Genomic DNA, 57671 nt, shown 5'->3' with positions numbered 1-57671 from the left:
GGTTGCCAGGTTCTGTGTTGGCTTTGTTCTGCTAAATTCGCACCTTTAACGGCAAAGGTTTTGGCTAAATTCAAATCATTTTGAAAGGCCTCATCTACAAGCTTGCTTAAAATTTCTAATTTTTTTTCGATATTCGTTTCGCGCTCCAAGGTCGTGGTCAGACTGTCAATAACGCTATTTGATGTGTTTTGAGAAGAGGCTTCTTTGTTAATGCCAAACAGAACTATTATTAATAGTACAACAATTGATGGTTTGTAGTTAATCATAAGTCTTTAGTAAAGTGGTTGTTATAATAAAGACTTGAAGCTTTATAAAAGTAATAAAAAAAAGGTTATGAACTGATTTTGAGTTTTTTAAAGTTTTGATTTACGTTTTCTTACGGGAGCGAAAAGTTATTTTATTATTCTAGGGCATCATTTCGGCTAGAAGTGTGTATTTAGATTAAAGCCTTAGTTCACCACTATTACCTTTTGGCACGATGAAAGATGATGCCGAGATTTCTGTTTCAAATGATATGTTTGTGGTTGCTCAATATGTGAGGTTTAAGCAATATTCTATTAACACAAGATAAATTGACATTCAATTTGTTATGAGAATTCTTTTAAATGCTGTTAAATTCGGAAATAACTATTCAAGGTTTTATCTTTGCTAGTACATAGATAGATTCCGAATTTATGGTTTGTCCATTAGAAAATTATGGGATCATAAAAAAATCTATTAACTCTAGTATCATTAGGAATCTGTTTTACACGGTTTAAACGCTATTTATATTGAATAATAAAATATGTCTAAAATTTTAACACCTCAAGAAGTACATAACCTGGCCATGAATCATGTTGGTAAAGATTTAGAAGCACGTGGTTTTGAATTTGTAGCCATTAATAGTAAACTTAAACGTCACCCACAATTTGTCTGTATTGATAAAAATAGTCAGTACTATTTTGTGGTGGTTCGCGCTGTAATTTTGCCAGACAATCCGAATAATTATGATGTGGTTTGGATGGAAACTTTTAAAAAACATGCTTTTGAAAAAGATGCCAAAGTACTCTACGCAGGTGTTGGCTTAGGAAATCCTGATGGTGAAAATTTACCGATTTATTTGAACCAAGAATATTTAATAGAATATAACGGGATTCAAGTTATAGAAATGAATTTGAATTAGTTAGTTAACCCATTTGGCTGAGCGCCCTTCATGTAATATTTAAAAATTGATGAAAAACTTATTTTATCTTACTCTTATTCTAACCTTTTTTTCATGTGAAAAAGAACCTAAAAACATCAAATTATCTGGTCCTGTTTTTGGAACGGCCTATAGTGTTCAGTACCATTCTGATAATGAGGTCAATTACCAAAAGCAATTTGATAGTCTTTTTAATGTAGTCAACCAATCGATGTCTACCTATATTCCTGATTCAAAAATTTCGAGATTAAATAGAGGAGACGATGTTGCAGTAGATGATCATTTTATACGGGTTTTTAATAATGCCAAGCAAATTTACAGAACAACAGAAGGAGCTTTCGATCCTACCATTGGTGCCGTTGTAAACGCTTGGGATTTTGGACCAGAAGGTAAATTAACCAACATAGATAGTACAGCTATAGATAGTTTAATGAAATCGGTTGGATTTAATAGAATGGGATTAAAAAATGATAAGATTATAAAATCAAATGCCTCTTATTTAGACTTTAATGCTATCGCTAAAGGTTACGGTGTGGATGTCATTGGTGAATTTTTAGAACAAAAAAATATTACAGATTATCTGGTAGAAATAGGCGGGGAAATAAGAACAAGAGGTATTAATTTCGAAAAAAATGCGGCTTGGAAAGTCGGTATCGATGACCCAAATTTTGAGGGAGATATGTCTTATTCTAAAGTAATTTCGTTACAAGATGAGGCTATGGCGACATCAGGAACATATCGTAAATTTAAAATAGATGAGAATGGTAATCGCTATGCACATATTATAGATACTAAAACAGGTTATCCAAGTAAAACCAATATTCTTAGTGTTTCGGTAATAGCAAAAGATTGCATGACAGCAGATGGATATGCTACAGCATTTCAGTCCATGGGAATTGATAAAGTAACTCGACTTCTAAAATCTCATCCGGAGCTAAAAGTCTATTTCATTTATGAGACAGAAAATAAAGCCCTTAAAACCTTGTCTTTAAATAATTTTCCAGAATAAATTAAACGGGTTTTCATAGTAATGCTTCAGATGTATAAACTCTCGATACCTAAACGGAAATGGTTTTTAAAAAGTATTAACCAATACCAACAACCAACCTATTACCAGTAATAATCCGCCCATTGGTGTAATTGGCCCTACAAACCGAAGCTTTTTCCCTTTAGCATCAGATAAAACTAAACCATAAATACTAAAGGAGAATAGTATTATTCCAATAGTAAAGCACCAATACGTTGCTGAGGTTACGTGAGTTTTGCTAAGACCTAATACTAATAATACGATGGAATGATACATCTGATATTTTATACCAACTTCAAAGCTATGTAATTGTTCTGTCGATAAAATTTTCTTTAAAGCATGAGCTCCAAAAGCCCCAAAGATTACGGCGAGCATGCCGAGAAGTGCACCTGTAGCAATTATAATATAATGTGTCATTAGAGTCAATTTTATTATTTATAAACTACAGGAATAATTTCACCTTTAGCCAAACGATATTTATCAATGTCTTCATCGGAAAGATTTGCTGTATAATCAACTTCTTCAACGGTAAAACCAATAGAACGAAGTTTATTAAAATAATCACGACCATAAACCCGAACGTGATCATATTGACCAAAAATCTTAGCACGTTCATCTCTATCCGTAATAGAATCGTCTTCAAAAGTATTCGCACGATTTAAATCTTGCGGAATCTGGAAAACACCCCATCCGCCAGGTTTCATAACTCTGTAAAGTTCTTGCATCGCTTTGGTATCATCGGGTATATGTTCCAATACATGATTGCAAAGAATAACATCGTAACTATTATCTTCAAAAGGTAAATCGCAAATATCAGCCTTCACGTCTGCAATAGGCGATAATAAATCGGTTGTAGTATATTCAATATTTTTAAGCTGCCTAATGCGCTGTAAAAAACATTGTTCTGGAGCAAAATGAAGTACTTGTAATGCTGAGCTCTTTTCAGAAGCTCTTGAAAACAAATTAGTCTCATTCTTTAAGTACAGCCAAAGTAACCTATGCCTTTCCAATGAAAGGGTAGAGGGAGACAGAACATTGGGGCGTTGTTTGCCATAACCATAAGGTAAAAATGTTTTAAAACTTTTGCCATCTATAGGATCTGTGTAGGTATTTCCCTTTAAGAAAAATGCTAAAATAGGACGAACTAGATAGCTAAGCCTAATTAGAAGAGGTCTTGGAACAATATTCAGAATTAATTTGAAAAGATTCTTTAACACGAATTTCACGAATTTTTACGAATCATTAAAGAACGATTCTTTTGTATTTTAAACTACCCTTGCCAAAGTTAATGAGACGTCCTAATTTTAGTTTTAATACAGCTAATTAATTTATTTAACATAAGCCGAAACCAAACAATCAATTGTCTTGTTTTATTTTATAATCGATTACAAAATCAGCTTTATATTTATGAGGTAATATATTTACTTTGTAACTAATTGGGCATTTTTATTCTCTGGAATATTCAATACCGTTGTCAATAAATTTATTTTCTAGAACATGAGCATATATCATCATTAGATCCCCTTCCTAATTGACTAAGTACTGCCATGCAAATTTCAATTATTTTATCAGCCTCTTCTTAGTATATTAATTTGGATTAAGATTAGTGCAATTCGTGTCTAATTTTTATCTAAAGCACAAAAGCATTCTTTCTAAAAGCATCCTCTTCATCAGATACAATTCCTAAAGCCTCATGCACATATGCAAAAGTTGAAAGTATTTCTGGATGCCCATCTACAATAGCAATGTCGTGTTCAAAATGAACACTTGGTTTACCATCTTGGGTAACAATAGTCCAACCGTCTTTAAGTTGTTTTACTTTATGAGTTCCTAAATTTATCATCGGTTCGATAGCAACGACCATACCTTCAACAAACTTTTTACCACGACCTCGACGACCATAATTTGGCATTTCAGGATCTTCGTGCATCTTTCGACCTAAACCATGACCAACCAATTCTCTTACTACACCATAACCTTCAGCTTCACAATATTGTTGAATTGCAAAACCAACATCACCGACGCGATTACCTTTTTTCAATTGTTCTATTCCAATATAGAGCGATTCTTTAGTTATTTTAATAAGTTTTTTGGTTTCTTCAGCAACATTCCCAATTTCAAAGGTGTAAGCATGATCACCATAAAAGTCATTCATTAAAGCACCACAATCTACTGAAACAATATCTCCATCTTTGAGGGGGATATCAGTAGGTAAGCCATGTACCACAGCCTCATTAACACTACATAATAATGTGGAAGGGCAATCGTAAAGTCCTTTAAAACCTGGTAATGCACCATGGTCTCTAATAAATTCTTCAGCTAAAGTATCTAAATGATTAGTGGTGACACCTTCTTTTATTTCTTTAGCCAACATACCTAAAGTTTTAGATACAATTAGCGCGCTCTGTCGCATTAATTCAATTTCTTCTGCTGTTTTTACTATAATCATGTTTCAAAATATTCAGCGGCAAAGATAGGTAATTATATATGTTTTAAAAATTCGTTAGAACATGATAAATAACAGTTTATTTTAAAACTTTCTCCTATAAATTTGACCTTTAAAATTTGATATGCCATGTATAAAACTGTATCCGCTGAAGACGCATTAAAAGTCGTAAAATCTAATAACCGTGTATATATCCAGGCCGCTGCTGCTGCACCACAATCCTTAATTAAAGCGCTCTCTTCACGACATGAAGAGTTGAGAAATGTTGAAATTTGCCAGTTGCATACTGAAGGTGAAGCTCCTTATGCAAATCCGGAATTTAAAGATAGTTTTCATGTGAATTCATTTTTTGTTGGAAAAAATGTAAGACATACTCTAAAGGCAGGAAACGGGTCATATACTCCAGTCTTTTTAAGTGAATTACCTCGACTTTTCCAACAACGTATTTTAGAACTCGATGTGGTGTTGATTCATGTTTCCATACCAGATCGTCATGGTTATTGTTCGCTGGGGGTATCTGTTGAAGCCTCTTTGGCTGCTATTGATAATGCAAAAACAGTCATAGCACAAGTGAATCCGAAAATGCCGAGAACACATGGAGCTGGCATAATCCATACTTCTGAGATTGATTATTTTGTAGAGTCAGATGAAGAACTTCCTACACATAGTGTTGTAGCTCCTAATTCTATTGAAAAAAAGATTGGAGCATACGTTGCAGATTTAATAGAAGACAGAAGTACACTGCAAATGGGAATTGGATCTATTCCGAATGCTGTTTTAACTCAGCTTACTAATCATAAAGATTTAGGACTACATACCGAAATGTTTTCCGATGGAGTGATAGATTTAATTTTGAATAATGTTATAAACGGAAATTACAAAAAAATTAATCGCGGTCGAGCACTTTCAACCTTTTTAATGGGGTCTAAGCGACTCTACGATTATGTCGATGATAATCCGTTTGTAGAAATGCGTGCATCAAATTATACAAATAACGCCGCATACATTAAGCAGAATCCTAAAATGGTAGCTATAAATTCTGCCATAGAAGTTGATTTAACAGGTCAGGTTTGTGCCGATTCTATAGGTTCTAATATTTACTCTGGAGTTGGTGGACAGATGGATTTTATTAGAGGAGCGTCGTTAAGTCAAGGAGGTAAAGCCATTATAGCATTACCCTCTGTAACTCGTAATGGTATAAGTAGAATAGTTCCGACATTAAAACCTGGAGCGGGTGTAGTTACCACGAGAGCACACGTGCACTATGTAGTTACCGAATATGGAGTAGCTAATTTATATGGAAAGACTATTAAGAACAGAGTGAAAGCATTAGTCGATATTGCACACCCAGATCATAGAGAAACTATAGAAAAAACTTACTTTGAATTATTAAAAGAAGTTGTTTAAAACTGCCACCATTTTTTAGGTGCAGCTGGAATGTTTGGTTCCTCGTTGGTAATAAGTTGATAAACTTCTCCCCAACCTAGAATGCCACCAATATTACGATCATCTATAAAAAGATCGGCATGAATTTTTCTACTTCTACTATAATCAAATTTTTCTTCGGGGAAACTTGCATTTATGGCATAAAATTCGATACCGTTTTCTTTACAGAAATCTACAGCTTCCTCTAATTTGGCACCACATCTGTAGGTCCATAAAATCAACCGATGACCATCCTCTTGAAGTCGTTTTAAGGTTTCAAAAGCAAAAATTCGTGTCTTTCCAATTTTTGGATAGGCATCTTCAACAATGGTACCATCGAAATCTACGGCTACTATTAATCTATTATTAAAATTCATGCTAAAAGTTATTCTGGGACAAAGTTATAAAAATAAGAAGCTTATACAAGACTTTGTTGCGTCATAGCCTTGGGTTGGGGGATTCCCATTAATTTTAAAATGGTTGGGGCGATATCTCCTAATATACCATCTTTAATTTCTTTTAATTCGTTGTCAATTAGGATTATAGGCACCGGATTAGTGGTGTGTGCGGTATTTGGTGTACCATCTGGGTTTATCATGGTTTCGCAATTACCATGGTCTGCAATTAAAATTGTGGTGTAATCATTGTTAATTGCTGTGGTGATTACATCTTGTACACAATGATCTACATGTTCGCATGCTTTAATGGCAGCCTGCATATCACCTGTATGCCCAACCATATCTCCATTAGCAAAATTAAGACATACAAAATCCACGTCCTTTTTTTCTAATTCGGGAATTAATGCATCACGTAATTCATAAGCACTCATTTCTGGTTTTAAATCGTACGTAGCTACTTTTGGGGAATTTCTTAAAATTCTGGTTTCGCCATCGAAAGGTTTTTCCTGACCTCCAGAAAAGAAGAATGTTACATGAGGATATTTTTCTGTTTCAGCAATTCTAATCTGTTTTTTGTGATGTTTTTCTAGAACTTCACCTAAAGTTTCTGACAAATTATCCTTCTTAAATACAACATTGATGTCCTCAAAATTATCATCATATTTTGTAATTGTTACATAATAAAGATTCAGCTTGTGCATATTTTGCTCATGAAAATCTTTTTGAGACAATGCTTCGGTTAATTGGCGACCACGGTCCGTTCTAAAATTAAAGAAAATGACAACATCGTCTTCTTTAATTGTAGTTACAGGCTGGTTGTTGTCATCTGTAACTATTAGCGGTTCTATAAATTCATCTGTAACATCATTATCGTAATTACTTTGAATAGATTTTAAAATATGCTGAGTTTTTTCTCCTGATCCATGCACTAAAGCGTCGTAAGCTAATTTTACACGGTCCCAACGTTTATCTCTATCCATAGCGAAATAACGACCAGTAACAGTTGCTAATTGTGCAGAGGTTTTGCTTAAATGATCTTCTAAATCGGAGATAAATCCATAACCCGATTTTGGATCTACATCTCTACCATCGGTAAACGCGTGCACATATACTTTTTCTAAACCGTAATCTTTTGTAGCATCTAACAAACCAAAAAGATGGTTGATGTGAGAATGTACTCCTCCGTCGCTAACTAAACCCAATAAATGAACGTTTTTATTATTGGTTTTAGCATATTCAAAGGCAGTTTTTAAGACGGGTTCTTCACGTAAAGTTTTATTTTTTACGGCTAAATTTATTTTCACTAAATCTTGATAAACAATTCTTCCTGCACCTAAATTCATGTGTCCAACTTCACTATTTCCCATTTGACCTTCAGGTAAACCAACATGTAAACCATCGGTTCTTAAACTTGCACTTGGAAATTTAGTGTATAGTGAGTCTATAAATGGAGTTGCTGCATTGTCTATAGCCGAGACTTTAGGATCTGGAGATTTCCCCCAGCCATCTAAAATCATTAAAATAACCTTTTTGTTCATTTCTAAGTTTTAAGTGAATCCAAAGATAACAGATACATTTCTATAACATCTTAATCACACAAAAAAAAATGAAGAATTAAAGGTTTTTTGTGTTATGTCGATCGCAAATCGTGACTCATCTAAGTGGTTTTTAGAAACCCTTAACATATAAGTTCTAAAACGTTAATATAATGTTATAAGCCTTCTGTTGGTGTAACAACTAATATGGTATATCGTCTTTATAGTATATCAAAAAACAAATCAAATCAATTAAATTTAAAATCTTTCATCATGAAAAAAACAGCAATCATTTTAGCCTTAGCATTGGGCTTTTCAATCAGTAATGTAAATGCATCAAACCAATTATTAACTTCTGAAATAACAGAGACCATTGGTCAATCGACGAAAATTAGCCCTATTTGTAAAGCAGTTGCCACAGGCAATACAGAAGAAGTTAAGAGGCTATTGAATAATGGAGTTGATGTGAATGCCAAATCTAATGGCATGATGCCTATTCATTATGCTGCAATGCATAATCGTGTAGAATTAATTAAAGTTTTAATATCAGCTGGCTCTAAAATTCATCATGCGTGTGACAAAGGCTATACAGCCATGCAACATGCAGAACGAACTAATGCTGTAGAGGCATCAGAATTTTTAAAACGTTTTAATAACAAAAATGTCTGGAAATAGACAATTGTTTGGGTTAGTTAGTTAGTTAGTTAGTTAGTTAGTTAGTTAGTTAGTTAGAGAAAGCATCTTTTAAGATGCTTTTTTTTGTGAATAAATTTTAACGATTTATCTGAGATTATGGCTTTGGGTTTTAAATGTAAGTTATCCTTATCAGTTTCAACTTTCATTTTTTTTGATGTGCAAAAAATATTATTCTTTTAAAAGCTTTAATTTTACAGTTATTATTGTAAAATGAGTTATTTATTCAAAATTATTCCAAACGAAAATCTAGATCAAATTATTCCATTAGTATACGCGCTTAACGATAGCAAAATAAGTAAAGCATTACTGGAATCTCGATTTAGCGAAATTAAACATCAAAATTATGAATGTGCTGGTGTTTTTGTAGATAATGATTTAGTTGCCATTACAGGCTTATGGTTTTGTACACGTCATTATATTGGAAAAACAGTAGAATTAGATCATGTTTATATTAAACCAGAATATAGAAATAAAGGTTTAGGTAAACAATTTATGTTATGGATTCAAAACTATGTTTTAGAAAAAGGTTGTAATTCAATGGAATTAAACACTTACGTGCAAAATAATCCGTCGCATAAATTTTATTATAATGAGGGATTTAATATTTTGGGGTATCACTTTCTGAAAAAATTGTAAATCATTTCAAAAAACTTAAATCAGAATTAGTGCCAACTTCATAAGGGGGTTTATTATACTCAAAAATTCTAGCGTCTAGTGTGCCTTTTAAAGTTAAACTATCGCCTGTAACTTTAATCCAGCTACCTTCGCGCAAACCGATAACAGGTTGAGAATTATACGCATGAAATTCTTTTATACGTGTCTCTCTTGTTTCTCCCATGTGCGTACTGCCTTTAATAGGATCTAGATAATGAGGGTTAATATTAAATGGAACTACCCCCAACGTTTTAAAACTAGGTGGATACATAATTGGCATATCATTGGTTGTATTCATAGTTAAACCACAAATGTTACTACCAGCACTGGTACCAAGATAAGGGATACCATTTTTTATTGCATTTTTAATAGGTAACAATGCCTCATTTTTATAGAGTTGAGAAACCAATACAAATGTGTTGCCACCACCCACAAATATACCTTGTGCGTTTTCGATGGCGCTTTTGGTATTTTTAAATTCGTGAATGCCTTTTACTTTTTTACCTATAGCCTTAAAGGCTTTTGCCGCCGTTTTTGTATAATCATCGTGAGAAATACCTCCTGGCCTTGCGTAAGGGATAAATAAAATTTCATCTGCCGTTTTAAAATGAACTTTAAGTTCATCTAACAAATACTCTAAATAACCACTACCATGTATTGTAGAAGTGCTTGCAATAATAATTGATTTCAAAATAAAATTCTTTTTTTGTTAAAATAAAATTTCTTCGGCTAAATGAAAAATTAAAATCTTAAATTAATAAGAAATTTCGGAATAAAATCATTTAACATAAGTTTGCGATCTTTATTAGATGTCATTACAAATATAAAACCGAACTTTATATTACTAACTAAAACTTTATACCATGAAAAGATTAATACTCATCATTTGTTGTTTTTTTGCATTGACTGCATTTAGCCAAGATATAAAAAGAACACCCATAAATGGTAAAATCATTGTCACTACAGACGATAAGGAAGGAGTAACCGTTTTTAATACATCATCTAATAAAGGTGCTATTACTGATAAGGACGGATATTTTAAAATTAATGTAGCCTTAAATGATGTCATTCAATTTGGCGCATTACAATTTAAGGATTTTACAGTATCGATAACCGAGGAAGTTATAAAATCTAAACGTTTAACTGTAATACTTGTTGAGGAAGTGAACAAGTTAGATGAAGTGGTTATACTGCCTTTTGATCTTACGGGAGATTTAAACACAGATTTAGACAACGTAAGAACATATAATGTAAGCTTAGATGATGTTTATTTTGGCTTAGATAATATTGAGGATTTCGAATTTAGTGCCGATTATAAAACCAAAGCCGATAATTTAGCTTTTAATGAATACAATCCGCAAATGGGTAATATGCTGAATTTGGTTAACGTCGCTGGTTTTTTAATTAAACAAGTTGTAAATATTGAAGGGTCTAATCTGGGAACATTGAAATATAAGACTGAAAAGGAAAAACAAATGCAAGAAAGAACTCCTTTTAAACAGGCCTTAGATACTTATAGCATAAATTATATTCATAATAATTTTAATATTCCTTTAGATCAAGTTGAAGCCTTTACTGATTATGTAGAAAACAAGGGGGTAGACCAACGATTGTTTGAGGAAGATAAGGAGTTACAATTGTTAGAACGTATTTCTCAATTGAGTAAATCGTTCTTAAAGGAAACAGGTGAAGAGGATTAAAACGCTTTTTTTAATTTCGACACTTTTTATTTTTAGTGTTGCCAATGCACAACGGCAAGATATTACTGGTCAACTTATAGCTAGTGATGAGGTTGAAGGACTTCATATACTCAATAAAACAGCAGTAAAATATACAATATCAGATGATGATGGCGGTTTTGTGATTCCTGCAAAAGCTTTAGATACTTTAATCATTTCTGGTGTTAAATATCAAAAACAAGAGTTTGTGATTACGTCATCTATAATGGAATTAGGGCAATTTAATGTGCAACTGATAGAAAACATTAATGCACTTAACGAAGTTATTGTCGGCAAAATCTTAACCGGAAGTTTAGAGTCTGATTTAGAAAACTCAGATGCCAAACCCGAAATTAATTTCTATGATTTAGGTATTCCTGGTTATAAGGGCAAACCTTTAACACAAAACGAAAGAAAATTACACGATGCTGATGCTGGGCCTATGGGATATATCGGATTGGGAGCTGGTGTGAATTTGCATAAATTGTTGAATACGATCAGTGGCAGAACAAAAAAACTCAAAGCAATAGTTGCGCTAGATACTAAGGATAATTGTATGAAACGCTTAAGAGATAATTACCAAGATTATATTTTTAAAAATGATTCCTTGGCTGAAAATTTACGTACTGAATTCTTTTTATTTTGTCAAGAAGATGCCGCTTTTATAACCTTATGTAATGCTAACAATGATTTAAAACTTCTCGAGTTCTTACAAGATAAGTTAAAATCTTATAATAAAAATAGAGAATCCGTTACTAAAGAGTAATTTTGGAATACTTTTTGAAAATGCCTTAAACAACGCGACTACAGAACATGAGATCACTTTATTTTATACTTACATTAATAATATTTCCTATTGTTATTTCGAGCAGTGCAAATCACGAGTATTACGTTAGCGTGACAGAAGTTGAATATGTAGAAGAACAACAAAGCCTTCAAATCATAAGTCAAATTTTTATAGACGATTTTGAAACCTTATTACGTAAACGTTACAACGAGAATCTAACGCTCCATCCAGATAGTGACGCTAAAGTTATAGAAAATTATATGAAACGTTACTTAGCGGATAAATTAAAAATTAAGGTGAATGGTAATGACGTAAATTTTAACTTTATAGGAAAAGAATACAAGCAAGATATTACGTATTGTTATCTTGAAATCAAAAATATTTCAAACATCAAATCTATTGAGGTAATTAATTCACTTTTATTCGATGTTTTACCAGAACAACAAAACATTGTAAGATTAAAAATTTTTGAAAGGAATAAAAGTTTTTTATTGCTTCCAAACAATGATAAATGCATGTTAAACTTTAACTAAAATTATGTTAAAGCCGAGCTAAATTACTATTTTAGGCATCATTTTAAAAATCAATACGAGCACAAACTATCTTAAATAAGTTTACCGTTTGAATTGTTGATAATTTAAAATGTTCCTTTAAATTTATTATCAAATAATTAAACATTCCCATGAAAATTTTGAAGTATTTCTTTTGCGCTTTTCTGTTTGTTTCAGCGAGTACATTTGCTCAGAACGAAACAAAACCAGAACGTCAACCTGGTCACACCAACCAAAACAAATTCAAACAATTATACGATGAGTTTGCTACTCCAAACATGTTTAGAACAGGTTCTGGAGCACCAGGCCCAGCTTATTATCAGCAGCAGGCTGATTATAAAATGGATATTGAAATAGATGATGTTAATGCAAAATTATATGGTAATGAAACTATTACCTATACGAACAATTCACCAGATGCTTTAAAATATCTTTGGGTACAATTAGATCAAAACATGCGTGCTGAAGATTCTAAAACTCCACTAATAAATAGTTCGGGTATTCGTCCGGTTACTACATCCGATAGAGCGGTGTCTTCTTATTTACAAGAACCTTTAGATAGAGGTTTTAATATTGAGCATGTCAAAGACGTAAATGGTAAGAATTTACCGCACATGATTAATCGTACAATGATGCGTGTGGAGTTACCTAAAGCTATGAAAACAGGAGATAAGTTTTCTTTTAAAATTAAATGGAATTACAATATTAATAATCACGTAACGGAAGGTGGGCGTTCAGGCTATGAATATTTCGCTGAAAATGATAATAAAATATATGTAATGGCTCAGTTTTACCCTCGTATGGCAGTTTACAATGATGTAGAAGGCTGGCAAAATTCTCAATTTTGGGGACGCGATGAGTTTGCATTACCATTTGGAGATTTTGATGTAAATATTACGGTACCTGCAGATCACCTTTTAGACGGAACCGGATTTTTAATAAATCGAGAAGAAGTTTTTACTAAAGAAATGATGAAACGTTATAATAAGGCAAAAAAATCTTATGATGAGCCGGTTATGATTGTTACACAAGCAGAAGCTGAAAAGGCAGAAAAGAGCAAAAGCACCAAGAAAAAAACTTGGAAATTATCGGCACAAATGGTGCGTGATTTTGGTTTTGCGACATCGCGTAAATTTCTATGGGATATGATGGCTGTAAAAATTGGTGATAAAGACGTAATGGCTGTATCTATGTATTCTAAAGAAGGGAATCCTTTATGGGAGCAATGGTCAACAAAAGCAGTAGCGAGTACATTAAAATCATATTCACGTATGACTTTTGATTATCCATACCATAAAGCTATTTCGGTTCATGCACCAATGGGAATGGAATATCCAATGATTTGCTACAACTTTGGACGTCCAGATAAAGATGGAAATTATTCAGATAGAATTAAATTCGGAATGATCGGAGTTATTATTCACGAAGTAGGTCATAACTTCTTTCCAATGATTGTTAATAGCGATGAGCGTCAATGGACATGGATGGATGAAGGACTTAATACTTTCGTGCAATATGTAGCAGAACAAGATTTTGGCGAGTGGTATCCAGCTGCACTTTCTGAAGGGCAAGACAAATACCCGTCTAGAAGAGGACCTGCTAAAAATATTGTAAGATATATGGGCGGTAATCAAGATTTTATAGCGCCAATTATGACTAAAGGCTTAAATACTTATCAGTTTGGTAGCAATGCTTATAGCAAGCCTGCCACCGGATTAAATATTCTGAGAGAAACAGTTATGGGGCGCGAATTATTTGACTATGCTTTTAAAGAATATGCCAACCGTTGGAAATTTAAGCATCCGACACCAGAAGATTTCTTCCGTACTATGGAAGATGCCTCTGCTTTTGATTTAGATTGGTTTTGGAGAGGTTGGTTCTATACTACAGATTACACAGATATTGGTGTAAAAGATGTGAAGAAATTTGCAGTGACCAATAACCCGAACGAAGATGGGAAGAAAATAGCAGAAAGATATAATGTAGACCCTAATAGTTTAGTGTATTTTATAGAAGAAGGGACCGAAGGTTATGATGAAGCCGCCAAAAATAATACACCTATCAATGACTTGCCTACAGTAAAAGAATACATGATGGATAATTTTACGGCAGATGAGCAAAAGTCTATGAAAAAAGCACCGAAATATTTCTACGAAGTGACTTTCGATAAACCAGGCGGATTAGTAATGCCGCTTATAGTTGAATATACCTATGCAGACGGCACTAACGAAAGAATTACCTATCCTGCTCAAGTATGGAGATTAAATGACAATGAAGTTAGTAAAGCTATTGCAAGCGATCAGGAAATTGTGTCTATAATGGTAGATCCAGATTTGGAAACTGCGGATGTCGATACCTCTAATAATTCTTGGCCAAAGGAAGTTAAAGAAAGTGACTTCGATAAGTTTAAGAACAAAACGAAAAATTAAATATAGCCAAGCATTAAAATTTAAGCCGACTTTTTAGAGAGTCGGCTTTTTTTGTAATTTATTTTAAGATAAACTTTAGTCGAACAGAGAAATGAATTGCATAAATTTGCATCAGTCTCAAATCTTTCACTCAGTTATTAAAGGTTTGTTTTGGTACTTATGTTTTATAAACTAACTATATTTGCATCGTGATACAGCAGCTTACATTATTATTCATTGGAGGTACAGAAATAATATTCGTGTTATTTGTCGTAGTGCTAGTTTTTGGAGCAGATAAACTGCCCGAAATTGCGCGTGGTTTAGGTAAAGGTATGCGTCAATTAAAAGATGCTACTAATGATATTAAACATGAAGTTACAAAAAGTGCTAAAGAAAATAATATTATTGATACGGATACCACCAAGGATATTCAAGATGAAATCAATAAAGTTAAAGATGATCTAGAAGACTTTACGGGGTCATTAAAACGTAATAAATAATGCTTACTTTTTTCGACTAATCGTTAAGCCGTCTCTTATAGGTAAAAGCACAGTTTCTATACGGTCATCGTTTTTTAGAAGTGTATTATAATCCAAAACAGCTTTAGTAGATTTATCTTTGTCATCTAATGGCTCAACAACTTTTCCGTGCCATAATACGTTGTCTGAGAGTAGGATGCCCCCTGGCTTCAATTTATTTATTATTAAGTGAAAATAATTAGAATAGTTTGGTTTATCGGCATCTATAAAAACTAGGTCGTACGTTTGGTTTAGTTTTGGAATGATATTTAAGGCACTACCAGTATGTTGAATAATCTGCTTTCCAAAACTTGATTGATCAAAATATTTTCGTTGAAAATCTACCAATTCTTCATTTATATCTATAGTGTGAAGTTCTCCATCGTGTTTCAATCCTTCTGCTAAGCATAATGTTGAATACCCAGTAAATGTACCTAACTCTAAAATAGATTTTGGTCTAATTAATTTTGAGATCATACTTAACACACGCCCTTGGTATGGTCCGCTGAGCATAATAGGCTGCAATACTTTCTGGTAAGTTTCTCTTGTTAACCGTTGTAATAATTCTGGCTCTTGTTGAGAATGAGCAACAACGTAATTGTCTAAATTTTCAGGTAAGAAATACATTTAAAAAAATAGTTTTAGAAAAATGAATGCCATATTACTCAGTAGTTTCTTTATGAGGTACGTTTATTTCGTTTTGATTGGTTTTAGCAGAATTTCCCATAAAATATAAAGCAGCACCAAATACTATAAGACCAATTTTTATGGCCCAAGCGGCGGTTACACCTAATTCATCAATTTCACCTAAAAACATAATGGTTAAACCAAAGTAAGGCAGAATAATTAAAGCCAAACCGATAATGATTAAGTAACCTCCAATTTTTTTCATAAATCAAGTAGTTAATTAGATTTTAAATAAGAACAATTTTTTGTTCAAACGTTATTATGATGTAATTCGTGTAATTAGTTTTTGTTTAGCAGCGTCATCATCTCCACATAACCATTGAAGCACGTTGTCTTCCCAGATGGCATCACGTTCTGGTTCTGTTATTATGTTTCGTTCTGCAGCTAAATCTAAAATTTTACCTGGATAAGACGATTGTTTTTCACTCTCCATTTCACCTAATGGATAAGGATCATCTAATCCCATAATAACTTGTTTAGACCCTTGATTTCTAATAAGTAATTCTAAACCACCGGTATCGTGGACCAACGTATCGAAGAAAATATTTTTATGTCCTACGGCTTTTCTCGGATGACTTTTCCCTTCAAATAAATCTGCACGCCCATCAAAACCCTGTATTCGTCTTCCTAAGTTAATTTGTGCCAATTGTCCGCCGTGAGCAAAACAAACACGCATATTTTTATACTTTTCGTAGTAACCATTTAAAGTTAAAAAATGATAAGCATCTGCACATTGTGCTAACATCCAGATGAGATGAAAACGCCAAGAGGTATTTTCTAATTTTATGAATTTTTCTCCATCGTAGGGATGAATTTCAACGGCAAGATTATATTTGTTGGCCAATTCAAAGATAGGTTCATTTTCTTCATCAAAGATGCATCGCCATGTTCCAATGGTATCCATATAATGGGTAGGTAAACATAGAAGTTGCATGCCTAAAACTTCAACACAACGTTCAATTTCCCAACAAGCTCCTCTAACAAATCCAGGATGAACAACAAAGCCGCAAGTAAATTTACTTGGATTTTCATGTTGAATACGAGCATTAAAATCATTTTGAAATCGTAAGGCTTGCTTCATCTCCTCTAGTCTTAAACCATTTCCGTAAAGTTGAGATAAATTTAAAACCACAGCATGATCTATTTTGAAATGCTCCATCCAAGCTAATTTCTCATCCAAGAAAAAACTAGAATCTGTAATGGGTCTATTCCAATCTTTTTGAAGCATAAATTTCCGATCCTTATCCACCCAGAAGATCCCTTTATCTTTCATGAATTCTGGTATTTGCTCAGGATAGGGTAGAAGATGGGAGTGTCCGTTTATTCTTAGCTTACGAGACCTTTCTAACCTCTTCGAGGGGGAAGAACTATTTGTGTTGTCTTTCATAATTTCTAATTTTTCCCTCTTTGGGAAATAAAAAAGGGCTTTTAATTGTCTATTTCAACTTTCTTAGGTGGTTCCATAATCTCACCGCAATTAGGACATTTTCGTTTGTCTTTGTCACCATAGTATTTGTCGAAAATTTTAGGCATATCTGTTTCAATATTTTCCACTGTAAAATCTTCTTCGTAGAGTTTAGTGGTACAATTTTCACAAAACCAAAGTAAAGCATCTGTCACCCCTTTTTCTCTAGGATATTCTATAACCAAACCTACTGTATTTGCTCCACGTTGAGGCGAATGCGGTACTTTTGGCGGTAAGAGAAAAATTTCTCCTTCATTAATATGAATGTCCTTTGGTTCACCATTATCAATGATTTTTAAAATCATGTTACCTTCAATTTGGTGAAAAAACTCTGGGGTTTCATTATAATGATAATCTTTTCTGCTGTTTGGTCCACCAACGACCATAACGATAAACTCACCATCTTTCCAAACCACTTTATTGCCCACAGGTGGTTTAAGTAAATGTCGGTTCTCTTCGATCCACGCTTTAAAGTTTATAGGGGGATAAATTTTACTCATATTATGAAAAGCCCATCCTAACCTTCCTTATCCCTTGCGCTCAGCACAAGCTTTAGAAAGGAACTCTTACTCGGGCAAATTAAGAGTATTTATTAAAAAATAATTTTCACTAATATACAAAGACCTCAAAGGTTTTGAAAACCTGTAAGGTCTATTTTTTTTGATTTTGAATTGCCGCAACAGTTTCCCTGATTCTCAAGAAAGGTTAGGGTAGGTTACAAGCTCTTAGTCCTACCGCCATCAACAGGTAAATTAATACCATTAATGTATGCGGCACGTTCACTTGCTAAGAATGTAATCGCTGCAGCTAATTCTTCTGGTTTAGCAAAACGATTTGCAGGGACAGCGCTTTTCATAGCATTTGTAGACTCTTCTTCTGTTTTACCAGATTTAGCAGATTTGTTTTTAATTATTTCGGCTAATCGGTCTGTGCCAGTAGCTCCTGGTAATACGTTATTTACTGTAATTCCGTATGGTCCCAATTCATTTGCCAAAGTTTTACTCCAATTAGCTACGGCACCACGAATAGTGTTACTAACACCTAAGCCATCTAAAGGTTGTTTTACAGAGGTCGAAATCACATTAACGATTCTTCCATAACCTTCTTCTTTCATAAATGGAACAATGGTTTGTGCCAATATATGATTACATTTTAAATGTTGCGTAAAAGCCGATTCAAACTCATCTATTTCAGCCGAAAATACAGGACCACCTTTTGGGCCTCCTGTATTGTTCACCAAAATATGAAAACCATGATGGTTAGAAATATAATCTAAAACTTTAGATTTTAATTCCATAGGATTTGAAAAATCTGCAACAATATAGTCGTGATTTCTCTGTTGTGGCAATTCTGAAAGTGTGGCTTTTAGTTTGTCTTCATTTCTAGCAATTAATGTTATTTGAACACCTTCTGCTGCCATTGCCATTGCTGTTGCTTTTCCTATTCCTGCGGTACTTCCACAGACTAATGCGTATTTGTTGTTTAGTTGTAAATCCATAACATTTCCTACAAAAGCAGGAATCTTTTAAAAGTGATACTGAATTATGTTCAGTATAACGTATGATTATTAATTTCGTTTTAATTCATGAGATTCCTGCAATCGCAGGAATTGGTTAATACTTTATACAAACATTCTTTGCCTCCGTAAAAAATCGTAAGGCTTCAAAACCTCCTTCTCTACCTACACCAGAAGCTTTTACACCTCCAAAAGGGGTTCTTAAATCGCGCATCATCCATGTATTTACCCAAACAATTCCGGTTTGTAATTGGTTACTTAGTTTCATAGTGCGTTTTAAATCATTGGTCCAAAGTGTTGCTGATAACCCATATTTAACGTTGTTCGCCATTTCCAAAACTTCATCTTCTGTATTGAAAGGCATTATGGTAACGATTGGTCCAAAAATTTCTTCTTGGTTTACACGACATTCATCACTGGTCACTTCAATTACAGTTGGTTCTAAATAATAGCCGTTTTCATAACCTTTCACTGAGACCTCATTTCCGCCACATAAAACCGTTCCATTTTCATTTTTTGCGATATCAATATAGGCTTTTACTTTTTCAAGATGAGGTTTTGACACTAAGGCTCCAATATTAGTGTCGTCGTTTGAAGGATGCCCAACCTTTAGCTGTCTTACTTTTTCAACAAAGTCTTTTTTGAATTTCTCAAAAATAGAAGCTTCCACAAAAATACGACTGCCACACAAACAGATCTGACCTTGATTGGCAAACGAGGAACGCACTGTAGTGTTTAGCATATCCTCATAATCACAATCAGCAAAAATGATGTTTGGGTTTTTTCCTCCTAATTCTAGTGACAATTTTTTAAACATTGGAGCAGCGACTTTCGCAATGTGTGCTCCTGTAGCTGTACCTCCTGTAAAACTAATAGCTTTGATGTTTGGGTGCTCAATTATAGCTTGTCCTGTGGTCGTTCCTAAACCATGAACAATATTCAATACGCCCTCAGGTAAACCGGCTTCGTTACAAATTTCTCCTAATAAATAGGCCGTCATTGGGGTAACTTCACTTGGTTTGGCAATGACGCAATTTCCTGCGGCTAGAGCTGGCGCGATTTTCCATGTAAACAAATAAAGTGGTAAATTCCAAGGACTAATACAGCCTACAACGCCAATCGATTGGCGCAAAGTATAATTAATGGCCTGATGTCCGACAGATTCATGACTTTCACTTGCAAATTGAGTAATGGCATTGCCAAAGAATCGAAAATTACTGGCAGCTCTTGGAATGTCAACTACTTTAGCCAAATTCAGAGGTTTACCATTGTCTAAACTTTCCGCTTCTGCAAAACGTTGCAAGTTAACTTCTAATAATTCTGAAATTTTAATGAGAATTCTGCTGCGTTCTTCCAACGTGGTTTGCGACCACAGCTTAAAAGCAGATTTTGCAGAAGTATATGCCTTTTCAACATCTTCTTTTGAAGAATTTGGGATCTGTCCGTAAACTTCTCCGTTTGATGGATTGTAATTATCTAACCAATTATCTAGAATTGGGTTTTGAAAATTTCCGTTTATGTAGTTTTTTATTCTTGCCACGAATTCAGAAAGGTTTAAACGTTTTAGATTACACTGGTGTTTGAAACCGGTAAGCTTCTTTTCTTTAGTCTTTTTTCTTATAAGCCATAACTTTTATCTCAACCACCAAATCAGGATGTGGTAATTGGTGTACGGCAACCGTTGTTCTGGTTGGGCCATTATCTTCGTCAAAAAATTCTGCATATGCTTTGTTATAGCCTGCAAAATCATTCATACTGACTAAAAAAGAGGTTACATCGACTACATCCTTTAGTGAGGCACCTACTGTTTTTAAGATTCTATCGATATTTTGTAAAACCTTTCTTGTTTGTACCTCAGAATTTAGGTGCTTGGTTCCCATCTCGTCGATGATATCTACTCCGGCAATAGAGTTATCTGCCCGTCGAGAACTAGTTCCTGAAACGAAGATAAAATCGCCGACTTGTTTTATGTGTGGATATGCTCCTCTTGGTGTTACTCCGGTACCTGAGGAAGCAGGAATCTTATTTTTTGAATTACTCATAATTTTGTCATTCTAGTCTTTCAGAAATTTTTTTTGTTAATTCTATTCATTTGCCTTAATGCAACTGCGAAGCACATCAAGAGCCCTTTTAAATATGTTTCAGTAAATAACGAACTAAAACTTACAATCAAAATTAGGAATTTCCTAAAGTACTTTTCACTTTCAGAACTTCGTGCTTGAGGCTACGCCTCTCATTTGCGTTCTTCCTAATTTCTGAATTTTGATGTTGAATTTTATAAATTTATATGGGACATAAATAATTGATAATCAATATTTTAATTCAAATTATTTTATAATTGCTAACAACTACAATCCAGCAATTCTGTCATCTTCTAAAATAGCCTCCGTTTCCACTTTTACTTTTTCTAAAAGAGATTTTAAATCGTCTTGAGATGAAATAATGCCATCGGTTAGCATATTTAAAATAGCTTTGTCCTGAGCTCTTCCTGTTAACATGGCTTGTCTATAGCCAACATTTTCATTAAATGTTACCAAGCTATATTTGGAAGAGTATTCTTTTGGAAACTCTTTTTCTAATGCCATTTCAATTTTTCGCTTCTCTTGAAAAATAGGATTTACAACATGTCCTTTCATTTCGTGAAAATTATCTATAGCTAAATCTGCAATAGCATCAGTGTCCTTCTTTCTGTTCTTTTCGTAAGCTTTAAATATTTGTTCCCAATTGTCTAGATGTTGGTCTAGTGCTTTATCGAATTCAACGACGTCTTCAAATGACGCATTCATTCCTTGTCCATAAAACGGAACTATGGCATGTGCGGCGTCGCCCATTAATAATGTGTTTCCTTTGTAATGCCAAGGGGAACATTTTACCGTTCCTAAAGCTGCCGTAGGATTTTCAAAAAAGTCATCGACTAAATTCGGCATAATTTCTAGTGCATCTGGAAACTCTTTTTGGAAAAACTCCGTGACCAATTCTGGTGTGGTTAAATTATTGAAATTGTATTCACCCTCATCATAACTTAAAAACAAGGTAACGGTAAAACTACCATCCAAATTTGGTAAGGCTATGAGCATAAAGCTGCTTCGTGGCCAAATGTGTAAGGCGTTTTTATAAGTTTTGTAATCACCGGTTTTAGTTGGTAAAAAAGATAATTCCTTGTAACCATAACTTAAATAATCTTGCGAAAAACTGAACAGGAATTTTTTAGCTAAATAATAACTCTTGCGTAGAGCAGAGCCAGCTCCGTCGGTGGCAATAATACAATCGGCATCTTCTACAAATTCATCTTTTGTAATGTAGTCTTGAAATAAAGCGGTGGTTTTTTCAAAATCAACAGATTTGCATTTTTTGTTGAAGTGAATAGAAACATTGTCGTGTTTCTCGGCTTCAGTTAGTAATAAACCGTTGAGCTCTCCTCTCGAAATTGAGTTGATAAATTCATAGTCTTTTCCACTATAATTCGATAGAAAGGTATTGCCATCCTTGTCGTGAAGCATTCTTCCATTCATTGGAATACATAATTCTTTTACTTTATCTTCTATGCCAACGAGCTTCATTGCTTTAATTCCGCGGTCTGAAAATGCTAAATTTATGGACCTTCCGGCTGAAATATCTGTTGTTCTCAGGTCTGGTCGCATTTCAAATACTGTAACATTATAGCCTCTTTGTCCTAATCTCAAAGCTAATAAGCTTCCGCAAAGCCCTGCTCCAATTATTAATATGTTTTGTTTTTTGTTACTCATTTAAAATAGCTTTCAATTTATCGATCATATTATACACATCTTCAAATGAATTATACAATGGTACAGGTGCACATCTTATCACATCTGGTTCTCGCCAATCGCTAATTACCCCAGCGACTGTTAATTTATGGTGTAAAGATTTGTCCGCTTTTAACACTTGAATTGATAATTGGCAACCACGTTCATCGGGATTTTCTGGGGTGATAATTCTAATGGTATCTTCACCTAATTGTTTCAATAAAAATTCAAGATATCCGGTTAAATTTTTAGACTTTTCTATTAATTTTTCAAGTCCAACTTCGTTAAACATGTCTAATGAAGCTCTAATTGCGGCCATTGACAAAATAGGTGGATTACTAAGTTGCCAACCTTCTGCTCCTGGTATAACATCAAATTCACGACGCATATTAAAACGTGTCGCTTTATTATGACTCCACCAACCTGTAAACCTGTTGAGGTTTTGATTGTATGCATGTCGTTCATGGACAAAGCAACCAGATAAACTTCCTGGTCCTGAATTCATATATTTGTAGGTACACCAAACTGCAAAATCCGCACCAGAATTATGTAAATCTAAATTAACGTTTCCGGCTCCATGTGCACAATCAAAACCAACTTTACAACCGTAATTATGTCCAAGATCTGTAATGCGTTTAAAATCGAAAAACTGACCAGTATAATAATTTACACCACCAATCATAATTAACGCTATCTCGTTACCATGTTTTTTTAGTATAGATTCTAAATCATCATAACGTAATAATTCTTCATCTTTTCTAGGTTTCCAAAGAATCAAACCCTCTTTATCATCAAAACCATGATGTCTTAATTGCGATTCTACGGCATATTTATCTGAGGGAAAAGCGTCACTTTCAATAAGAATTTTATAACGTTCCTTGGTGGGTTGGTAAAACGAAGCCATCATAAAATGAAGATTGGCCGTTAGGGAATTCATAGTGACCACTTCAATGGGTTTTGCTCCCACTAATTTTGCCGTAGCTTCTGTTAAAAACTCATGATAGGGTAACCAAGGTTTTTTTGCTTCGGTATGTCCTTCAACTCCAAGATTGGCCCAGTCTTCTAACTCTTGATCAATGTATGATTTTGTTGATTTTGGTTGTAAACCGAGTGAATTGCCACAGAGGTATATAAGTTCATTTCCGTCAGGGTCTTTTGGAATATGAAATTGTGCTCTGTAGAGCGATAATTCGTCTAATTGGTCTTGTTGTTTTGCATAATTGAGACCTAGTTTATAATTGGACAATTTGAAAGGTTTTTCGGATTGTAACAAAAATAAGCTATTTATTTGAGAAATCCTTTTACTGAATTTGTGGTAAAATTGAGTTTTAGTTATAGGATTTAGATTAATTTTGCGCCTGAGCTATAAGCATGTATCATCAACAAACTTAAAATTTTAATGTTGAAAAAACTGTGGTCTTCACTACTTCAAAAGTATAGTAATTATTGTGGGTTTTCCCTGCATCCCAAAAATGAAGATCTGCTCTATTTTAGAGATAGATTGTTTATTTCCATATTGCTTTTAACATTAGTATTGGGATTATTGTCGTATTTGCCTAGTGCTACCATGGCCATTATTTTAGAAAGATGGTTTGTTTTTTACATTGATACTTTTGCTATACTAATAATTGTGATTACCACTGTTATTAAAGGAGTATCCTTAAAATTGCGAAAATTCTTGTTTTCCGCTAACTTTTTTATGCTTTCTGCGGCGTTACTTATAGATTTAGGTTTACATGGAAATGGTACCACTTTACTCTTTGTGTATAGCATATTTATAACGTTGTATAATGGTAGAAGAGCAGGGGTTGTTTCGGTGGTTTTAATAACTGTTTTATACAGTTTGATACTTTTGTGCTATCACTTTAAATGGATCAATCTTAGCTTATTTAATCATACGAAATTCGAAGTTTTACTAATTACATTTATTAATAATATACTCTTTGGTTTGTTAACTGTATTTTCAATTTCATTTTTAATTGATCAATTACATGCAGCACTTTTAAAAGAGAATAAATTACAAAAAGCACTTATTGAAAAACACAAAAATGTAATTATCGCAAAGGAAAGAGCAGAACAATCCGACCAGTTGAAGACTGCTTTTCTTGCTAACATTAGTCATGAAATACGGACACCGATGTACGGCATTTTAGGATCGGCAGAGCTTTTAAAAGATTATGTTACTGAGAACGACAATGATTTTAAGGAATTTGTGGAAGTAATTGAGCAAAATGGTTCAAAATTACTAGATGTTATTACAGGTATTTTAGATATTTCTAAAATTGAAACTGGGGTAATGCAAATTAATGTTACCTCCTTCGATATATATGAGACTGTTACTACGATCTATGAGCAGTTTTTACCGGAGGCTGAATTAAAAGAAGTAAAGTTTAGTATTGAAATTAGAATTGCAGAAAAACAAAAAATAATTGAATCAGATCAAGCGAAAATTGCAGTAGTTCTAAAACATCTAATAGAGAACGCTATAAAATTTACCTCAAAAGATGATAGCATAATTTTGAAGGCTTCATTTAATGATTCTATGATAAAATTTTCTATAGAAGATACAGGTATTGGAGTACCAGAAGATAAGATAGAAACTATTTTTAATCCGTTTTATCAAGTAGATATTACAAATAAAAATGCTTTACATGGTTCAGGAATTGGCTTGTCAATTGCAAAAGCCCATGTGAAACTGTTAGGTGGTAATTTGACACTGGTTAGTAAAGAGAATGAAGGTTCGACGTTTTCATTTAGTATTGTTTCAAATTTGCGAAGCGAGCTGCAAACGGATGATGACTTAACAAAATAAAGCACTTTTAACCTAAATGTAAAAGTGCTTTAATATATATAGACGCCATAATGGCGGAAAATGTAAGCTATGCGTTTTAGGCTAAACCCAATCGCGAATCTTACATTATAGATTGTAAAAATAAGTTATATTTCTATTCATCCAAAGTAATAGTTATATCTGTGAAATTTAGGTTCCAATTACCGCCTTCCATTTTATGATCCGTGGCTATTTTAATACCGTTGTAATCTTTATAGTTTTCGAACGTTGTGGTTAGTGAAGGTTTTTCTGTGTTACCTTTTCTAAAAACCCATTCTTTTATTAGGTAATTGTCATCAAAATATATGTAGTAAGCATCACCAGGAGTATAACCACCTTCATTAGGATAAGTAAGGGTGATTAAATTTAATTTAGTTTTGCTAATTGGAGCCTCTGCCGTTGTCTGGTCTGAAATAGTAGCAGTCGTGTCCCAAACCAATTGAAAAGGGACTAGTAACCAGAATTTGTCATTAATAAATCCTTGATCTACGCTTACATGTGTGCTATCCATTTTGCTTCTACTATATGCAATACTCGTGTCTTTATTAGTCATTTTTACTTTATCTAATTTAGGATGCCATACCCAAGTTCTTCCATTACCTTTAATAGTGTCTCTATCAACTTGGAATGTGAACGTTACTTCTGATACATTTTTCCAATTTTCAAACCCATGGGCATTGGCTATTTTTTCTCCAATTGATAATTCTTGTTCTTTATCAGAAATAGCATTTTCAGTTTTATCCGATTTACAAGATGTCGCCAGTAGTATGCAAAACAAACTTATATATAATGTCTTCATATTAAAAAGTTGTCTTAAATTACAGGCAAAATTAACTAACGATGGACGACAACACTAATTATTTTGAAGTAAATAAAGATACCTGGAATAAAAAAGTTGAGATACATGTACAAAGTGAAATGTATAATTTAGAGGACTTTAATGCTGGGAAATCATCGTTAATGCCTTACGAATTAAGAGCTTTAGGAACTGTGAAAAATAAGTCGCTATTGCATTTGCAATGTCATTTTGGACAAGATACATTAAGTTGGAGCAGGTTGGGAGCAAAGTGTGTAGGTGTAGATATAAGTGATGAAGGCATAAAATTGGCCAAACAGTTAAACGAAAAATTAAATTTAGATGCTAAGTTTGTTTGTTGCAATGTCTTAGATACTTCTAAACATATTTGTAAAACATTTGATATTGTTTTTACGAGCTACGGAACAATAGGGTGGTTGCCAGATTTAAAGCCTTGGGCAAAGATGATTGCTGAACGACTGAAAACTGGAGGTACGTTTTATATCGTAGAATTTCATCCTATCGTATGGATGTTTAATTATGAAAAAGCCAAAGCTGAAATGAAATACCATTATAACCAAGAAGAAGTAATTTACGATGAATATGAAGGCACGTATGCCAATCAAGATTCAAAAATGGTAAGCAAGGAATATGGTTGGAATCATGGTTTAAGCGAAGTGATTAATTCTCTTATTGAAGCCGGCTTAGAAATTGATTATTTAAATGAATATGATGAAAGCCCCTATGATATCTTTCCAAATTTAAATAAAACGGAAGCAGGAATGTATAAACAGGAAAATCAATTGTTCCCGTTAATTTTTGAATTGAAGGCGACCAAGAAAAGTCCACTTTAGTTCATTTGAAGAGCAACTACGAAAGAATTAACAAAGGTTTTCCAAACATTTAGGTCTCTAAAGAAAGACCTAGTAGTTTTTTAACGACTAGGTCTGAATCTTTGAAAATATTTAGAATCCTGTAGATTTTCTACAACCGACAGATCCATTATATTAATGCTTGGCATCAGGCTTTAACAACTCAGGAAACTTAGCCTTAAATCGATTTAATCTCGGGATGGATACATTTTTAATATATCCATTATTCGGGTTTCTACGTTCATAATTTTGGTGGTAGTCTTCACCTACCCAAAACTTTTGAAAAGGATATATTTCAGCCGCGACTGTAGCGTCTAACTTTTTTGATAAAGTCGCTTTTTTCTCTTCAATAATTTTTTTCTGTTCGTCATTTTGATAAAAAATGATAGAGCGATATTGCGAACCGTGGTCTGGTCCTTGGCCATTAACTTGCGTTGGGTTTTGAGATCCAAAATAAACGTCAACCAATGTTGCAAAACTTACGATTTCTGGATCATAAATAATTTCTACAGCTTCTGCATGTCCAGTACTACCTGTGTTGCTTTTTTCGTAGGTTGGGTTTTTTGTAAATCCCCCAGCATAACCCGAAATGGATTCTTCGACACCTTTAACACTTTCATAAATAGCTTCTACACACCAAAAACATCCACTAGCAAAATAGGCTTTCGCTTTTCCATCAATTAGAGGCACCTCCATGGGTTCTGCATCAATGATCGCTTGTTGTTTGGGATTGTTCTGTGCTTGATTATGACAATTGAATAAGAAGGTAATGGTTAATATACTTAATAATTTTTTCATCTTTTTAATACTCCGTGGAGACGGACTTTTTTTTAATTAAACAAATCTATTATTATCGTAGTCGTAATAAGTATTAAATCCTTAATTTAAAATATTCTAAATTTTTCTTAAATAAAAAAAAAGCCTTTGCAAATGCAAAGGCTTTAATATTATGTATTGTAGAGAATTTTACTTGCTAAGTTTAGCAAATAATTTATCCATTTTTGCTTTTTCTTCTTCAGCTAATGCTGCGTCTACAAGAATACGTCCACTATGCTCATCTGTAATTACTTTTTTACGAGAAGCAATTTCCACTTGAACTTGAGGTGGAATAGTAAAGAATGATCCTCCTGAAGCTCCGCGCTCAATAGCAACAACAGCTAGACCATTTTTTACATTATTTCTAATTCTGTGGTACGCTTTCACTAAACGCTCATCAATTTTCTTCTGATAATCTAAAGATTTATCATTAAGCGCTTCTTCTTCTTTCTCAGTTTCTTTCAAAATTTCGTTTAGCTCACCTTTTTTGTGCTTCAAATGTGCATTACGATCTTTTAAGCGCTCTTTAGTATCAGAAATCACTTCTTTTTTCTGTTCTATCTGAGCTTTAAATTCTTTAATGTGTTTTTCTGCTAGTTGAATTTCTAGTTCTTGAAATTCAACTTCTTTAGTCAGTGAGTTGTATTCTCTGTTATTTCTAACATTTTTTTGCTGCTCACTGTATTTTTTAATTAAATTTTTTGCTTCTTCGATTAAGTTTTTCTTTCCTTTAATCTCGTCGTCAATAATAGTTAAGCTATCATTTAGCTTATCCATTCTTAAGTTAAGTCCTTCAACTTCGTCTTCTAAATCTCTAACTTCTAAAGGAAGCTCGCCTCTGACATTTCTTATCTCATCTACTCTAGAGTCAATTAATTGTAAATCATACAGTGCTCTTAATCGCTCTTCAACAGAAAGTTCAGCTTTTTTTGCCATAATTATAAATACTTTATCGGATTTGTATTTGTCTTTGATAAAATGATTGCAAAATTAGTGATTTTTTTCGAGAGATAGTCTACTAAAAACGATTTTGTGAACTGTTCGCTTTCATAATGCCCAATATCAGCTAGAACGAGGTCGTTTTCTGCACTAAAAAAATCGTGATATTTTAAGTCTGCAGTAATTAAGATGTCAGCATTAGCAGCCTTTGCAGCCGAAATAGCAAAACTGCCAGAGCCTCCCAAAACAGCTATCCGTTTTATAGGTTTATTTAGAGATTTTGAATGTCTTATACATTCCGTATTCATTTTATTTTTTATAAAATTTAAACAATCTTCAGTTTTCATGGATTTTTCAAGTTCTCCAATCATCCCAATACCTATATGTTGATTGGTGTTTTCTAAAGTTGAAATTTCATAAGCAACTTCTTCATAAGGATGTGCTTCAAATAAAGTTTTTAATAATTTTGACTCTAAATGTTTTTTAAAAGTTACAGTAATTGCGATTTCTGTTTCTGTATGTAATTCACCCTTTTCACCAATAACGGGATTAGAATCTTCGTTCCCTAGATAAGTACCTTTGCCTTCAAAATTAAAACTACACGATTCATAATTGCCAATATTGCCTGCCCCTGCATTGAACAACGCAGTTCTTAAAGCTTCAGCATTTGCTTTTGGAACGTAAGTTTGTAATTTTTTTATCGTACCAGATTGTGGAATTAAGATTTTTTTATTGGTTAGTCCTAATTGATCGCATATAATGGAATTAACTCCTTGATATGCATTATCTAGTGCGGTATGGATAGAGAATATAGCGATATTATGCTGAATTGCTTTTATAACTACACGTTCTACATAAGTTTTTCCTGTTAATTTTTTTAAACCTGAAAAAATAATTGGGTGGAAACTTACGATAAGATTACAATCGTTTTCTATGGCTTCATCTACGACAGCTTCGAGCGTATCTAATGTGATAATTATTCCTGAAACGTTTGTATTTTTGTCACCAACTAACAGTCCAACATTATCAAAATCTTCAGCATATGCCAAAGGTGCTAAGTTGTGCAAGTGATTAATTACGTCTTGTATAATCATAAGTGTATATTTGTTTCAAAAATAATATAATTTAGTGTCGTGAACATTATCCGCAACTTATTGTTTCCCATCGTACCAATTTATTACGTCATAACTTGGTTGCGAAATCGATTATATGATGCTGGGATTAAATCGTCTAAATCGTATGAATTTCCTATTATTTGTGTTGGCAATCTCAGTACCGGTGGTACCGGAAAAACACCCATGATAGAATATTTAATACGGCTTTTAAAAGAAGATAAAAATCTTGCCACATTAAGCAGGGGTTATAAAAGAGTAACAAAAGGTTTTGTTTTGGCAGATAAAAATGCCACTGCAGATACTATTGGAGATGAGCCATTTCAGTTTTATAGAAAATTTGAAGACCTTACCGTTGCCGTTGATGGTGACCGACAAAATGGAATCGCAGAACTTAGAACTTTGAAATCTCAACCGGACGTTATCTTGTTGGATGATGCATTTCAACATAGAAAGGTAACCGCCGGATTTAATATTTTACTAACATCTTATAATAATCTTTATTACAAGGATATTGTTTTACCAACAGGAAATCTGCGTGAACCACGCTCTGGTGCAAAACGTGCAGATGTCGTTGTGGTTACGAAATGTGATAAAACGATTTCTAAAATTGAAAAGCAGAAAATAGCTTCAAAATTAAAATTGAAAAGTCATCAAAAGTTGTTCTTCAGCTATGTGGATTATGCATCACATGTAATTTCGTCTACGGATAAATTAGAATTGAGCAAACTTCCAAGTTTTACGTTGGTCACAGGAATCGCTAACGCTAACCCATTGGTTGATTTTCTAAGAGAAAAAGGATTGGATTTTAATCACTTGGAATATAGTGATCATTATAGTTTTAAAATTTCGGATATTGAAACATTGGCTACAAAATCTTTAATTATTACAACGGAAAAAGATTTTGTGCGTTTATCGGATCATGATGAGTTGAAACGTAAATTGTATTACTTACCTATTCAAATTAAAATAGAAGAATCAGCTCAATTTGATAATGTAATTAAAGCATTTGTTAACTAAAAAAACTAGACACTATTTTTTCGCCTGAAAGTGCGGCGTGTAATTTATCTTCAAAGTCTTCTTGTTTAAAGGGTTTAGAAATAATATCATCGAATCCAGCATCGCCAAACTCGTGCATTTTATCTTCTAAAGTTACGGCGGTAAGTGCAAAAATAGTTAAGTCTTTATCAAATGTTCTGATGATTTTTGTGGCCTCTAATCCACTAATGCCTGGCATATGTATGTCCATTAAAACAACGTCATAGGTTACGTCTTTGACTTGTTCTACAGCAGCTTCGCCATTATCCACAACATCACAATATAGATTCATTTTATTAAGAATCTTTTTGGTAATCATTTGATTGATTTTGTTATCTTCTACAATTAGAATTTTAACTTTACTTAAGTCCAAATCGTCCATTTTATTAGCTGTTTTAACTTCTTCCACTATTGGTTTTTGTGCATCTTTATCATATTTTAAAGGAATTTCAAAAAAGAATGTAGTGCCTTTGCCAAGTGTACTTTTTAAATAAATTTTACCTTTTAGAATTTGAATCAGTCCTTTTACGATAGACAATCCTAGACCTGTGCCTCCATATTTTCTGTTAATTTGAACGGAACCTTGAGAGAAACTATCAAACATGTGGTTTTGCTTTTCTTCAGTAATTCCAATACCATTGTCTTCAATTTCGAAACGAAGTTGGTACATGTTGTCCTTAACGTCAATTTTGTGAGCTCTCACCCAGATGTCTCCATCTTGCGTGAATTTAATAGCATTTCCAAGTAGGTTAATTAAGATTTGGGAAATTTTTAGTTGGTCGCCAATAAATGTTTCTGGCAAATTATTATCATATAAAAAATGAATTTCTGTATTTTGGTCTTTAGCAGAATTGCTAAGTGCCGATATTACATTTTCTAGTTTACTTTTAAGGTTGAAATTTTCTGGATCTATTTCTACTTTGTTGGCTTCAATTTTATTGATTTGTAGAATATCGTTAATAAAAGTAAGTAGGTAATCTCCTGAGAATTTTAATGATTTTAAATGTGTAATTTGATGTTCTTTTGGATCTTCATCTAATAACATATTGGTTAATCCCGTCACAGCATATAAGGGGGTACGCAATTCGTGAGTTACTGTCGATAGGAAATTTGCTTTTGTTTTAGAGGCTAATTCTGCTTTTTCTTTTGCAACAATAAGTTCGTCATTCTTTTTATGCAACATGGTATTAGTGTTCAACCTAATATTATTGTTTTTATAGAGCGATAGTGTTAATAATGATAAAATAGTAATCAACGCAATACTTAAGATGGTTGTAATTCGTGTGAATGCGCTTTCAGCAGTTACTTCATCAATTTGAGCTTTTAACTGGGCATTTTCGGCATCTTTGAACTGATTTATATATTGACCAGACATACCAGGAGGTAAATTTTCTCGCTTAATATTTAAAATGGAATCGGATAAATGAATATGCTTTTTAATGTAAGCATAAGAGTTTTTGTAATCCTTATTTTTTTCGTGAATTTCACTTAACGTTACGTAAGCTTCGTTTATATTCTCTAAAATATTATTTGTTTGTGCAATAGTTAATCCTTCATCTGTTTGCGATAGCGCCATTTTAGTATTGTCTAATGCACAATAAACCTTTCCGCTTTCAATTAGAGCACTACTTAAGCGACGTTTTTGGTCGTGCTTTTTTGCAAGAATTATGGTTTTTTCGAGTTGAGTTTTGGCATCTTCATAGCGTTTTTGAGCGATATATACCTTGGCTTCGTTTAGAGTTACTTCAGAAATATATTCTTCTAAGTCTTCTTCTTCAAAAAGGTTGTTTGCAGATTTATAATAATCTAAAGCATTTTGATATTCACCTTTAGTACTGTGAATAACTCCTTTTATATTATAAGTAGCAGCAAGGTTACCATAGTCGTTGTTTTCTCGTTGAATTTGAATGGCTTTGGTAAGTGAAATATTGGCTTGGTCTTCTTTATCAACTAAAAATTGAACTTTTGCAATTTTGGTGTATATTTTACCTTCATTGGATTTGTCATCAATTTTCACCGCAACTTCTAATGCTTTTTCTAAGTTATCTAAAGCATTATAGTAATTTCCGCGATCGCTATCTAGTTTCGCTCGACTTAAATGTTCGTTAAGCCTTAGTACTAGCATTTCTTTATCTTGAATGCCTTCTTGCTGTGCAAAGATGAGGCTACAAAAGCATGCTAAAAAAACAAATATGTTATATTTGACTTGGGACATTAGCTCCATTTAATTCAAGCAAATATAATTATTTATTCGATAAAAGTGTTTGTTTGTCCGATTAATCGCAAATTAAATCTAAAATTCTTGAACTATATCCAGTTTCATTATCATACCAACCTACAATTTTTACCATATTTCCTATTACAGAAGTCATTTGCGCATCAAAAATACAAGAGTGTGTATTACCGACAATATCAATAGAAACAATCGGGTCTTCAGTATATTCAAGAATACCTTTTAATTCATTGTCGGCGGCATTTCTAAATATTGAATTAATTTGTTCAATAGATGTTGGTTTCTCAATATTAATTGTAATATCAGTTAAAGAACCATTAGCCACGGGCACTCTAATACCACAACCCCCGATAACTTCAGATAAATCTGGAAAAATTTTGGTCAAAGCTTTAGCTGCTCCTGTAGTTGTTGGAACGATGGATTGACCAGCAGCTCTAGCACGCCTTAAATCTTTATGAGGCTGATCGTGCAAGCTTTGGTCTGTTGTATAAGAATGAATGGTGGTAATATAAGCTTGTTTTATTTCAAAATGTGCTTTAATTAAAGCTATCATTGGAGCTGCATTGTTTGTAGTACAAGAAGCATTAGATAAAATAGTTTCGCTGCCGTCTCTTATATGTTCGTTAACACCAAGAACAATGGTTTTTATGTCATCTCCTAACGCAGGTACAGATAAAATAACGCGTTTAGCTCCGTTACTAATATGATATTGAAGTTCTAATTTAGTTTTGAATTTGCCTGTCGATTCTATTACAAAATCGGGTTGTACTGCAGACCAATCAATAGTTTTTGGATGTGATTCTTGGTACAATGGTATCGCAACGTCGTCAACGATGATATGTTTTTCATTGTAAGAAACCACATTATTTAAAACCCCATGAATACTATCGTACTTTAATAAATGACTTAAAGTTTTAGCATCAGCCAAATCGTTAATAGCAATTATTTGTATCTGCGGGTGCTCTAGAGCTAACCTAAAAACACGACGACCAATTCTGCCAAAGCCGTTGATGGCAACTGTAATCATTAATTAATGTGTTTTTGAGCTTTATAAGAAGATCTTACTAAAGCACTGCTTTCTACATGTCTAAAACCTAAATCTAATCCTATTGCTTTGTATTCATCGAATTGATCTGGATTGATAAATTGCTTTACAGGTAAATGTTTTTTACTTGGTTGCAAATATTGACCAATAGTAACTACGTCTACATCATTAGCGCGCAAATCGTGCAATGTCTGAATTACTTCTTCACGTTCTTCACCCAAACCTAACATTATACCAGATTTGGTTCTCCGCTGTCCTTGGGCTTTTAAATATTTTAAAACCCCAAGACTACGGTCGTATTGCGCTTGTATTCTTACCTCTCTGGTTAAGCGTCTTACGGTTTCAATGTTATGAGAAACGACTTCTGGAGCTACTTCTATTATCCGGTCGATATGTTTTTCAATACCTTGAAAGTCGGGGATTAATGTTTCGAGAGTGGTTTCCGGATTCATGCGTCTTACAGATTTTACGGTTTCTGCCCACATAATACTTCCCATATCTTTAAGATCATCACGATCTACACTTGTTAAGACAGCATGTTTAATCTGCATTAACTTTATGGACCTTGCAACTTTTTCTGGTTCGTCCCAATCTACAGTTTCTGGCCGCCCAGTTTTCACTCCGCAAAATCCACAAGAACGTGTGCAAACATTACCTAAAATCATAAAGGTTGCCGTACCTTCTCCCCAACATTCCCCCATATTTGGGCAACTTCCAGAAGCACAAATAGTGTTTAATTTATATTTATCTACTAATGTTCTTAATTCAGTATATTTTTTACCAGTGGGTAATTTTACACGTAACCATTTTGGTTTTCGTTCGGGTAAAATGTTTGAGGCAATTTTGGTTTCCATGAGATGTTTATTTCTGAAAGCAAAGATACAAAGTAAATACTGATTGTTAAATCTATTTGAAAATAGAAAACAGAAAGATGAACGATCCAAAATGAATTAGGGACTGTGATTTAGATAAAAATTTATGAGTGAGAAAAGATCAAGTTATTATAAATTAATTATTGAGACTAATCAATCATTTTTTTATGATGATTTCAGCAAGTAATTTTTTAGCCCTTAATAGTTTAACTTTTACATTATTAATGGGTTCATTGAGTTCTTCAGAAATTTCTTTATAACTCAATTCTTGAAAATATCTTAAGTTAATAACTTCTTGATAATGAGGTTTTAGCTTCTTAATATCTCGCAGAAGTTTAGCTAGATTTTGTTCGGTTATTATTTTATCTTCTGGAGTAGGAGAGTCGTCAACAATATCAAAATAGTGATCATCGTTGTCTTTTGAGGTATTATTAATTGATTTTTTCTGTTTACGAATTAAATCTATGTGTATATTTTTTGAAATTGTTATTAACCAAGTCTTAAATTTATAGTCTTCCTTATAGGTGGCTATCTTATCAAAAGCTTTCGAAAAGGTCTGAATGGTAATATCTTCAGCATCATTTTCGTTCAGGGTTCTTTTAAGCTGAAATAAATACACGTCGTTCCAAAATCGATCAAGAAGAAAATTAAATGCGCTTTGCTCTTTGTTTTTAGCTTTATGTATGGCTTCGCTTACTTCCAATGTTTCGGTTTAAATATTAGATTAGTAACAAAGATATTCAATTGTGTTATAATTAGGAAGACTTCTAAGATTGGTGCAAATACAATAAGATCGGTTTCATTTAGTTTTTTAGCGCTAAATCCGAAACTAAGCCATTGGGTAATACCCCTTAAGCTAATTAACGCAACTACCCACTGCCATTTAAATCCTAAAAATAGCAAAGCCGGCGTAAGACTCCAAAATAGAAATTGTGTAATGTAAAATAAACCCAACAATAATTTATGTTTCAATTTATAAAATGAAGCCGTGCTTATATGCCGTCTTTTTTGAAGAATCCATGATCTATATGATGATTTTGGCTCAGAAACTGTAAAACTTTCTTTGGTAAAACATAATGCAGTATTCGATGCATTTGCAACTTCATTAATAAATAAATCATCATCACCAGATTTAATTGACATATGATTATTGAATCCACTATTATTAAAAAACAATTCTTTCCTATAGGCTAAATTACGACCGACACCCATATAGGTTAAGCCCAGCTGTGCATAAGAGAAATATTGTAAAGCAGTCATTACAGTTTCAAAACGAATCAGTTTATTTAAAGGAGAAAACTTCTTTTTGGCATAAGCTCCATAACCTAAAACAATGGACTTCTCGTTTGAGAATTTTTCGCTTAAGTGTGCTAACCAATGTTTAGAATTAGGTACACAATCGGCATCTGTAAAAACTAAAAAATCGTGTTTAGAGGCCTTTATCCCAAGCGTAAGTGCATATTTTTTATTGCCCCAAAATGCTTCACTAGCTTTAACATCAACAATTTTAATGTTAGAGTTTAAGGCGGAATATTCCTCCATAACTTCCAATGTATCGTCAAATGAACTGTCGTTGACCAATACTATTTCGAAATTGGAATAAGCTTGACCAATGATGAAGGGTAAATTTTTTTTTAAATTTTTAGCTTCATTTTTAGCACAGATGATTACAGAAATGGGAATTTGTTTTTTTAATTGGGTTTCGACCGGTTTAAGGCCAAATACAAATAAAAAACTTAGATAATAAATAATTTGAATACAAACAACGGCAATTAATACATAGAATAGTATTAGTGGTAGTGTCATTAAAAATTATGAATGTTGAGGTTCGCTACAGTCTTTGTATTCGTCTGGAGTTTTTCCACAAAAACCACAAGCTTCACCTTCTTTATTGAGCATTGGATTTTGGCTAGCACAGGTGCCAGCAAATTTACCATCTTTTTTCGCCCAAATTTTAATAGCGATTCCTGCCACGGCTAACGCTAATAATCCTAATGTAAGTAAAAGTAATTTCATCTGGTAATATCTATTATAATTTTATTTCAGATAAGACATCCATAATAATTGTAGGCTAATACAAATATATTACAGGATATTTTATAGAATAGCTAAAATTTAATGCAAAGATAATGCTTTTTGTTTCGATAGAAAGTTTTGTTGAAAAATGTATGAAACCCATATCTATGTTTGGTTATTTGCTGTTTGTCATAATTTTTGAATGTAAAAATCTCTTTTGGAAAATTTGGATTTAAAATTTATGGTGTGTTTAAGCTAAAATAAAACTCAAATATCGCTGTCTTAAAACCTTGATTTCGTTTTAGTAATAAGCAAAATGTGTACACTAACAATTACTTAAATTCTAAAAAGGTTTTAATAAAAAAAGGCGTAATCTATAAGATTACACCTTTTTCCTGGATTAATTAATGATATGTCTATAACATTGCCATTAATAATATTACTCTTCCTTTAAAGAAATTTCAGCAACTTCAGTATCATTTTCGTTTGCATTATCACCTTTTTTACCAATTTTAATACTTAGTGCTAACGCATCTTCCATGTAAGGAATCTGTTTCAACTTACGATCAGATTCATCTAGAATTCCTAAATTAACCATGCGATCTTGTAGCTCAGCCCAGATTTGATATTGTTGCTCTTTTGGAAGTTGCGGTAATGTAATAACATCAATCATCGACGTTTTTTCAACTGGATTAATATAAGCAACAGTCTTTAAGTTCTTAGCGCGATCATTACCGTTTATCACATATTTCTTAGCATCAGGATTATTAAGTTTTAATAATTCTTTAGATAACTCATCTAATTTTGAATTGTTATTTTCAATGTCGCTACGTAAATCAAATATTTCTTCTACTACTACATTATTTTCATGATTTAAGTCTGTATTCTTTTGATAAAGCATAAATGATGTTGCAGCAAATAAAACAGCTGCGGCACTTGCTGCAATGCTGTACCATGGTGTTTTTTTGTTCTGTACCAAATTAATAACCTTGGTATCATTAGTTTCTTCCAAAGATTCTAATATTTCACCTAGGATATGCTCTGGTACATCTACAGCCCCTGCTTTTGCTACAATTTCTATATTAGCTTGAAGTTTTTCAAATGCTTGCGCTACCTCAGGATATGTAGAAATAAAGTGTTCAACTTCTTTCGATTCCTTCAAAGAAGTGTCTCCAACCAGATACTTATTAAGTAGGTTAGATTTTAAAAAGGTTTGTACATTTCTTTCCATGATCAAATATTTTATGGATTATAAACTTTTTTAAGTTCGCGTAACCCTATTTTTAATCGAGATTTAATAGTGCCTAACGGAATATCTAGTTCATCGCTAGCTTCTTGTTGCGTCATACCTTGAAAAAATAAGGCATCTAACACAATCTGATATTTTTCTTCTAAATTCCCAACATGTTTTTTGATATCCATGACATCTTGGTTAAAATTTGTTGTTGGTAAAATATATACGTTAGAAGTTTCAATTTGGACTTCTTTATGGAAACGATTATTAAAACTTCTTAGTTTATCGATAGCTGTATTTCGCGCTATACGGAATAACCATGTAAAAAGTTTAGCTTTACTTGGATCGTATTTGGAAGCGTTTTTCCATACTTTAACAAATGTTTCTTGCAATGCATCCTCAGCGACTTCTTCATTCACTGTAATTTTTAAGATTACACCATAAAGACTGTTCGAATAATTTTCATAAAGCAAATTTAAAGCACGCTTATCTCCCTTTTGAAGCAAGTCGATTATCTTTTTTTCTATTGGTGTTATACTCAAAATAATAAAATCTTATTTTTTTTATAATTGAAACGTCCAAAACACATTTCTAAACGTAAATATAATTAATTACACCTTATAAAGGTGGTCAACATAATAATATTAGAATGGTTTTAACTTCGTAAGAGGTTGATTAATAGCATTTTCAAAAAGAAATTATTCTAAATTCAAAAGTCGCAATCTAATTGCGACTTTTGTATTAAAAGATGTTTACTTCTGTATCAATTGTAATATTGAAAACCCATTTTACTGTTTTTTGTATTAATTGAGCCAATTCAAAAATTTCTTTTCCGGTTGCATTCCCATAATTAACTAAAACTAGGGCTTGTTTATTGTGTACCCCATAATCTTTAAAGCGTTTACCTTTAAAACCAGCTTTTTCAATAAGCCATCCTGCAGGAACTTTTATGTATTCTTCGGATATTTTATATGATGGTGCGTCTGGAAAATTATGTTTTAATTCTTTAAATTCTTCCGCAGTTATAATTGGGTTCTTAAAAAAGCTGCCACTATTACCAATTTCCTTAGGATCTGGTAATTTGCTTTGTCTTATTGCAATGACTGCATTAGATATATCGTGAATGCTCGGATTATATATGCCATGGGACGCCAGTTCATTTTTAATTACTCCATAGTCGGTTTGTAATTGATGATCTGTTTTTGTCAATTTAAAATTAACACTTGTTATAATATATTGATCTTTTAAGTCTTGTTTGAATATAGATTCTCTATAACCAAAATTACATTCTTCTTTTATAAAAGTTCTTGTGGTTTGATTTTCAATATTTATAGCTTCACAACTCACAAAAATATCTTTGAGCTCTACTCCATATGCACCAATATTTTGTATAGGAGCCGTTCCAATATTTCCTGGAATTAATGATAAATTTTCAAGTCCTCCATAGTTTTGTTTTAAACACCAAAGTACAAAATTGTGCCAGTTTTCTCCAGCCATAGCTTTTACAACAACGGTGTTCTCGGTTTCGGAGATAACTTCAATACCTTTAAGGTTGATGTGAAGTACCAATGCTTCAATATCTTTAGTTAACAACATATTGCTTCCGCCCCCTAAAATGAATAACGGATGTCCATGATATTTTTTTAAAATATCAATAAGTTTATCTACCGAAGGCACATTGTAAAATGTTTTCGCTTTAGCATCTATGCCAAAGGAGTTAAGCGATTTTAATGAAGCATTATCAATAAGAGTCATTAGTCTTTGTATACTTTTAAGGCTTCTTCAAGAATTTTAACAGCCATTTTTAAGCTCGCTTCATTTAAAACGTATGCAATTCGGATTTGATTTAATCCAACTCCAGAAGTCGAGTAGAACCCAGCAGCAGGAGCAACCATTACGGTGTCGTTATTATAATCAAAAGATTCTAATAACCATTTTGCGAAATCGTCAGAATTTTTTACTGGTAATTCCGCAATACAGTAAAAAGCACCATTTGGCTTAGCCACTTTAACTCCTTCTATTTTTTCTAAACCTGAAATAAGTGTGTTTCTGCGTTTTACATATTCGTCTTTAACATCGTCAAAATAACTTTGAGGAGTATCTAAAGCAGCTTCACTCGCAATCTGTGCTAAAGTTGGCGGACTCAATCTTGCTTGCGCAAATTTTAATGCCGTTTTAATAACCGCTTCATTTTTTGATACTAAATACCCGATTCTCGCCCCACACATACTGTAGCGCTTAGAAACTGAATCAATGACAATAGCATAATCTTCTAATCCAGGTTCTTGTAAAATGGAATAATGTTCTTCACCGTCGTAAACAAACTCTCTATAAACTTCGTCTGCTATTAAAAATAAATCGTGTTTTTTTACAATGGCAGCTAATTTTTTTATTTCTTCTTTAGAATATAAATAACCTGTTGGATTTCCAGGATTACAAATTAAAATTGCCTTGGTTTTTGGAGTAATGAGTTTTTCGAATTCTTCTATAGGTGGTAAAGCAAAGTTATCCTCAATCTTTGAAATTACTGGAACCACATTTACACCAGAAGCATTTGAAAATCCATTATAATTAGCATAAAATGGCTCAGGTATTATAATTTCGTCTCCTTCATCCATAATACTTCCAAACGCAAATAACAGAGCTTCACTACCTCCAGTAGTTACGAGAATGTCTTTATGATTAACGTTAATGGCATTGCGTTTGTAATAGTCAGCAATTTTCATTCTATAGCTTTCTGACCCTTCAGATCTGCTATACGCGATAGTCTCAAGATTTTGGTGTTTAATGGCATCTAAAGCAACCTGTGGAGTTTTTATATCTGGTTGACCGATGTTTAAATAATAGATGTTTTTTCCTTGTTTTTGAGCTTCTTCAGCATAAGGTACCAATTTTCTGATTGGCGATTCTGGCATGTTTGAGCCTTTATTTGAAATTTTTGGCATGTGGTATCGATTTTAAAATGCTAAGGTCTTAAAATTTATTTAAAAAATGATGCTTAAAATATATTGTATTCTAAAGATTTGTAACTTCTTTGAAATTATTCGAAAATTTGAAATTACGAAGCGTACATATTGTTCTATACCTGCTCAGTTGTAATTTTGGGATTCTAATAGCTCAAGAAAGCTTTTTTTTAAAGGAAGACATCAGTACCAAAATTGATTTTGATTTTGTAGGCAACTTAATCATCATTCCGTTAGAAATAAATGATGTTGTTTTGTCTTTTATCTTAGATTCTGGCGTAAGCAAGCCAATTCTGTTTAATTTATCTGAAAACGACTCGTTATACTTAGAGAATACCGAAACTTTCTATTTACACGGCTTAGGTGGTAATGGCAAATTAAGAGCGCTGAAATCCAACCATAATAAATTAAAAATAGGTAATGCTGTTGGGCTCAATAAAGATTTGTATGTGGTTTTTGATACTAATATAGATTTTACACCAAGGCTTGGTGTAGAAATAAATGGTATTATTGGCTATGATATATTTAAAGACTTTGTGGTTGAAATAAATTATGCTTCAAAATATATTAGGTTGTATAATCCAGCGGCTTTTAAACCAAAATCATCAAAAAAATGGAAATCACTTCCTATTGTAATTCATAAGAATAAGCCTTATTTAGATGCCAACGTGACTATACTCAAGGACAAAATACGCGTAAGGTTGCTCATAGATACGGGGAGTAGTGATGCTCTATGGTTGCTCGAAGATGAAAAAGCAGGACTAATACCAAAGCACAATTTAATTTTTAAGGATTACTTAGGGAAAGGTTTAAGTGGTTCTATTTACGGTAAGCGTTCTAAAGTGAATACACTGAAGTTGAGTGAATTTAATTTAACTAATGCTAATGTAGCTTTTCCAGACTCGTTATCAATAGATTTAACCAAAATTTATAAAGATCGTAAAGGCAGTTTAGGTGGTGATGTTTTAAAACGATTCAATCTTTTTTTCGATTATACGAATAAGCGGTTATATATTAGAAAAAATAGTGGTTTTAAAGAGCCATTTACTTATAATAATAGTGGTATTGTATTAGAATATAATGGTACCAAGTTTGTAAAGGATGAAATTAATATGCCATCTTTTAAAGGCTTTAAAAATAAGGATAACAATGCTGTAAAAATCAGCCGTGCTCTAAATTATAGAATGTTAATAAAACCTATATATAAAATAGTGGAGATAAGAAAATCGTCTAATGCATATCTTACAGGTTTAAGAGTAAATGATATTTTAGTTGGTTTAAACGGTCGGCCAGCATATAAATACAAATTGTCTGAAATTAATAAAATCTTTCATGGCAAAACAGGAAAAATGGTTAGACTCAGCATAGAACGTCTTGGCGAAAAGAAATCGTTTAAATTTAAATTAGATAATGTCTTTAACCAAAAAAAAGAGTTCTCAAAACGAGAACTCTTTCCTTAAATCTTAAATAAAATTGAGTTATTGCTCAATCATACTTTTTTGCTTTTTTTCTAAAACACTGGTTTTATTAGAATCTACAACTAAACCTTTTATTTTTAATGCAACAGTTGGAGTCTCTGCATTAGAGAAGACCGTGATTGTTTTTCTGATAGGATTAACTCTTTTTGTGTCATATTTTACTTCAATCTCACCAGTTTCTCCTGGTAAAATTGGTCCTTTCGGTTTTTTAGGTACGGTACAACCGCAAGTCGATTTTACGTTAGAGATTACCAAAGGAGCATCACCAGTATTAGTAAACTCAAAAGTTCTAACTCCGTCGGCACCTTTTTCAATGGTACCATAGTCTATAACATCGGTTTTAAATTCTATTTTTGCTACTTTTTCTTGAGCAAAAGAACCCAAACTAATTAGGCCTACAAATAAAATTGCTATTAAATTTTTCATCATTTTAATTTTAAAATTGATTATTCAAAACTACTTACTTTTTAGTTGCCGTCAAAATTTATTGGACGTAATGCACTCCATTTAACAGATTTTATGGTTTCTCAACCTATATTCTTGTGCTAATAATTTCGCTAAATAGGAATTATAAGTACTTTTGTTTGTTCTAATTTAAGTATTACAAAAACAATACCAAAACATGGAAATTCCATCTAAATATAATGCGCTATCTGTAGAAAATAAGTGGTACGACTATTGGATGCAGCACAATTACTTTCATTCTAAACCAGATGAAAGAGAACCATATACTATTGTAATTCCTCCTCCGAATGTCACAGGTGTATTACACATGGGGCACATGTTAAATAATACCATACAAGATGTGTTAATTCGTAGGGCACGTTTATTGGGGAAAAATGCATGTTGGGTTCCTGGTACAGATCATGCATCTATCGCTACCGAGGCAAAAGTTGTAGCTAAATTGAAAGAACAAGGCATTGATAAAAATGATTTATCTCGTGCGGAGTTTTTAAAACATGCTTGGGAATGGACCGAAGAGTATGGTGGTGTCATTTTAGAACAATTAAAGAAATTAGGATGCTCTTGCGATTGGGATCGCACCAAATTTACTATGGATGACGATATGTCTGAAGCCGTGATTAAGGTATTCGTAGATTTGTATAATAAAGGTTTGATTTATAGAGGTTACCGAATGGTTAATTGGGACCCGGAAGCCAAAACCACGTTATCTGACGAAGAGGTAATTCATGTTGAGAAACAAGGCCTTTTATATTATTTAGAATATAAAGTGGAAGGAAGCGATGAAAAATTAACCATTGCAACCACAAGACCAGAAACGATTTTTGGAGATACTGCTATTTGTATCAATCCAAATGACGAAAGATTTACACACCTCAAAGGCAAAAAAGCAATTGTACCAATATGTGGTAGAGTTATCCCCATTATAGAAGATGAATATGTAGATGTGGAATTTGGTACCGGCTGTTTAAAAGTTACTCCTGCTCACGATGAAAATGATAAAATTTTAGGAGATAAGCATGGGCTAGAAGTTGTTGATATTTTTAATGAAGATGCTAGTTTAAATAGCTTCGGAATGCATTACGAAGGTCAAGATCGTTTTGTAGCAAGAAAAGCAGTTGTTAAAGAGTTAGAAGACGCTGGTATTTTAGTAAAAACCGAAAACCATATTAATAAAGTAGGGACTTCGGAAAGAACTAAAGCCGTAATCGAGCCAAGATTAAGTGATCAATGGTTTCTTAAAATGGAAGATTTGGCACAACCTGCCATTGACGCAGTTTTAAAAACAGGTGACGTAAAATTGTTTCCCAAGAAATTTGAAAACACCTATCGCCATTGGATGGAGAATATCCGAGATTGGAATATTTCACGTCAGTTACTTTGGGGACAGCAGATTCCGGCGTATTTCTATGGTGATGGAAAAGAAGATTTTGTGGTTGCTGAATCTATTGAGGAGGCTGTTAATCTCGCTAGAGAAAAATCTTCTAATTTCGAGATTCAAGCATCAGATTTAAAGCAAGATACAGATGCATTAGACACTTGGTTTAGCTCATGGTTATGGCCAATGAGTGTTTTCGACGGTATTCGTAATCCTGAAAACGAAGAAATAAAATACTATTATCCAACCAATGATTTAGTAACTGGCCCGGATATTTTGTTCTTTTGGGTAGCACGTATGATTGTAGCAGGTTACGAATATAAAGATGAAAAGCCGTTTGAGAATGTTTACTTAACGGGTCTGGTAAGAGATAAACAAAGACGAAAAATGTCTAAATCATTAGGAAACTCACCTGATGCTTTAAAATTAATAGAAGAGTATACAGCAGATGGTGTTAGAGTAGGGTTGCTACTGAGCTCTGCTGCTGGTAATGATCTAATGTTTGATGAAACTCTATGTCAACAGGGAAGAGGGTTTGGAAATAAAATTTGGAACGCCTTTCAATTGACTAATTTGTGGGAAGTCGCAGATATAGATCAACCTAATTCTAGCAAAATAGCGCTAGAATGGTATGAGTCTAAGTTTCAGGCAGCACTAATAGAAATAGAAGATCATTTTAGCAAGTACAGATTAAGTGATGCTTTAATGACTATTTACAAATTGATTTATGATGATTTTTGTGGATGGATGTTAGAAATGGTGAAGCCAGCTTACAAGCAACCAATCGACAGAATCACCTATGAAAAAGTAATGTCTATTTTTGAAGATAATTTAAAAGTAGTTCATCCATTTATGCCATTTTTAACGGAAGATATTTGGCATTATATCAAAGAACGTTCACCAGAAGAAGCCTTAATTATTGCAAAATGGCCAGAGCCAAAACCAATTAATGAAACCTTAATTTCTGAATTCGATTTTGCTTCAGAAGTCATTTCAGGTCTAAGAAATATTAGAAAACAGAAAAATATAGCTTTTAAAGATGCTATTGGCTTTTCGGTGGTGAATAACGAAAAGGTAAATACCACGTTTGATGATGTTATTTCGAAATTAGGAAATTTAAGTAATTTCGAATATGTAAACGAACCCGTTGAAGGCGCTTTAACCTACCGCGTAAAATCGAATGAATATTTTATTCCTATGGAAGGGAGTATTGATATTGAAGCGGAAATAGAGAAACTTACAGAAGAGTTAAAGTACACTGAAGGGTTTTTAAAATCTGTACAAAAGAAATTGTCAAATGAGCGTTTTGTAGCTGGTGCGCCAGAACAAGTAGTTGCTGCAGAGAAAAAGAAAGAAGCTGATGCTTTAGCTAAAATTGAAACCATACAAGCTAGCTTATCTAGTTTGCAGTAATATTACAACCTACAAGGTTTTGAAAACCTTGTAGGTTTTCTATGATTACTAATGGAAAAGGGTTTTTTAGCAGTTAAATAAAAATAAGTCTGTCATAGAGAAGTTAATAGCAGAATGATTGCTAATCTTTCTTACCACTCATTAATTTTATTACTATCTAGCTTTACAAAAATAAACAGTAAAATGGTAAAGCCCCAAAGTCCTGAGCCGCCGTAACTGAAAAACGGCAACGGGATACCAACTGTTGGAATTAATCCCATAACCATACCTATATTGATAGTGAAATGCACGAATAGGATAGAGGCTACACCATACCCATATACCCGACTGAATTGTGACTTTTGTGCTTCTGCCAAAAATAAAATTCTGACGATTAGCAATACAAATATAAAGACCACGAAGCTTGTTCCTAAAAATCCCCATTCTTCGCCAACGGTACTAAAAATATAATCGGTATGTTGTTCTGGAACAAATTTTCCTGTAGTTCTCGTGCCTTGTAAAAAACCTTTACCAGATATACCTCCTGAACTTATAGCTTGTTCGGATTGGATGAGATTGTAAGCTTCGGCTTTTTTCATCCGCTCTAATTTCGCAGGATCTTTTTCTAAACGAAGCCAAAGACTAATTCTATTTTGTTGATGAGGTTTAAGAACATGATTGTAAAACAATTTCACACCATAAGAAAAACTAGTAGCCACTAAAAGGACTACAATATATTGCATTATCGATCCTCTTTTTTTCTTTCTAAAAACGTATACCGCAGCTATAATAACCAAAGCAATTAAAGCTGTAATTAATACACCGAATTTTAGTCCCAATACAGCTAAAATAATTAATGATAACCCGATAATTAAATACACTTGTTGTAAACCTTCGCGATAAAAAACAAAGAAAAAGGCTAAATAAACAATTGTACTTCCGGCATCATTTTGAAGTAAGATCAAGATTGCAGGTATAAATATAATGGCAGCAACTCTAATTTGATGCTTAATAGAGGTCATGTTAGTCTGCAAGTCGCTTATGTATTTTGCTACTGCTAAGGCTGTTGCAAACTTAGCGAATTCACTAGGTTGTATTGTCATACTACCAATACCATACCACGAACGTGCTCCATTCACATCTTTTCCAAAGAGAAATAAGCCTACCAAGGCCAACATTGCTATTAAATAAATAATACTTGCAAATCGTTCATAGAATTTGGCCTCAACTGATAGAATTAGGACAATGAGCACAAAAGTAAGAGCAATAAATATTAAGTGTTTTCCGTATAATTGTGACGTATCAAAATAACTTGTAATATCACCTACGTGAGATGCGGATAAGATATTGAAATAGCCAAATGTTACTAAAAGTAAAAAAAGTACAATAGTTACCCAATCGAATTTAAAACCTCTATGATTCTCCCTTAACATTAATTTTTTAAATTTTGCTGGTCAGATTCATTTTTAATGGCATTATTCTCTTCACTATTAATCGCATAGTTGTCAATGACCTGAAGTGTAGTTTCGCCATTAATTTTAAAAGGCTCTCCTGAATATGGTTTTTTATATTCGTTTTCTAAGCTATGGGTTAGAATCCATTGCTCTAAATCGTTTCTGGTAATTGTTCCTTTAAGATGTTTTTCTATCATGAGACTTGCCATTTTACCAGCAAATCTACTTCCCCAATAGCCATTTTCTACAAAAACGGCAATAGCAATCTTCGGCTTATCCTTTGGAGCAAAAGCGACAAAAATTGAATGATCTGTGAGTTGAGTTTTTACGCTGTCAATTTTTATGAAATTTTCAGCAGTTCCTGTTTTTCCACAGATTTCTATGCCTGGTACTTGTAAATATTGCGCTGTTCCTTTATTATAAACGTCATACATACCTTGCACAACAGGTTCAAAATGGCGTTTCTCAATAGTGGTATGTTTTGGTGTTTTATATTTTTTAGGTATACTATCCCCTTCTATACTTTTAATGATATGCGGTGTGTAATAATAACCACGATTGCCTATAGCAGCAACCATGTTCGCTAACTGAATTGGTGTAGTTTCCACTTCGCCTTGTCCGATGGCATTCGAAACAATATAAGTGGATCCCCAACGGTTGTCTCCGTAAGCTCTATCGTAATAATCGCCATCTGGTATTCTACCAGGTTGTCCAACGGATAAATCATTATTCAAAAAATTGCCTAAACCAAAACTTCTAGCATGATTAGCCCAAATATTCATCCCTTTTCCAGCATCATCATACTTATCAATAATGCGACGGTAAACATTTACGAAATAGGCGTTGCAAGATTGGGCGATGCCTAAATTCATATCCGCAGGACTTCGATGCTGATGACAGCCTGTTAATTTTCTGCTACCGTAATAGTAACCCATTCTGCATGTAAATTTATCATCAACATCAACAATTTCTTCTTGTAAACCTATGAGTGCATTAATTACTTTAAAAGGTGATCCAGGAGGATATTGAGCCTGTAATCCTCTATCGAATGTGGGTTTATTTATTTTATCTAAAAATAGACGAGAAAAATTCTTATTACGCTCTCTGCCTACCAATAGATTTGGATTATAACTCGGTCCCGTTACCATTGCTAGTATTTCTCCACTACTTGGATCAATAGCGACAATACCGCCACGCTTATGTTTCATAAGCAATTCTCCATAAGCTTGAAGTTCTGAGTCTATGGTTAAAGTAATATCTTTTCCTGGTTGAGGTAAGGTGTCTAATTTACCTTCTTTAAACGGACCAATGTTTTTATTAAAACGGTCCTTCTGAATAAATTTTATGCCCTTTACCCCTCGCAACACATCTTCGTAAGTTTTTTCAACCCCTTGTTTGCCTATTAAATCTCCCAATACATAATAGGGTTCACTCTTAATCGTTTTTCGATTAACCTCACCAAGGTCACCTAGGACGTTAGCACCAATATTAGTTTGATAAGATCTTAAAGACCGTTTTTGAACGTAAAAACCTTCAAATTTCCGCATTTTTTCTTGGAGTACAGCATAATCTATTTTAGACAATTGTGGTACAAATGGTGAAGGTAATCTTGGTGAATAACTCGTGGCTTTTGCTAATTTTTTATGATATTCTTCTTCGGTAATCTTTAGTAATTCACAAAATTCCTCTAATTCAACAGAGTCTAAAGGAATAACTTCTCTTGGAATGACCATTACATCGTAAGACGGTTGATTGGCAACTAAAAGTTTTCCATTTCTGTCATATACGTAACCACGTTTTGGATAATTGTAAACTTTTCTTATTGCCGTGTCTTCAAAAATATTGTAGTCCGAACTGCTGTATACTTGAAGATAAAATAGACGAGCAATAAAAACAAGACCAACTAGAATTACAGTGGCTAAGAGTAATAATTTTCTCATTTTTTGTTTCGGCTAAATAGAATTATAATCAATACGCTTAGTATTATAGTGAAAATACTAGAGAATAACGTTTTCTTAAGGACTAATAGTATTTTAGAAACGTTAAATATTTCTAATGAGAATAATACTAAATGATGAATTATGACACCAAAAGAAATGTATGTGATTAAGCTGCCTATATCGGTATTACGGATTTTTATACTTTGATGTTCGTACTGCATGCCAAACGAATTTTTTAGAAGTATTGGTCTCACATAAGCCAAACTTACAGCCGCTGCTGCGTGCACTCCTCCAGAATCTGAAAATAAATCGACCATTAAGCCTAAGACAAAGCTAACTAGTAAAAACAAAAGTCGTTCTTCTCGAATAGGAAACAGAAAAATAAATATTACGTATATGTACGGATTTATGTAGCCAAAGAAATTGATATGATTGCAGATCATAACCTGCAATAATAACAGGAAAATAAACCGAACGATATTTAGTCCAATAACACTATTCATCAATACTATTTTCTAAAGAATAAATTTCCTTTTTATCTAAATTTTCTAAAATATAAACGGTGCCTACGTTGGTCATATCATTAAATAACTTCACTTGAATGGTGTAGGTGTCTCCTCCTATATCTGTTTCAATACTAGAAATTGTACCAATGCCAACTCCTCTAGGAAAAATGGATGATTCCCCACCAGTTTGAATGGTATCACCCACTTTTACAGGAGCGAATTGGGAAACATCTTCAAGCTGAACATAAACGGGAGATTCTCCATTCCATTTTAAAGAACCAATATGATTCGTGGCTTTTATTTTAGCATTTATTCGGCTTCGTTTATTTAATATAGATAATACGGTTGAATAATTTTTCGATGTATTATCAATGATGCCAATAATTCCATTAGACGTCATAACCCCGAAATCTCGTTTTATACTGTCGTTTTTACCTTTGTTTAAAGTAAGATAGTTATTCGTTAAGGAGTAGCTGTTTTTATAAACTTCAGCCGTTGTAATTCTGTATTTCGATTTGGAGTACGTGCTATCGATATACGAAGAATCTGCGGAAATATTCCTATTTAAGAGTTGCTCCCTTAAGCGTTTATTTTCTTTAGCGAGATTATCGTTCTCCGTTTTTAAATTAAAGTATTGGTCTACAGAATTCATGGTGCCGTATACACCACCAGTTAAAAAATTGGCAGAATTGATGAATTTACTTCTGTGATAAGAATGCGATTGAATGGTTAAAGCTAATGCAATACTAAAAAGCAATAAAAACAACAGAAAGGTTTTGTTTCTTATAACAAAATTAAAAATTTGTTGCATTATTTATGGCTTATTTAATCAATACGCTTTTGTATTTAGGTAAGTTTTTAAGTACTATTCCGGTACCTCTTACTACAGCTCTTAAAGGATCTTCAGCAATATAAACTGGTAAGTCTGTTTTTTGGGAAAGACGCTTGTCAAGGCCTCTTAACATGGATCCGCCACCTGCTAAATAAATCCCGGTATTATAAATATCGGCAGCCAATTCTGGAGGTGTCTGTGATAAGGTTTCCATAACGGAATCTTCAATACGCAATATTGATTTATCTAAGGCTTTTGCTATTTCACGGAACGAAATTTGAACTTGTTTTGGTTTCCCTGTTAATAAATCACGTCCTTGTACACTCATATCTTCAGGAGGTAATTCTAAATCCTCGGTAGCAGCACCAATTTGTATTTTAATTTTTTCAGCCGTTCTATCACCAACATATAAGTTATGTTGCGTTCTCATGTAATAAATAATGTCGTTTGTAAAAACGTCACCTGCTACTTTTACAGACTTGTCACAGACAATACCACCAAGCGCAATGACGGCAATTTCGGTAGTACCACCACCAATATCAACTATCATGTTTCCTTTAGGTTGCATTATATCAACGCCAATACCAATAGCTGCTGCCATAGGTTCGTGAATTAAATAAACCTCTTTTCCATTAACACGCTCACAAGATTCTTTTACAGCACGCATTTCAACTTCAGTAATACCAGAGGGAATACAGACCACCATTCGTAATGCTGGATTAAAGAATTTTTTCTTTAACGCAGGAATGTTTTTAATAAACATGCTGATCATTTGCTCCGAAGCATCAAAATCTGCAATAACTCCATCCTTCAATGGACGGATTGTTTTAATATTTTCGTGCGTTTTGCCTTGCATCATGTTGGCCTCTTTACCAACGGCTATAATTTTTCCGCTGATGCGGTCTCTTGCTACTATTGATGGATTGTCAACAACAACCTTGTCGTTGTGGATTATCAGTGTATTTGCGGTTCCTAAATCAATGGCTATTTCTTCCGTTAGGAAATCAAAAAATCCCATGTGCTATTCTTAATTATTTGGGTTATGCTCGTCTTATTTTAAAGACTATCTGTAAAAGTAGTAAAATATACGTTATTTCTGCGGTTATGGATGCTTATTGCTTAATTTTTTTTTATTGTTATCTAATAAAATATATAAGTCCGCTTCGCTATTAGATTTGAAAGTTTAGAAGTGCTTGTAACTGATTGATAAATAGTGTTTTTTAAAATCGATCTTAATATTTTTTACCATTAAAATGTTTTTGCACAGAAGAAAAATTATTTCTATTTTATAAAAAAAATCATTCTTTTTTAAATTATGTTGACAAATAGTATTAAAACTACCAACTAATTAATAGCTTCCAAAATATCGGAATTGGGTCTAAAAGCGAAGTGGTCTTGTTTCTCTGTTAATGCTTAAAGTGACGTGTTCCTGTAAAAACCATTGCTACGTTATTCGCGTTGCAATAGTCAATACTCAACGCATCTTTAATAGAACCTCCGGGTTGAATAACAGCTGTAATGCCAGCATTATCTGCAATTTCTACACAATCTGGAAATGGAAAAAAGGCATCACTCGCCATAACCGCACCGTCTAAATCGAAGTTAAAAGATTTTGCTTTATGAATCGCTTGGTTAAGCGCATCAACTCTGCTCGTTTGTCCAGTTCCACTAGCACATAACTGTTTGTTTTTTGCTAAAACAATCGTATTAGATTTGGTATGTTTGCAGATTTTTGAAGCGAAAATTAAATCGTCCAATTCATCTGAAGTTGCAGTAGTTTTTGTAACAGATTTTAAGGCTTCCAATGTATCTGTAATATTGTTTCTATCTTGAACCAAAACACCGTTTAAACAACTTCTAACATTAGTTTTCGGCATGTCAATGTCTTTCAAAATTAAAAGGATCCTGTTTTTCTTTCCTTTTAAAATCTCTAGCGCTTCGGGTGCAAAAGACGGAGCAATAACAACTTCGCAAAATAATTTATGAATCTCTTCAGCCGTTGCTACATCTATTTCAGAATTACTGATTAGCACTCCACCAAAAGCAGAAACAGGATCTCCGGCCAAAGCATCTACATAAGCCTGGTGTAAGGTATCTCGTTGTGCTAAACCACACGCATTATTATGTTTTAAAACCGCAAAAGTTGGGGCGTCGTTTTTAAATTCTAACATTAAATTTACAGCCGCGTCAACATCTAAAAGGTTGTTGTAACTTAATTCCTTACCATGAAGTTTTGTGAAAATATCATCGAAATTGCCAAAGAAGAACCCTTTTTGATGAGGGTTTTCGCCATAACGCAACACTTTTCCATTATTTTCAGAAATTTTTAAAGCCGGAATTTCATGATTTTTGTTGAAATAATTAAAAATGGCAGTGTCGTAATGAGAAGATACGTTAAATGCTTTTGCTGCAAATTGCTTTCTATCCTCTTCTGTAGTTTCACCATTTTTAGTTTCTAATAAGTCTAAAAATTCGGCATAATCGTCAACAGAAGATACACAGGTAACGTCAGCATAATTTTTTGCTGCTGCTCTAATTAATGAAATTCCACCAATGTCAATTTTTTCAATAATATCTTGATTGCTGGCTCCTGAAGCTACGGTTTTTTCAAAAGGATATAAATCTACAATGACTACATCGATTTGCGGAATATCGAATTCTTTCAATTCTGCAACATCCCCATCGTGGTTCTGACGATTTAAAATACCTCCAAAAACTTTTGGGTGCAATGTCTTTACCCGACCACCAAGAATAGAAGGATAAGACGTAACATCTTCAACAGGCACCACGTTGATGCCTAAATCTTTAATGAATTTTTCGGTGCCACCAGTAGAATAAATGGTGACATTAAGATCGTTTAATTTTTTTACGATTGGTGCTAATCCGTCTTTATTAAAAACTGAAATTAATGCCGACGAAATGGTTTTGTTGCTCATGATTTTGTGTTGTGTTTTTGATACCGCAAAAATACGGATATTCAAAACGATAGCTTTGTCCTAAAACGAGTTTCTTTAAATTTTTTGTAACAATAAATTGTTGAAAACGTCCTATCTTTAAAATGTTCAATTTATCTTCACTTTTTGTTTTGTTAGAAATAGAAAATTTAAGATCAATTCATTATTAAAACAACCTTGCATGCTGGTCTATTTACGCTTACTTAAAGAGAGTTTTTCATTTGCTATTAATGCACTTCGGAATAATAAATTAAGAACATTTTTGTCACTTTTGGGAGTTACAGTGGGTATCTTTTCTATCATCGCTGTGTTGGCTGCTGTAGATTCTTTAGACAAAACCATACAAGGACAATTGAGCTCATTAGACGGTAATACCATGTATCTCACCAATATTTCTTTTGGACCAACGGATGTACCACGCTGGCAAAGAGAAACTTTTGATGAAGTATCTTATAATGAATACAAAACATTAGAATCGGCATTGACTGATGTAGATCATGTGGCTTTACAGTTATTTGTAAGGCGTGAGAATATTAGATATGAATCAGAATTGGTGAGCAGTGTAAATACGGTTGTAGTCTCGCATGAGTTTATTGATATACAAGTTATGGAATTTGAAAAAGGACGTTTTTATAACGAATCTGAATCTAATTCTGGACGACCGGTAGTGGTCATAGGATCGGAAATTGCTAAATCGCTATTTGGTGATCTCGATCCAATAGGAAAGAAAGTGAGACTCTATGGACAGAAATTTACCGTTATAGGTGTAGTGAAAAAACAAGGTTCTGGCATATTTGGTGATAGTAACGATGTGTCTATTTTTATACCAGCGAATTATGTAAGAAACAGGTATGGTGATAATAACCCATTTATGAAATTTGTGGTAATTATTAAGCCTGAAAAAGACGCAGACATTGAAGGAGTGAAAGCAGAAATTACTCAAATAATGCGAACAAAAAGAGGGTTAAAGCCCGATGAAATCGATACATTTTTTATTAATCTTCTGTCTGGTTTACAAAACTTAATAGACACCATTATTGGAAGCTTAAACTTAATTGGCTGGGTGATTAGTGGATTCTCACTTTTAGTTGGAGGATTCGGTATCGCCAATATTATGTTTGTAAGTGTAAAAGAACGTACCAACCTTATAGGAATTCAAAAATCATTGGGTGCTAAAAATAAATTTATATTATTTCAATTTTTATTTGAAGCGGTGATATTAGCTGTTGTTGGGGGACTAGTAGGATTGTTCTTAGTTTGGGTAGGCACCATTATAGGTAGTAATCTTGTGGAGGATTTTGAATTTGTACTTTCTCCAGAAAATATGGCTCTTGGCTTTTTTATATCATCTGTAATTGGTTTAATATCTGGAGTAATACCTGCTTTACGAGCTTCACGATTAGATCCTGTGGAGGCAATACGAACAGGAATGTAAAATTATTTCACTGTTGAAATTATCGTTTACATTTCCTTAATCACTAATGCTTACTTGGTAATGGCTTGATTGCTATTTTAACGTTGTAAGCACAGTTCAATTTTGTGTCAGAATTATAAAATAACTATAGAATCTTTATTTAAGAAAGAAGGTGAGCAACTTCCTTACAAACAAATTCTAAAAATCGCTCATCGTCTTCTGTAAACGGATCGGAAGTATTAGAATCTATGTCAATTTGCCCAATATTTTCACCATTTACAAAAATAGGAATCACTATTTCAGCTTTAACAGTGATACTACAGGCAATATAATTATCTTGAGCAGCAACATCTGGCACCACAAAATTTTCGTTACTAACGGCTACTTGGCCGCATATACCTTTTCCAAAGGGAATTATGGTATGATCTGTTGGCTCACCAACATAAGGGCCTAATTTTAATTCATCTTTATCCCCGTTTTTAAAGTAAAATCCAACCCAATTATAATAATCTATATTACTTTCAAGGATTTCACAAATATGAAGTAAACGTTCTTCAACAGTACGTTCATTATTTGATGTAATTACCGTTATTCTAGGTTTTAATTCTTGAAAAGTCATGGATAAAAGTATTTTTTTGCAAAAGTATCTAAAATGCGCGATTTTGAATGTCGGTTTTTATAAATTTAACACCAACTTAATGTTTCATTGTTATTAAAAGAATTTTATTAAAGAAAACCGTTGTTTTATCGGAGTATTAGAATCAAACACTATATGAAATTTATATTTTGAAAGCACTTTTAGTAAAATACAAATCGGTAATTCGATTTATTGTCACATTTTTAGTGATATATGGTGTGTTGACGATTTGTTATAATTTATATCTTAATATTTCTGAAGATTTACGGTATTATCCAGACTATGTAACGCACTTGGTGGCGGAGCAAACTAACGCGCTATTAAATGGGTTAGGTTATGTCTCAAATGTGTTGCCTCACCCTAACGAACCTTCAATAAAGATAATTATAAATGGAAAATACGTTGCCCGTGTTATCGAAGGTTGTAATGCTATAAGTATCATTATTCTATTTTTATCTTTTATAATCGCGTTTGCAGGGAAATTTAAAACAACTTTATTGTACGGCTTAGCAGGAAGTGTTATAATTTATGCCTTTAATTTAATTCGAATTGTAATTTTATCTATTGGTCTTTATCATTATCCATGGCAACGAGAGATGCTGCATACTGTAATTTTTCCGATGTTAATTTATGGAACTGTATGCTTACTTTGGATGGTTTGGGTTAATCGATTTTCTAAAAACGTAAAAAACATTGCCTAAATTTACGAGATATATTTTATTGGTTATCTTGTTTCTGCTTTTAGTGGCCGTGAGAGGTTTTGAAGATATTCTATTCTATGATCCGTATTTAACTTTTTTTGAAAACGATTATCTCTATATAGATAGTCCAAGACGAGAAATCGCAAAACTAGTGCTCTTTACAACTTTGCGTTTTGTTTTGAATACTTTAATATCGTTGGGAATTTTATACCTACTTTTTAAGGATAATAGTATTGTTAAATTTTCGGTAATCATTTATACTATGGCCTACGTTTTACTCTTAATTCCATTTTTATATTTTGTCATTAATCCGAAACAAGAAGATTATTACTTGTTTTTTAATATTAGACGATTTTTAATTCAGCCAATTGGACTGATATTATTAATGCCAGCATTCTACTATTATAAATTGAATCGTTAATAGTTATATAATATAATCTTTAATATTTCAGAATTTTGTAACTTTGAATCGTGAAATTTACAATTGCATATAAAGCTTATTCTATATCATTATCATTTTTGGTTTTGTTATCGACATTGTCGTTAACAATAGAAAAGCATTTCTGTGGTGACACGCTGATAGATGTTGCAATATTTACTGAAACGGAAAAATGTTCTGAAGACGTCATAGAGATCGACCAAGTTAGTATCACTAAAAATAGCTGCTGTAAAGATGAAATAGATATCATTGAAGGTTTGTCGGAAATGACGATTACTTCTTTCGAGGACTTAGATGTTATTCAGCAACACGTATTATTCACTTTTGCTTATTCTTATAGTAATCTGTTCGAGAATTTACCGAATATTGGTAATTCAGATAAAGATTATTCTCCACCAATACTCGTTAAAGATATTCAAGTTTTAGACGAGACTTACCTCATTTGATTATTTTTTGAAATTCCGAGCTATAACGCATCATAATGACTGATGCTAATTACTAATATTTCAAAATTAAATTATAATGAAACACGTTTATAATGTT

General features: G+C 33.1%; 58 protein-coding genes (2 of these 58 only partly in view). 20 read left to right on the top strand and 38 right to left on the bottom strand.

Translation table 11 applies throughout. The annotated features are described in order from the left end of the window. A protein-coding gene (locus QMA06_RS09315; RefSeq protein WP_290206568.1) for a tetratricopeptide repeat-containing sensor histidine kinase crosses the window boundary here: on the bottom strand, nucleotides 1-266 show its start. It extends 1678 nt beyond the left edge of the window; 266 of the gene's 1944 nt are visible here — the first part of the coding sequence; it begins with the start codon at nucleotides 264-266; its stop codon lies off the left edge, out of view. Between the two features lie 518 nt (nucleotides 267-784). Between QMA06_RS09315 and QMA06_RS09310 the strand changes: the two genes are divergently transcribed. After that, on the top strand, nucleotides 785-1162 hold the full coding sequence (locus tag QMA06_RS09310; protein ID WP_290206567.1) for a Na(+)-translocating NADH-quinone reductase subunit F: 378 nt from the start codon (nucleotides 785-787) through the stop codon (nucleotides 1160-1162). Nucleotides 1163-1211: 49 nt separating this feature from the next. Beyond that, a complete protein-coding gene (locus tag QMA06_RS09305) occupies nucleotides 1212-2189 on the top strand; it encodes an FAD:protein FMN transferase (protein WP_290206566.1) in 978 nt (325 codons plus the stop codon). 66 nt (nucleotides 2190-2255) lie between these two features. Here QMA06_RS09305 and QMA06_RS09300 read toward each other — a convergent pair whose 3' ends face one another. From QMA06_RS09300 to map, 3 genes are all read right to left on the bottom strand, one after another. Further along, nucleotides 2256-2624 carry a DUF423 domain-containing protein gene (locus QMA06_RS09300; protein WP_290206565.1) on the bottom strand — a complete coding sequence of 123 codons (369 nt, stop codon included), beginning with the start codon at nucleotides 2622-2624 and terminating at the stop codon, nucleotides 2256-2258. A 14-nt stretch (nucleotides 2625-2638) separates the two neighbouring features. Further along, nucleotides 2639-3433, bottom strand: coding sequence for a class I SAM-dependent methyltransferase (locus QMA06_RS09295; RefSeq protein ID WP_290206564.1), 795 nt, complete (start codon nucleotides 3431-3433; stop codon nucleotides 2639-2641). 404 nt (nucleotides 3434-3837) lie between these two features. Beyond that, a complete protein-coding gene (gene map, locus QMA06_RS09290; protein ID WP_290206563.1) occupies nucleotides 3838-4656 on the bottom strand; it encodes a type I methionyl aminopeptidase in 819 nt (272 codons plus the stop codon). Nucleotides 4657-4782: 126 nt separating this feature from the next. Between map and QMA06_RS09285 the strand changes: the two genes are divergently transcribed. Then, nucleotides 4783-6060, top strand: coding sequence for an acetyl-CoA hydrolase/transferase family protein (locus QMA06_RS09285; RefSeq protein WP_290206561.1), 1278 nt, complete (start codon nucleotides 4783-4785; stop codon nucleotides 6058-6060). On the opposite strand, the gene QMA06_RS09280 is transcribed toward QMA06_RS09285, so the two are convergent. Beyond that, nucleotides 6057-6455 carry a BT0820 family HAD-type phosphatase gene (locus QMA06_RS09280; RefSeq protein ID WP_290206560.1) on the bottom strand — a complete coding sequence of 133 codons (399 nt, stop codon included), beginning with the start codon at nucleotides 6453-6455 and terminating at the stop codon, nucleotides 6057-6059. The two genes, QMA06_RS09285 and QMA06_RS09280, sit on opposite strands and share 4 nt — an antisense overlap. A gap of 41 nt (nucleotides 6456-6496) precedes the next feature. Continuing rightward, nucleotides 6497-8014, bottom strand: coding sequence for a 2,3-bisphosphoglycerate-independent phosphoglycerate mutase (gpmI, locus tag QMA06_RS09275; RefSeq protein WP_290206559.1), 1518 nt, complete (start codon nucleotides 8012-8014; stop codon nucleotides 6497-6499). Between the two features lie 270 nt (nucleotides 8015-8284). Between gpmI and QMA06_RS09270 the strand changes: the two genes are divergently transcribed. After that, nucleotides 8285-8686, top strand: coding sequence for an ankyrin repeat domain-containing protein (locus tag QMA06_RS09270; RefSeq protein ID WP_290206558.1), 402 nt, complete (start codon nucleotides 8285-8287; stop codon nucleotides 8684-8686). Nucleotides 8687-8917: 231 nt separating this feature from the next. Then, entirely contained in the window at nucleotides 8918-9343 is a 426-nt protein-coding gene (locus tag QMA06_RS09265) for a GNAT family N-acetyltransferase (RefSeq protein ID WP_290206557.1), read from the top strand. 1 nt (nucleotide 9344) lies between these two features. Here the strand turns inward: QMA06_RS09265 and pepE are convergent, their stop codons facing one another. After that, the gene (gene pepE, locus QMA06_RS09260) at nucleotides 9345-10052 is read right to left on the bottom strand and encodes a dipeptidase PepE (RefSeq protein WP_290206555.1); all 708 of its coding nucleotides are present in this window, start codon (nucleotides 10050-10052) and stop codon (nucleotides 9345-9347) included. Nucleotides 10053-10224: 172 nt separating this feature from the next. Between pepE and QMA06_RS09255 the strand changes: the two genes are divergently transcribed. The 5 genes from QMA06_RS09255 to QMA06_RS09235 all read left to right on the top strand — a co-directional run bounded on the left by QMA06_RS09255 (nucleotide 10225) and on the right by QMA06_RS09235 (nucleotide 15325). Beyond that, nucleotides 10225-11061, top strand: coding sequence for a carboxypeptidase-like regulatory domain-containing protein (locus QMA06_RS09255; RefSeq protein WP_290206554.1), 837 nt, complete (start codon nucleotides 10225-10227; stop codon nucleotides 11059-11061). Next, on the top strand, nucleotides 11048-11845 hold the full coding sequence (locus QMA06_RS09250) for a peptidase associated/transthyretin-like domain-containing protein (RefSeq protein WP_290206553.1): 798 nt from the start codon (nucleotides 11048-11050) through the stop codon (nucleotides 11843-11845). The genes QMA06_RS09255 and QMA06_RS09250 overlap by 14 nt, the downstream gene beginning before the upstream one ends. Before the next feature lie 47 nt (nucleotides 11846-11892). After that, nucleotides 11893-12399, top strand: a complete 507-nt coding sequence (locus tag QMA06_RS09245; protein WP_290206552.1) for a DUF6702 family protein — start codon at nucleotides 11893-11895, stop codon at nucleotides 12397-12399. A 149-nt stretch (nucleotides 12400-12548) separates the two neighbouring features. Next, entirely contained in the window at nucleotides 12549-14846 is a 2298-nt protein-coding gene (locus tag QMA06_RS09240; protein WP_290206551.1) for a M1 family metallopeptidase, read from the top strand. Nucleotides 14847-15034: 188 nt separating this feature from the next. Beyond that, nucleotides 15035-15325 (top strand): Sec-independent protein translocase subunit TatA/TatB, encoded by a 291-nt coding sequence (locus QMA06_RS09235; RefSeq protein WP_290206550.1) that lies wholly within the window; start codon nucleotides 15035-15037, stop codon nucleotides 15323-15325. A 3-nt stretch (nucleotides 15326-15328) separates the two neighbouring features. Here the strand turns inward: QMA06_RS09235 and QMA06_RS09230 are convergent, their stop codons facing one another. The 9 genes from QMA06_RS09230 to kynU form a co-directional block, all read right to left on the bottom strand. Further along, the gene (locus QMA06_RS09230; RefSeq protein WP_290206549.1) at nucleotides 15329-15970 is read right to left on the bottom strand and encodes an O-methyltransferase; all 642 of its coding nucleotides are present in this window, start codon (nucleotides 15968-15970) and stop codon (nucleotides 15329-15331) included. 34 nt (nucleotides 15971-16004) lie between these two features. After that, the gene (locus QMA06_RS09225) at nucleotides 16005-16235 is read right to left on the bottom strand and encodes a hypothetical protein (RefSeq protein ID WP_290206548.1); all 231 of its coding nucleotides are present in this window, start codon (nucleotides 16233-16235) and stop codon (nucleotides 16005-16007) included. 54 nt (nucleotides 16236-16289) lie between these two features. Continuing rightward, nucleotides 16290-17417, bottom strand: a complete 1128-nt coding sequence (locus QMA06_RS09220; RefSeq protein ID WP_290206547.1) for an amidohydrolase family protein — start codon at nucleotides 17415-17417, stop codon at nucleotides 16290-16292. A gap of 41 nt (nucleotides 17418-17458) precedes the next feature. Continuing rightward, a complete protein-coding gene (locus QMA06_RS09215; protein WP_290206546.1) occupies nucleotides 17459-17995 on the bottom strand; it encodes a 3-hydroxyanthranilate 3,4-dioxygenase in 537 nt (178 codons plus the stop codon). Nucleotides 17996-18210: 215 nt separating this feature from the next. Then, nucleotides 18211-18993, bottom strand: a complete 783-nt coding sequence (locus QMA06_RS09210; RefSeq protein ID WP_290206545.1) for an SDR family oxidoreductase — start codon at nucleotides 18991-18993, stop codon at nucleotides 18211-18213. Nucleotides 18994-19108: 115 nt separating this feature from the next. Next, a complete protein-coding gene (locus QMA06_RS09205; protein WP_290206544.1) occupies nucleotides 19109-20551 on the bottom strand; it encodes an aldehyde dehydrogenase in 1443 nt (480 codons plus the stop codon). Nucleotides 20552-20615: 64 nt separating this feature from the next. Further along, nucleotides 20616-21053, bottom strand: a complete 438-nt coding sequence (locus QMA06_RS09200) for a RidA family protein (RefSeq protein ID WP_290206543.1) — start codon at nucleotides 21051-21053, stop codon at nucleotides 20616-20618. A 306-nt stretch (nucleotides 21054-21359) separates the two neighbouring features. Beyond that, entirely contained in the window at nucleotides 21360-22757 is a 1398-nt protein-coding gene (locus QMA06_RS09195) for an FAD-dependent oxidoreductase (protein ID WP_290206542.1), read from the bottom strand. Further along, entirely contained in the window at nucleotides 22750-24021 is a 1272-nt protein-coding gene (kynU, locus tag QMA06_RS09190; RefSeq protein ID WP_290206540.1) for a kynureninase, read from the bottom strand. The genes QMA06_RS09195 and kynU overlap by 8 nt, the downstream gene beginning before the upstream one ends. A 153-nt stretch (nucleotides 24022-24174) precedes the next feature. Between kynU and QMA06_RS09185 the strand changes: the two genes are divergently transcribed. Then, nucleotides 24175-25587, top strand: coding sequence for a sensor histidine kinase (locus QMA06_RS09185; protein ID WP_290206539.1), 1413 nt, complete (start codon nucleotides 24175-24177; stop codon nucleotides 25585-25587). A 133-nt stretch (nucleotides 25588-25720) separates the two neighbouring features. Here the strand turns inward: QMA06_RS09185 and QMA06_RS09180 are convergent, their stop codons facing one another. Then, nucleotides 25721-26404, bottom strand: a complete 684-nt coding sequence (locus QMA06_RS09180) for a hypothetical protein (RefSeq protein ID WP_290206538.1) — start codon at nucleotides 26402-26404, stop codon at nucleotides 25721-25723. Nucleotides 26405-26445: 41 nt separating this feature from the next. Here QMA06_RS09180 and QMA06_RS09175 point away from each other — a divergent pair, with 41 nt between their 5' ends. Further along, nucleotides 26446-27255, top strand: a complete 810-nt coding sequence (locus QMA06_RS09175) for a class I SAM-dependent methyltransferase (RefSeq protein WP_290206537.1) — start codon at nucleotides 26446-26448, stop codon at nucleotides 27253-27255. A 153-nt stretch (nucleotides 27256-27408) separates the two neighbouring features. Here the strand turns inward: QMA06_RS09175 and msrA are convergent, their stop codons facing one another. The 3 genes from msrA to QMA06_RS09160 all read right to left on the bottom strand — a co-directional run bounded on the left by msrA (nucleotide 27409) and on the right by QMA06_RS09160 (nucleotide 30122). After that, a complete protein-coding gene (gene msrA, locus QMA06_RS09170) occupies nucleotides 27409-28071 on the bottom strand; it encodes a peptide-methionine (S)-S-oxide reductase MsrA (RefSeq protein ID WP_290206536.1) in 663 nt (220 codons plus the stop codon). 168 nt (nucleotides 28072-28239) lie between these two features. Continuing rightward, the gene (locus QMA06_RS09165; protein WP_290206535.1) at nucleotides 28240-29025 is read right to left on the bottom strand and encodes a zinc ribbon domain-containing protein; all 786 of its coding nucleotides are present in this window, start codon (nucleotides 29023-29025) and stop codon (nucleotides 28240-28242) included. Between the two features lie 2 nt (nucleotides 29026-29027). Next, a complete protein-coding gene (locus QMA06_RS09160) occupies nucleotides 29028-30122 on the bottom strand; it encodes a Nif3-like dinuclear metal center hexameric protein (protein ID WP_290206534.1) in 1095 nt (364 codons plus the stop codon). A 39-nt stretch (nucleotides 30123-30161) separates the two neighbouring features. Between QMA06_RS09160 and lpxK the strand changes: the two genes are divergently transcribed. Further along, the gene (gene lpxK / locus QMA06_RS09155; RefSeq protein ID WP_290206533.1) at nucleotides 30162-31160 is read left to right on the top strand and encodes a tetraacyldisaccharide 4'-kinase; all 999 of its coding nucleotides are present in this window, start codon (nucleotides 30162-30164) and stop codon (nucleotides 31158-31160) included. Here lpxK and QMA06_RS09150 read toward each other — a convergent pair. From QMA06_RS09150 to QMA06_RS09105, 10 genes are all read right to left on the bottom strand, one after another. Continuing rightward, entirely contained in the window at nucleotides 31153-33393 is a 2241-nt protein-coding gene (locus tag QMA06_RS09150; RefSeq protein ID WP_290206532.1) for a tetratricopeptide repeat-containing hybrid sensor histidine kinase/response regulator, read from the bottom strand. The genes lpxK and QMA06_RS09150 overlap by 8 nt on opposite strands. A 61-nt stretch (nucleotides 33394-33454) precedes the next feature. Next, a complete protein-coding gene (gene gap / locus QMA06_RS09145) occupies nucleotides 33455-34438 on the bottom strand; it encodes a type I glyceraldehyde-3-phosphate dehydrogenase (protein WP_290206531.1) in 984 nt (327 codons plus the stop codon). Further along, nucleotides 34438-35310: a lipoyl synthase gene (lipA, locus tag QMA06_RS09140; protein ID WP_290206530.1), complete on the bottom strand. Its 873-nt coding sequence runs from the start codon at nucleotides 35308-35310 to the stop codon at nucleotides 34438-34440. The genes gap and lipA overlap by 1 nt, the downstream gene beginning before the upstream one ends. A gap of 175 nt (nucleotides 35311-35485) precedes the next feature. Beyond that, the gene (locus QMA06_RS09135) at nucleotides 35486-36031 is read right to left on the bottom strand and encodes an RNA polymerase sigma factor (RefSeq protein ID WP_290206529.1); all 546 of its coding nucleotides are present in this window, start codon (nucleotides 36029-36031) and stop codon (nucleotides 35486-35488) included. Next, the gene (locus QMA06_RS09130) at nucleotides 36022-37134 is read right to left on the bottom strand and encodes a glycosyltransferase (protein ID WP_290206528.1); all 1113 of its coding nucleotides are present in this window, start codon (nucleotides 37132-37134) and stop codon (nucleotides 36022-36024) included. Before QMA06_RS09130 ends, QMA06_RS09135 begins: the two co-directional genes overlap by 10 nt. Nucleotides 37135-37140: 6 nt before the next feature. Then, entirely contained in the window at nucleotides 37141-37344 is a 204-nt protein-coding gene (locus tag QMA06_RS09125; protein ID WP_290206527.1) for a membrane or secreted protein, read from the bottom strand. A 439-nt stretch (nucleotides 37345-37783) separates the two neighbouring features. Further along, complete coding sequence (locus QMA06_RS09120) at nucleotides 37784-38575, bottom strand: anti-sigma factor (RefSeq protein ID WP_290206526.1); 792 nt, start codon at nucleotides 38573-38575, stop codon at nucleotides 37784-37786. Nucleotides 38576-38586: 11 nt separating this feature from the next. Continuing rightward, entirely contained in the window at nucleotides 38587-39120 is a 534-nt protein-coding gene (locus QMA06_RS09115; RefSeq protein ID WP_290206525.1) for an RNA polymerase sigma factor, read from the bottom strand. A gap of 199 nt (nucleotides 39121-39319) precedes the next feature. Further along, nucleotides 39320-40333 (bottom strand): UDP-N-acetylmuramate dehydrogenase, encoded by a 1014-nt coding sequence (gene murB, locus QMA06_RS09110; RefSeq protein WP_290206524.1) that lies wholly within the window; start codon nucleotides 40331-40333, stop codon nucleotides 39320-39322. Beyond that, nucleotides 40333-41523 (bottom strand): pyridoxal phosphate-dependent aminotransferase, encoded by a 1191-nt coding sequence (locus QMA06_RS09105; protein WP_290206523.1) that lies wholly within the window; start codon nucleotides 41521-41523, stop codon nucleotides 40333-40335. The genes murB and QMA06_RS09105 overlap by 1 nt, the downstream gene beginning before the upstream one ends. A 107-nt stretch (nucleotides 41524-41630) precedes the next feature. On the opposite strand from QMA06_RS09105, the gene QMA06_RS09100 reads away from it, so the two are divergent. Continuing rightward, on the top strand, nucleotides 41631-43001 hold the full coding sequence (locus QMA06_RS09100; protein ID WP_290206522.1) for a pepsin/retropepsin-like aspartic protease family protein: 1371 nt from the start codon (nucleotides 41631-41633) through the stop codon (nucleotides 42999-43001). Between the two features lie 18 nt (nucleotides 43002-43019). Here the strand turns inward: QMA06_RS09100 and QMA06_RS09095 are convergent, their stop codons facing one another. Next, nucleotides 43020-43445 carry a DUF1573 domain-containing protein gene (locus QMA06_RS09095; protein ID WP_290206521.1) on the bottom strand — a complete coding sequence of 142 codons (426 nt, stop codon included), beginning with the start codon at nucleotides 43443-43445 and terminating at the stop codon, nucleotides 43020-43022. A 196-nt stretch (nucleotides 43446-43641) separates the two neighbouring features. Between QMA06_RS09095 and QMA06_RS09090 the strand changes: the two genes are divergently transcribed. Further along, nucleotides 43642-46272, top strand: a complete 2631-nt coding sequence (locus tag QMA06_RS09090) for a valine--tRNA ligase (protein ID WP_290206520.1) — start codon at nucleotides 43642-43644, stop codon at nucleotides 46270-46272. Nucleotides 46273-46403: 131 nt separating this feature from the next. Here the strand turns inward: QMA06_RS09090 and rodA are convergent, their stop codons facing one another. From rodA to purH, 6 genes are all read right to left on the bottom strand, one after another. Continuing rightward, a complete protein-coding gene (gene rodA / locus QMA06_RS09085) occupies nucleotides 46404-47684 on the bottom strand; it encodes a rod shape-determining protein RodA (protein ID WP_290206519.1) in 1281 nt (426 codons plus the stop codon). Beyond that, nucleotides 47684-49645, bottom strand: a complete 1962-nt coding sequence (locus QMA06_RS09080) for a peptidoglycan D,D-transpeptidase FtsI family protein (RefSeq protein ID WP_290206518.1) — start codon at nucleotides 49643-49645, stop codon at nucleotides 47684-47686. The genes rodA and QMA06_RS09080 overlap by 1 nt, the downstream gene beginning before the upstream one ends. Next, nucleotides 49642-49995, bottom strand: coding sequence for a hypothetical protein (locus QMA06_RS09075; RefSeq protein WP_318036596.1), 354 nt, complete (start codon nucleotides 49993-49995; stop codon nucleotides 49642-49644). The genes QMA06_RS09080 and QMA06_RS09075 overlap by 4 nt, the downstream gene beginning before the upstream one ends. Nucleotides 49996-50140: 145 nt before the next feature. Next, nucleotides 50141-50962: a rod shape-determining protein MreC gene (mreC, locus tag QMA06_RS09070; RefSeq protein ID WP_290206516.1), complete on the bottom strand. Its 822-nt coding sequence runs from the start codon at nucleotides 50960-50962 to the stop codon at nucleotides 50141-50143. Between the two features lie 10 nt (nucleotides 50963-50972). Beyond that, a complete protein-coding gene (locus tag QMA06_RS09065; protein WP_092444594.1) occupies nucleotides 50973-52001 on the bottom strand; it encodes a rod shape-determining protein in 1029 nt (342 codons plus the stop codon). 388 nt (nucleotides 52002-52389) lie between these two features. Then, nucleotides 52390-53919 carry a bifunctional phosphoribosylaminoimidazolecarboxamide formyltransferase/IMP cyclohydrolase gene (gene purH, locus QMA06_RS09060; protein WP_290206515.1) on the bottom strand — a complete coding sequence of 510 codons (1530 nt, stop codon included), beginning with the start codon at nucleotides 53917-53919 and terminating at the stop codon, nucleotides 52390-52392. A gap of 199 nt (nucleotides 53920-54118) precedes the next feature. Here purH and QMA06_RS09055 point away from each other — a divergent pair, with 199 nt between their 5' ends. Then, entirely contained in the window at nucleotides 54119-55372 is a 1254-nt protein-coding gene (locus QMA06_RS09055; RefSeq protein WP_290206514.1) for an ABC transporter permease, read from the top strand. 139 nt (nucleotides 55373-55511) lie between these two features. Here the strand turns inward: QMA06_RS09055 and QMA06_RS09050 are convergent, their stop codons facing one another. Then, nucleotides 55512-55970, bottom strand: a complete 459-nt coding sequence (locus QMA06_RS09050; RefSeq protein ID WP_290206513.1) for a GAF domain-containing protein — start codon at nucleotides 55968-55970, stop codon at nucleotides 55512-55514. Between the two features lie 167 nt (nucleotides 55971-56137). On the opposite strand from QMA06_RS09050, the gene xrtF reads away from it, so the two are divergent. The 4 genes from xrtF to QMA06_RS09030 all read left to right on the top strand — a co-directional run. Then, entirely contained in the window at nucleotides 56138-56689 is a 552-nt protein-coding gene (gene xrtF / locus QMA06_RS09045; protein WP_290206512.1) for an exosortase family protein XrtF, read from the top strand. Continuing rightward, nucleotides 56682-57110: an exosortase F system-associated membrane protein gene (locus QMA06_RS09040; protein ID WP_290206511.1), complete on the top strand. Its 429-nt coding sequence runs from the start codon at nucleotides 56682-56684 to the stop codon at nucleotides 57108-57110. Before xrtF ends, QMA06_RS09040 begins: the two co-directional genes overlap by 8 nt. A gap of 50 nt (nucleotides 57111-57160) precedes the next feature. After that, nucleotides 57161-57574, top strand: a complete 414-nt coding sequence (locus QMA06_RS09035; protein ID WP_290206510.1) for an HYC_CC_PP family protein — start codon at nucleotides 57161-57163, stop codon at nucleotides 57572-57574. Between the two features lie 76 nt (nucleotides 57575-57650). Continuing rightward, nucleotides 57651-57671, top strand: the 5' end (the start) of a protein-coding gene (locus QMA06_RS09030) for a heavy-metal-associated domain-containing protein (protein WP_290206509.1). The gene runs 717 nt beyond the window's last position; only the first 21 of its 738 coding nucleotides appear in the window; its start codon is at nucleotides 57651-57653; its stop codon lies beyond the right edge, outside the window.

Source organism: Winogradskyella bathintestinalis (assembly GCF_030407435.1).
In the GTDB taxonomy this organism is placed as follows: Bacteria; Bacteroidota; Bacteroidia; order Flavobacteriales; family Flavobacteriaceae; genus Winogradskyella; species Winogradskyella bathintestinalis.
This window is presented reverse-complemented; position numbering and strand designations above follow the sequence as displayed.

What these genes read in the sequence shown, in the direction of transcription:
- QMA06_RS09180 (WP_290206538.1), bottom strand. Translation starts at nt 26,404, where the DNA reads ATGAAGACATTATATATAAGTTTGTTTTGCATACTACTGGCGACATCT.
- QMA06_RS09300 (WP_290206565.1), bottom strand. Translation starts at nt 2,624, where the DNA reads ATGACACATTATATTATAATTGCTACAGGTGCACTTCTCGGCATGCTC.
- QMA06_RS09280 (WP_290206560.1), bottom strand. Translation starts at nt 6,455, where the DNA reads ATGAATTTTAATAATAGATTAATAGTAGCCGTAGATTTCGATGGTACC.
- QMA06_RS09200 (WP_290206543.1), bottom strand. Translation starts at nt 21,053, where the DNA reads ATGAGTAATTCAAAAAATAAGATTCCTGCTTCCTCAGGTACCGGAGTA.
- QMA06_RS09130 (WP_290206528.1), bottom strand. Translation starts at nt 37,134, where the DNA reads ATGACACTACCACTAATACTATTCTATGTATTAATTGCCGTTGTTTGT.
- QMA06_RS09220 (WP_290206547.1), bottom strand. Translation starts at nt 17,417, where the DNA reads ATGAAAGACAACACAAATAGTTCTTCCCCCTCGAAGAGGTTAGAAAGG.
- QMA06_RS09285 (WP_290206561.1), top strand. Translation starts at nt 4,783, where the DNA reads ATGTATAAAACTGTATCCGCTGAAGACGCATTAAAAGTCGTAAAATCT.
- QMA06_RS09175 (WP_290206537.1), top strand. Translation starts at nt 26,446, where the DNA reads ATGGACGACAACACTAATTATTTTGAAGTAAATAAAGATACCTGGAAT.
- QMA06_RS09065 (WP_092444594.1), bottom strand. Translation starts at nt 52,001, where the DNA reads ATGGGATTTTTTGATTTCCTAACGGAAGAAATAGCCATTGATTTAGGA.
- mreC (WP_290206516.1), bottom strand. Translation starts at nt 50,962, where the DNA reads ATGCAACAAATTTTTAATTTTGTTATAAGAAACAAAACCTTTCTGTTG.
- QMA06_RS09255 (WP_290206554.1), top strand. Translation starts at nt 10,225, where the DNA reads ATGAAAAGATTAATACTCATCATTTGTTGTTTTTTTGCATTGACTGCA.
- gap (WP_290206531.1), bottom strand. Translation starts at nt 34,438, where the DNA reads ATGATTACAGTTGCCATCAACGGCTTTGGCAGAATTGGTCGTCGTGTT.
- QMA06_RS09310 (WP_290206567.1), top strand. Translation starts at nt 785, where the DNA reads ATGTCTAAAATTTTAACACCTCAAGAAGTACATAACCTGGCCATGAAT.
- QMA06_RS09305 (WP_290206566.1), top strand. Translation starts at nt 1,212, where the DNA reads ATGAAAAACTTATTTTATCTTACTCTTATTCTAACCTTTTTTTCATGT.
- QMA06_RS09080 (WP_290206518.1), bottom strand. Translation starts at nt 49,645, where the DNA reads ATGAGAAAATTATTACTCTTAGCCACTGTAATTCTAGTTGGTCTTGTT.
- purH (WP_290206515.1), bottom strand. Translation starts at nt 53,919, where the DNA reads ATGAGCAACAAAACCATTTCGTCGGCATTAATTTCAGTTTTTAATAAA.
- QMA06_RS09210 (WP_290206545.1), bottom strand. Translation starts at nt 18,993, where the DNA reads ATGGATTTACAACTAAACAACAAATACGCATTAGTCTGTGGAAGTACC.
- QMA06_RS09125 (WP_290206527.1), bottom strand. Translation starts at nt 37,344, where the DNA reads ATGAAATTACTTTTACTTACATTAGGATTATTAGCGTTAGCCGTGGCA.
- QMA06_RS09120 (WP_290206526.1), bottom strand. Translation starts at nt 38,575, where the DNA reads ATGGAAAGAAATGTACAAACCTTTTTAAAATCTAACCTACTTAATAAG.
- QMA06_RS09055 (WP_290206514.1), top strand. Translation starts at nt 54,119, where the DNA reads ATGCTGGTCTATTTACGCTTACTTAAAGAGAGTTTTTCATTTGCTATT.
- QMA06_RS09185 (WP_290206539.1), top strand. Translation starts at nt 24,175, where the DNA reads ATGTTGAAAAAACTGTGGTCTTCACTACTTCAAAAGTATAGTAATTAT.
- QMA06_RS09090 (WP_290206520.1), top strand. Translation starts at nt 43,642, where the DNA reads ATGGAAATTCCATCTAAATATAATGCGCTATCTGTAGAAAATAAGTGG.
- map (WP_290206563.1), bottom strand. Translation starts at nt 4,656, where the DNA reads ATGATTATAGTAAAAACAGCAGAAGAAATTGAATTAATGCGACAGAGC.
- QMA06_RS09270 (WP_290206558.1), top strand. Translation starts at nt 8,285, where the DNA reads ATGAAAAAAACAGCAATCATTTTAGCCTTAGCATTGGGCTTTTCAATC.
- lipA (WP_290206530.1), bottom strand. Translation starts at nt 35,310, where the DNA reads ATGGAAACCAAAATTGCCTCAAACATTTTACCCGAACGAAAACCAAAA.
- gpmI (WP_290206559.1), bottom strand. Translation starts at nt 8,014, where the DNA reads ATGAACAAAAAGGTTATTTTAATGATTTTAGATGGCTGGGGGAAATCT.
- QMA06_RS09230 (WP_290206549.1), bottom strand. Translation starts at nt 15,970, where the DNA reads ATGTATTTCTTACCTGAAAATTTAGACAATTACGTTGTTGCTCATTCT.
- QMA06_RS09105 (WP_290206523.1), bottom strand. Translation starts at nt 41,523, where the DNA reads ATGCCAAAAATTTCAAATAAAGGCTCAAACATGCCAGAATCGCCAATC.
- QMA06_RS09265 (WP_290206557.1), top strand. Translation starts at nt 8,918, where the DNA reads ATGAGTTATTTATTCAAAATTATTCCAAACGAAAATCTAGATCAAATT.
- QMA06_RS09245 (WP_290206552.1), top strand. Translation starts at nt 11,893, where the DNA reads ATGAGATCACTTTATTTTATACTTACATTAATAATATTTCCTATTGTT.
- QMA06_RS09160 (WP_290206534.1), bottom strand. Translation starts at nt 30,122, where the DNA reads ATGATTATACAAGACGTAATTAATCACTTGCACAACTTAGCACCTTTG.
- QMA06_RS09150 (WP_290206532.1), bottom strand. Translation starts at nt 33,393, where the DNA reads ATGTCCCAAGTCAAATATAACATATTTGTTTTTTTAGCATGCTTTTGT.
- QMA06_RS09165 (WP_290206535.1), bottom strand. Translation starts at nt 29,025, where the DNA reads ATGGCAAAAAAAGCTGAACTTTCTGTTGAAGAGCGATTAAGAGCACTG.
- QMA06_RS09095 (WP_290206521.1), bottom strand. Translation starts at nt 43,445, where the DNA reads ATGAAAAATTTAATAGCAATTTTATTTGTAGGCCTAATTAGTTTGGGT.
- murB (WP_290206524.1), bottom strand. Translation starts at nt 40,333, where the DNA reads ATGACTCTTATTGATAATGCTTCATTAAAATCGCTTAACTCCTTTGGC.
- msrA (WP_290206536.1), bottom strand. Translation starts at nt 28,071, where the DNA reads ATGAAAAAATTATTAAGTATATTAACCATTACCTTCTTATTCAATTGT.
- QMA06_RS09050 (WP_290206513.1), bottom strand. Translation starts at nt 55,970, where the DNA reads ATGACTTTTCAAGAATTAAAACCTAGAATAACGGTAATTACATCAAAT.
- QMA06_RS09240 (WP_290206551.1), top strand. Translation starts at nt 12,549, where the DNA reads ATGAAAATTTTGAAGTATTTCTTTTGCGCTTTTCTGTTTGTTTCAGCG.
- rodA (WP_290206519.1), bottom strand. Translation starts at nt 47,684, where the DNA reads ATGTTAAGGGAGAATCATAGAGGTTTTAAATTCGATTGGGTAACTATT.
- QMA06_RS09215 (WP_290206546.1), bottom strand. Translation starts at nt 17,995, where the DNA reads ATGAGTAAAATTTATCCCCCTATAAACTTTAAAGCGTGGATCGAAGAG.
- QMA06_RS09225 (WP_290206548.1), bottom strand. Translation starts at nt 16,235, where the DNA reads ATGAAAAAAATTGGAGGTTACTTAATCATTATCGGTTTGGCTTTAATT.
- QMA06_RS09195 (WP_290206542.1), bottom strand. Translation starts at nt 22,757, where the DNA reads ATGAGTAACAAAAAACAAAACATATTAATAATTGGAGCAGGGCTTTGC.